The organism is Hymenobacter taeanensis, from assembly GCF_013137895.1.
GTDB lineage: Bacteria > Bacteroidota > Bacteroidia > Cytophagales > Hymenobacteraceae > Hymenobacter > Hymenobacter taeanensis.
In genome coordinates this window covers 3,420,333-3,478,003 of sequence record NZ_CP053538.1, presented here as the reverse complement: position 1 = coordinate 3,478,003, position 57,671 = coordinate 3,420,333, and the positions used below count along the sequence as shown (strand labels likewise).

Below are 57,671 nucleotides of genomic sequence, written 5' to 3'. Positions count from 1 at the left end.
GACTTTCTACAAATTTCACCAGATGGGTGGGATCAGCATCTGGGTAAACAGGGCGTGGGAATTTTGGGACCAGGCGGGGTGGGAAACACCTGGGTAAGCGGGCGTGGGAATTGTCAACCAGTTTGCTTGGTGGGATAAGCCAGCTGATTGATGGGACAATATTAAGCAAAGATTTCTAAAAGCAAGTAAGTAGCCACTTTTTTTTAGTGAGTATACACTTACTTTTCATATACCGCCGCACTCAATAATGGGCTTAACGGCCTGCATTCGCCTATTTTTGAGTTTCCCTATCTCAAATAAAAAACTAACTAATGTTTGTTTCAGCAGGAGTGTTCACTTACTTTTATCCCTCCTTCCGTGCCTTCCTCCTGCTCCACCATCCATGGTTTTCAACCCTGCAATAGAACAATTACCGCTGCCTGAGTTGCGGAAATTGCAGAACGCTCGGCTAAAGCATCAGGTAGCATACGTGTACGCCAGAGTACCCTTCTACAGGCAGAAGCTGGATGCGTTAGGAATACACCCCAGCTCCTTTAAGGGCCTTGAGGATTTGCCCAAACTAGGCTTTACCAAAAAGACGGATTTCCGCGACAATTACCCCTTTGGTCTTTTTGCGGTGCCAGAAACTGAGGTGGCCCGCCTGCACTGTTCCAGTGGTACCACTGGCAAAGCCACCGTAGTAGGGTACACCGCCGAAGACCTCGGAGTATTTGCCGAAGTAGTAGCCCGTTCCTTAGCGGCCGCCGGTTGCCGGCCCGGCATGAAACTGCAGAACGCCTATGGCTATGGCCTCTTCACGGGTGGCCTGGGCATCCATTACGGTGCTGAAAAGCTTGGGCTCACAGTAATACCCGTTTCGGGTGGTGGCACCGACCGGCAACTGCAGCTGTTGCAGGACTTCCGGCCGGAAATTCTCTGTGCTACTCCCTCCTACGCTCAGGTACTAGCCGAGGAAATACAGCGCCGCGGCATTGCGCATGAGGCCATCAACCTTCAATATGCGGCCTTGGGTGCTGAGCCCTGGACGGAAACCATTCGCCAACAGGTGGAAAGTGGCCTAGGCGTGCAAGCAACCAACATTTATGGCCTGAGCGAGATTATGGGCCCAGGTGTATCACAAGAAGATGTAAATGAGCGGGGCACTGGCAGCTACATCTGGGAAGACCACTTTTACCCCGAGGTGGTGGACAAAGACACGGGCGAGTCAGTCGCTGAGGGCGAGTTAGGCGTATTGGTGTTTACCACGCTCACCAAGAAGGCTATGCCCATTCTGCGGTACTGGACCAACGACATTACCAACATCTACTATGATAAGGCGGGAAGCCGCACTCACGTGAAGATGGGTCCCATCCGGGGGCGCTCCGACGATATGCTCATCATCCGGGGCGTTAACTTCTTCCATACTCAGGTAGAAGACCTGTTGAGTGGCCTAGCGCAGGTAAGCCCGTACTACCTGGTAACTGTTTCGCGCCGGGGCAGCATGGATGAGGTGGAGGTACACGTGGAGGTTAGCCAAGAGCTAATGCGCGAGTTGGGCTTGAGCACGGTAACGGAAGAAACTATAGCCCGGCACGAATGCCTGCAGACGCTGCGGGACGCTTTAGCCAAGAAAATCAAAGACAATATTGGATTGAGCATGCAAGTCATACTGCTCGGCTTTGGCGAGCTGCCCCGCAGTGAGGGCGGTAAGCTCAACCGGATAAAAGACCTGCGCAACCTGGCCTAGGCCACTTCAGTAGCTCACTCATTCATCCTTTTTGCCCCACATACTACACCATTCTCCCGCCCTCTCCACCCACCAATGGCTAAGAAAACAAAGACCAATAAACGGCAAATCATCATTGAGGAAGCGGCCAAACTGTTTAAAGACCGGGGCTTCGGGGGCACTTCTATGCGCGACCTAGGGGCGCAAGTAGGCATGGAGGCCGCCAGTATGTACAACCACATTAACTCTAAGGATGAGATTCTGGAACACATCTGCTTTCATGTTTCCAATACATACATCTCGCAGCTAGCCCAGATTGAGCAGACGGAGGCCTCCTACGTTGATAAAATCAAGGCGCTGGTTCGGCTGCACATTCACCTGATGATTGAGGACGGCGCAGCCGTTTCAGTAGCCAACAACGACTGGAAATACCTGGCTGGCGACAAGCTGACTCAATTTAAGGATGCCCGCAAGCGCTATGAGCGTGGTTTCGCAGCCCTTATTGAGCAGGGTATTGCAGCCGGTGAGCTGCAGCCCGTAAACGTTTCGGTGGCGCTGTTCACTATTCTCTCGGCGGTGCGCTGGGTTGAGCTGTGGTACCGGCCCGGCCGGGGCATTTCGGGCGAAGAGCTGGAGCAAAACATCATGACCATTCTGTTGAACGGATTGGTTAAATAGATCTGCGGCCGGCTGTGAGTTGCTAGTGACCAGTGTTGTGTATTTCAACCGTATCACTTAGTAACCGACAGCCGGCACCTTACACCGGAACTCCTATGAGTCGATTTCATAAAGTAAAAATCAAACGCATCAACAAGGAAACGCCCGACTGCGTAACGCTGTCGTTGGATGTGCCGGCGGAGTTGCATGACACGTTTAAGTTCACCCAGGGCCAGTACCTTACCTTTCGCCGGGAGCATAACGGAGAGGAGCTGCGCCGCTCCTATTCTATCTGCAGCAGCCCCCTTGATGGGGAGTGGCAGGTGGCCATTAAGAAGGTACCAGAAGGCCGTTTTTCTTCCTTGGCTGTAGACAACCTGCGCGTAGGCGAAGAGCTGGACGTGATGCCGCCCGCAGGCCACTTCTACACCCAGCTGCACCCTGAGCAGGCGAAGCATTACGTGGCCTTTGCGGCGGGCAGCGGCATTACGCCCGTGTTTTCCATTGTAAAAACCATCTTGCTGACGGAGCCTAACAGCCAGGTTACGCTGATTTATGGCAACCGGGGCCGCAACTCCATCATCTTTAAAGAAGCCATTGAGGCCCTGAAGAACAAGTTCCTACGTCGCCTCAGCGTCTACCATATCCTCAGCCGTGAACAGGGCGACACGGATTTGCTCTTCGGCCGCATTGATGAAGCCAAGACGCAGCAGTTCCTCGATAAAATTTTGCCCGCCGACCAGATTGACGAAGCCTTTATCTGTGGCCCCGAGGAGATGATTAATGGCGTACGCGCAGCCCTGAGCAGCGCGGGAGTAGCGCCGGAGAAAATTCACTTCGAAATGTTCACCTCAGCGGGCGGCGCCAAGAAAGCGGCCGGCCCGGCCAAGGTGCACCCGGCAGGCGAAGACGACAAGAAAAGCCAAGTCACGGTGCAGCTTGATGGCAGCACGCGCATTCTGGAAATGTCGTACTACGGCAATACTATTTTGGATGAGCTGCTGGAGATGGGCGTTGATGCCCCATATTCCTGCAAGAATGGCATGTGCAGCACCTGCCGCTGCAAAGTGGAAGCGGGCACCGTAGAAATGGATGTGAACTACTCACTCTCTGACACCGAAGTGGCGAAGGGTTATGTCCTCTCCTGCCAGGCTCGCCCTACCTCAGAGAAGGTGAAAGTGGATTTCGATCAATAATGGCCTAGTGAATTACCATTCCGACGCAGGAAGAACCTACTACCTGACCTGGAGGCCAACCCAGCTTCCTCTCTTTGTTCGGAACGGCAACCGTAATATTTTCCTTACTTTTAACTAACGATTGTTAGTTAATCTTTGTTAAAGAGGCATGGAAACGCTAGAACTCACCCAGGAAGAACAGTTTCAGGCCCGCATTGATGCGGATGTGCGCATTGAGCCTAAGGATTGGATGCCCGATGCGTATCGTAAGACGCTGATCCGGCAGATTTCCCAGCACGCTCACTCTGAGCTAGTTGGCATGCTGCCGGAAGGCAACTGGATTACTCGTGCTCCTTCGCTGAAGCGCAAATCTATCCTGCTCTCCAAAGTGCAGGACGAAGCCGGCCACGGCCTCTATCTCTACAGCGCCGCCGAAACCCTGGGTGCGTCACGTGACCAAATGCTGGCCGACTTGCACTCGGGTAAAGCCAAGTATTCCAGCATTTTCAATTATCCTACCCTCAGCTGGGCCGATATGGGCACGGTGGGCTGGCTGGTTGATGGCGCCGCCATTCTGAACCAGGTACCGCTGTGCCGTACTTCCTACGGCCCCTACGCCCGCGCTATGGTGCGGGTATGTAAGGAGGAAAGCTTTCACCAGCGCCAAGGGTTCGAGATTATGCAAACCCTCTGCGAAGGCGCCCCCGAGCAGAAAGCCATGGCCCAGGAAGCTCTCAACCGCTGGTGGTGGCCTACGCTGATGATGTTCGGCCCCAAAGATGCCGACTCGCCAAACACGGCTCAGTCGATGAACTGGCGTATTAAGCGCTTCACCAACGATGAGCTACGCCAGAAGTTCGTGGACATGATGGTGCCCCAGGCTGAGTTCCTGGGCCTCACCGTACCCGACCCCAACCTAAAGTGGAACGACACCAAGAATGGCTACGACTTCGGCGACGTGGATTGGGAGGAGTTCTGGAACGTGGTGAAGGGCAACGGCATGTGCAACAAGGACCGCCTCGGGGCCCGCGTAAAGGCGCACGAAGAAGGTGCCTGGGTACGCGAAGCCGCCCTCGCCCACGCCGCCAAACGCAAGCAGCGGGCTGAGCAAGCAGAAGCAGCACAATAAGTGGACCAGGCCAATCCGACAGCCTCGTAAAGCCCAGTAGACCGTCATGCTGAGCTTGTCGAAGCATCTCTACCGCTTCGTTGAGTTGTTGCTAGGCCAGTGATTAGTCAGAGGTAGAGATGCTTCGACAAGCTCAGCATGACGGTTCCTTGTTAACTACGCTAGGCCACTCCCCTACTCCAATCACCGTGTGAAACTCCCCATTTCACAACTTCACAATTTCACCTAATGTCTCAGCACGAATGGCCTCTGTGGGAGGTTTTTATCCGCAGCAAGCAGGGCCTCGATCATAAACATGTGGGCAGCCTGCACGCCGCCGATGCGGCTATGGCCATCCAGAACGCCCGCGACGTGTATACGCGCCGCATGGAAGGTATCAGCATTTGGGTAGTAGAGTCAAAGCACGTGCACGCCTCCAACCCCGACGATGCAGCGGCGTTCTTCGACCCCGCTAATGATAAAGTATATCGGCATCCTACCTTTTACGAGGTTCCGGATTCTATCAAGCACATGTAATTCCCGCCTTATGCAAGCCACCCCATCCGAAACGCTTTCCTTGGCTAATTACACGCCGGAGGTACGGCAGCAGCTCTTCCGCTACGTGCTACAGCTCGCCGATACCAGCCTGATTCTGGGCCACCGCCTCTCGGAGTGGTGCGGCCACGGCCCCGTTCTGGAGCAGGATCTGGCCATGGCCAACATTGCGCTGGATTTGCTGGGCGAAACCCGCAGCCTCTACCAGTACGCTGCCGAGCTGGAGGGTCAGGACCGCACCGAGGATGACTTAGCCTTTCTGCGCCTGGCCACCGAGTACCAGAACCCCTTACTGGTGGAGCAGCCCAACGGCGACTTTGCCGCTACTGTGGTGCGCCAATTCCTATTCGACAACTTCCATTACCACTTTCTGCAGCAGCTCCAAACCAGCCCCGATGAGCGGCTGGCGGCCATTGCGGAGAAAGCCTGGAAGGAAGCTGCCTACCACCTCAAGTGGAGCTCAGAGTGGATCATCCGGCTGGGTGATGGCACCGAGGAAAGCCGCCAGCGCGTGGAAAAAGCCCTCGGCAACCTGTGGCGTTACTCCGGTGAGCTGACAGCCTCCACCGCCACGGAGCAGGCGTTGCAACGCCTTGGCCTGATACCTGATTACGCCACGCTATTGCCGGCTATGCAGGCGCACGTAGCCAAGGTGTTTGAGGAAGCAACCCTACCCGTACCCCAGGAGGCCTACATGCAAAAGGGTGGTAAAGAGGGGCGCCACACGGAGCACCTGGGCTATATTTTGGCCGAGCTTCAGTACATGCAACGCACCTATCCCGGCCTGAAATGGTAGCCGAAATCCCCATGCCCACTGAAGAACGCATCTGGCAATTGCTGGACGAGGTTTTCGACCCTGAGGTGCCCGTACTGAGCATTCTGGATTTGGGCATTGTGCGCGGCGTGCAGGTGCAGGGCGAGCAGGTAACCGTGACCATCACGCCTACTTACTCGGGCTGCCCGGCCATGAATACCATTGCTACTGATATCCGGCTGCGCCTGCTGGCGGAAGGCATCACGCAGGTAACCATCAACAACCAGCTCCGCCCCGCCTGGACCACCGACTGGATGACCGACGCCGGCCGCGAGAAACTAGAGGCCTACGGCATTGCGGCCCCGGTCAACGGCACCGCCTCTGGCCATGTGCTCAACCTATTCGGTCAGGATACCGCCGTACGCTGCCCGCTCTGCAAATCTGAGCATACGCACTTGGTTAGTCAGTTCGGCTCCACCGCCTGCAAAGCCTCGTACCAGTGCGACGACTGCCAGGAGCCCTTCGATTATTTTAAGTGCCACTAGTGCGTACGTTTACAAAAGAACGTCATGCTGAGTGCAGCCGAAGCATCTCTACCGCTGGCTAACTTCAGTGATTAGCTCCGGCAGAAATACTTCGGTTGCGCTCAGCATGACGTTCTTTTACTAAACCGTTCTTTCCCCCAATCCACCTCCTTTCCCAATGCCTGAAACCAGCTTTCTGAACTTCACCATTGAAGCGGGCGTCGCTACGCTTACTCTCAACCGGCCCGACGTATTTAATAGCGTGAACAAGCCGCTGGCGCTGGCATTGCAGCAGTATTTGCGCGAGTGCCAGCAAAACCCGGAGGTGCGGGCAGTGCTGCTTACGGGCACTGGTAAAGCATTCTGCGCTGGTCAGGATCTGGCGGAAATTACGGGACCCGACAGCCCGGAGGTGGCGGAGATTGTGGAGAAGCACTACAACCCTATTGTGCAGTTGATTCGGGAGTTGGATAAGCCGGTAGTGGCCGCCGTGAATGGCGTGGCCGCAGGGGCTGGCGCCAACCTGGCCCTGGCTTGTGATATTGTGGTGGCAAAAGAATCGGCCTCGTTTATTCAGGCATTCAGCAAGATTGGGTTGATTCCGGATAGCGGCGGCACATACTTCCTGCCCCGCCTGATTGGCCTGCAGCGTGCCGCCGCGCTCATGTTCACCGGCGATAAGGTAAGTGCTCAGGAAGCTGTACAAATGGGTATGATCTATAAGGCATTTCCTGATGAAAGCTTTGATACGGAAGTAGCTGCGTTGGTAAGCAAGCTGGCCGCCATGCCTACCAAAGGCCTGGCTTACACCAAGCAACTGCTCAATACTACCTTCGGTAATGACCTTACCCAGCAGCTCCGTGCCGAAGCGGACTATCAGCTCCGGGCCGGCCACACCACTGATTATAGAGAGGGAGTATCGGCGTTTATGGAAAAGCGCAAGCCTACCTTCACCGGTCAGTAAAGCGTCAGTGGTAAAGCATTGACAGGCAGCTAGCAACTGCCAATTACCCGTCATCAGGAATCGACAACTACTATGACCATCGGAATCATTGGCAGTGGCGCTATGGGAGCCGGCATTGCGCAGGTAATAGCCCAGGCCGGCCACTCAGTATGCCTACACGACACCAACTCGGCTGCCCTGCAACGTGCTTCTACCAGCATTCAGGCTAATCTGCGCAAGCTGTCTGAAAAAGGTAAAATCAAGCCGGAGGAAGCTGAAGCAGCCATTGGCCGCGTACGGACTTGCACAGACATGGATTCCTTCGCGAGATGCAGCTTAATCATCGAAGCCATAGTAGAAGACTTGGCGGTTAAGCAGGCTTCGTTCCGCGATATTGAAGCAGTGGTGTCAGATGACTGCATTCTGGCCAGCAACACGTCGTCGCTTTCCATTGCCTCCATTGCGGCAGCCTGCCAGAAACCCGAGCGCTTTATCGGGATTCACTTCTTTAACCCCGCTCCCCTGATGCAGCTGGTAGAAGTGATTCCGGCCGTGCAAACCCGCCCTGGCCTGGCGGAGGAAATCCGTGACCTGGTGCAGAGCTGGGGCAAGCTACCCGTGCTGACCAAGGATACGCCCGGCTTTATTGTGAACCGCGTGGCGCGCCCCTTCTACGGAGAAGCCATCCGGATTCTGGAAGAAGGCATTGCCGACATGGCCACCATTGATTGGGCCATGACGGAGTTGGGCGGCTTCCGAATGGGTCCCTTCACCCTCATGGATTTCATTGGGCACGACGTGAACTACCGCGTAACAGAATCGGTGTTTACGGCTTTCTTCTTTGACCCGCGTTTCAAGCCCTCGTTCACGCAGAAGCGCTTGTTTGAGGCGGGTTACTACGGGCGCAAATCGGGCCGCGGTTTCTACAGCTATGGCCCCGATGCTGTACCGCCGGAGCCTACCCGCGACGAGGCGCTGGGCCACCTGGTGCTGAACCGCATTTTGGCCATGCTCATCAATGAAGCCGCCGATGCGCTGGCTCTGAACGTGGCTTCCAGGGAAGACTTGGAGCTGGCCATGACGAAGGGGGTAAACTACCCCAAAGGGCTGCTGGCCTGGGCCGATGAGCTAGGCCTCTCCAGAGTGCTCACCACCCTCGATGAGCTGTACGCCGAGTATCACGAGGACCGCTACCGTGCCAGCCCGTTGCTGCGCCGCATGGTACGGGCTAACCAGACGTTCTTTCCGCATGAGCGAGCCAGCAGCCACCAGTAACCACCACGCCGAGGCCGTAAAGGAGCTGATGCTTCAGCACGATGCCTTCAGCAAACTGCTAGGCCTGCAGGTGGATGAAGTAGGCCCCGGCTATTGCCGCCTGCACTTCACGGTGCGCCCCGATATGGTGAATGGGTTTGGAGCGCTGCACGGCGGCGTAACCTTTTCCGCGGCTGACTCGGCCTTCGCTTTTGCCTGCAACAGCCACGGCCGCCAAAGCGTGGGCCTCACCGTAACCATTGATTATCTGGAAGCCGGAAAAGTAGGTGACCTAATAACGGTGGAAGCGCGCGAAGAAAGCCTTAAGCACAAGGTTGGGGTATACCAGGTGCGCGCCACCACCCAAAGCGGCGCAGTGCTGGCCCTTTTCAAAGGCACCGCCTACCGCACCAGCAACGAGATTTTATAACTCAGGCAGTGGTCTAGATGACAGGGACGGTAGGAAAAGGCACGTCATGCTTGATCTGGCGTCCGCGAAGGCGCCGCAGCTCTACCTCTGGCTACTCAAGTGGCTTAGCAACAACTCAACGAAGCGGTAGAGATGCTTCGACAAACTCAGCATGATGTGCTATGTACTACCGCACTGCCAATTAACAACCGAAATGAACCAAGCATATATAATTGACGGCATCCGCACCCCCATCGGCAACTTCGGCGGCACACTTTCCGCCGTCCGCCCCGATGATATGGCCGCGCACGTTATCCGGGAGCTGCTGCGCCGCAACGCTTCTGCCGACCCGGCTGCCATTGCCGATGTACTACTAGGCTGCGCCAACCAGGCCGGCGAAGACAACCGAAACGTGGCGCGCATGGCGCTGCTGCTGGCGGGCCTGCCTGCTTCGGTGCCCGGCGAAACAGTGAACCGCTTGTGCGCCTCCGGTCTTTCAGCCAGCATTGGGGCCGCCCGCGCCATCCAGAGTGGCGACGGCGACCTGTTCATTTCCGGCGGTGTGGAGAGCATGACCCGCGCCCCCTACGTGATGTCGAAACCCAGTAAAGCGTTTGGCACCGACTCGCAAATGTATGATTCCAGCTTCGGCTGGCGCTTCATCAACCAGCGGCTGGAAGAGGCATACGGCACCGATGCCATGGGTGAAACCGCCGAAAACCTGGTGGACCGCTACGGCATCAGCCGCGAAGACCAGGACCAGTTTGCCTACGAATCGCACCAGCGCGCCGGCCGGGCCCGAGACTCGGGCCGCTTCGGCGAGGAAATTGTGCCCGTATCTATTCCCCAGCGCAAGGGTGAGCCCTTGTTATTTGCTGAGGATGAGTTTATCAAGTCGAACACCACGCTGGAAGGGTTGGCCAAGCTGCGGCCTGCCTTCCGCAAGAGCGGCGGCTCCGTAACGGCGGGTAACTCCTCGGGGCTTAATGACGGGGCGGCGGCACTGCTGTTGGCTTCGGAAGAAGGCATCAAGCAACACGGCCTCACCCCTCGCGCCCGCCTTGTGTCAATGGGCGTGGCCGGCGTAGAGCCGCGCTACATGGGTATTGGGCCGGTGCCGGCGTCGCAGCAGGCGCTGAAAAAAGCGGGCCTGACGCTAGATCAGATGGATATTATTGAGTTCAACGAAGCCTTTGCAGCCCAAACGCTGGCCTGCGCACGTGGCCTAGGCTTGGAAGGCAGCGACCCACGCATCAACCCCAACGGCGGGGCTATTGCGCTAGGCCACCCACTGGGCATGAGCGGGGCCCGGATTCTGAATACGGCGGCTCTGGAGTTGCACAAGCAAAACAAACGCTACGCCCTCATTACCATGTGCGTGGGCGTGGGTCAGGGCTACGCAGCCATCATTGAGAAAGTATGATTTACGCATTCAATGGCGTGGTGCCGGTCGTGCATGAGTCGGCGTTTGTGCACCCGCAGGCTACTGTTACGGGCAACGTCATTATCGGCCGCAACGTGTACATCGGGCCCGGCGCTGCCATTCGCGGCGATTGGGGTCAGATTATCATTGAGGACAACTGTAATGTGCAGGAAAACTGCACCGTGCATATGTTCCCCGGTACTACTGTGCGCCTCAAGGAAATGGCCCACATTGGGCATGGCGCTATCATTCACGGGGCCACCATTGGCCGCAACGTGCTGGTAGGCATGAATGCCGTGATAATGGACCGCGTAACCGTCGGCGACGAAAGCGTAATCGGGGCCCTGAGTTTTATCAAAGCCGATGAAGTGATTCCGCCTCGCAGCCTGGTGGTAGGCAACCCGCACAAGATTATCCGGCAGGTGAGCGACGACATGGTAGCCTGGAAAACCGAAGGCACCCAGATCTACATGCAACTCCCGGCCGACTGCCACGCCACCCTCACGCCCTGCGAACCTTTGCGCGAGGTTCCTGCCAACCGCCAGGTACAGCAAGTGGCCTACCAAACCTGGAACGAACGAAAAGAAGGTGAGTGAGCTTCGACATCGACCGTCATGCTGAGCGGAGTCGAAGCATCTCTACCGCTTCGTTGCAGTGGCCTAGGCCAATAGTTAGCCAGAAGTAGAGATGCTTCGACAAGCTCAGCATGACGTTCTGTTTTAAATTCGCCTCATTCCCTCCCAAACTCCTACCCTTCTACCCTACTCATATGACTCCCACCCTCCAAAATTATGCGCTAGGCCACTGGATTGCCGGTAAGGGCCACGAGCAGGAATTGCTTGATGCCAGCACCGGTGAAATAATTGCCCTCGCCAGCAGCGAAGGCCTCGACTATGAGGCCATGATGGACTACGCACGCCGGACCGGCAACAAGGCTCTGCGCAAAATGACGTTCCATGAGCGCGGCCGCATGATTAAGGCGCTGGCCCTGCACCTCGACAGCAAGAAGGAAGATTTCTATACCCTCAGCTACCGCAGCGGCGCCACCCGCGCCGACTCCTGGATTGACATTGAAGGCGGCATCGGCAACCTGTTTGCTAATGCCTCCCTGCGCCGTAAATTCCCCGACAAGCCATTTTACGTGGAGTCGGACCCCATTGCGCTGTCGAAGGCTGGCAACTTTATGGGCCACCACATTATGGTGCCGAAGGAGGGCGTGGCCGTGCACATCAACGCCTACAACTTCCCCATTTGGGGTATGCTGGAAAAGATTGCGGTGAACCTGCTGGCCGGAATGCCCGCCATCGTGAAGCCCGCCGTGCCTACGGCCTACCTCACGGAAGCCGTAGTACGCGAAATTATTGCCTCCAAAATATTGCCCGAAGGGGCATTGCAGCTGGTGTGCGGTACCGGCGAGGGTATTCTGGACCATGTGACCTACCAGGATGTAGTGACCTTTACCGGATCGGCAGAAACGGGCCGCAAGCTGAAGGCTCACCCGCGCATCATTTCTGAAGCCGTACCCTTCAATATGGAGGCCGACTCGCTGAACTCGGCGGTGCTGGGCCCCGATGCCGTGCCTGGCACCGCAGAGTTTGACTTGTTCATTAAGGAAATCAGGAAGGAGATGACGGCCAAAGCGGGGCAGAAATGCACCGCCATTCGGCGCGCCATTGTGCCCGAGAACCTGGTAGAAGACGTGCAGATTGCCTTAGGCAAAGCCCTGGCGCAAACCACCATAGGCCACCCGCAGGCCGAGGGTGTGCGCATGGGCGCGCTGGTAAGCCTCACGCAGGTGAAGCGGGTGCGAGAGCAGGTACGGGAGCTGGCCAAAAACACGCCCATCGTGTACGGCGACCTGGACAATGTGCAGGTAATTGGGGGCGACTGCAAGACCGGCGCGTTTATGTCGCCGATTGTAATGCTGAACCCTGAGCCGTTCAAGTTTACGGATAGCCACGAAGTAGAAGCATTTGGGCCGGTAAGCACCATTATGCCCTACAAAGATCTGGATGAGGCAATTGCCTTATCGAACATGGGCAAAGGCTCCCTGGTGTGTTCTGTAGCAACCAACGACCCGCGCACGGCCCAGGAGTTTGTACTGGGCGCCGCTACTCACCACGGCCGCATACTGGTTATAAATGAGGAAGTAGCCAAGGAAAGCACCGGCCACGGCTCACCCCTGCCCCTACTCATTCATGGTGGTCCCGGCCGCGCCGGTGGCGGACAGGAAATGGGCGGCATGCGCGGCGTAGAGCACTTTATGCAGCGGGTAGCTATCCAAGGCTCACCCAGCATGATTACGGCCATTACAGAAGTGTATCAGCCCAAAGCCAGGCAGGTTGAGAAGGACAAGCACCCTTTCCAGCACTACTTTGAGGAGCTGGAAATCGGGCAGACCTACACCACGCACCGCCACACCGTCACGGAGTCGGACATAACCAACTTCGCCCAGGTTTCCGGCGACAACTTCTACGCCCACGTGGATGCTACTTCTTTGGAAGGCACGCTTTTCACGGGTCGCGTGGCCCACGGCTACTACATCCTGAGCAAAGCCGCCGGTATGTTTGTAGATCCTCGCAAGGGGCCGGTACTACTCAATTATGGCCTGGACGAGTGCCGCTTCACCAAGCCCGTGTACCCCGGCATGACCATTGGCGTGAAACTCACGGTTAAGGAGAAAATAGGCCAGGAGAAGCGCGACGCCGAGGACGTAGCCAAGGGCATTGTGCGCTGGCTCGTGGACGTGTCAGATGAAACCGGCGAAACCGTTGCCGTGGCTACCATCCTGACGATGGTGAAAAAGAAAAACCAGGAGTAAACTCATCTATAAAAGACCGGCATGCTGAGCTTGCCGAAGCATCTCTACCTCTAACTAACTCCTGTCGTGAGGGGAAACGGTAGAGATGCTTCAGTCCTTGGCTTGATGCGCCACCTGCTCAGCAGGACAGCATTTTCATCAACTACACACCATGACCACCCCTACCACCCTCACCGCCGGCAAAGTAGAAACCACTACCGATGCCCATGGCGTTGCCACCATCTCCTTCTTCCACCCCAGCCACAACTCCCTGCCCAGCGCCCTGCTCACGCAGCTAGCCAACACCATTACCACCGTAGGCCAGTCGCCGACCACGAAAGTTATCATCCTGAAAAGTGAAGGCGAAAAGACGTTTTGCGCGGGTGCCAGCTTCGATGAGCTCATGGCCATTGAGAATGAAACGCAGGGCCTGGAGTTTTTTTCGGGCTTTGCGAAGGTGATTAACGCCTGCCGTACCTGCCCCAAAATCATTGTGGGCCGCGTACAGGGCAAGGCCATTGGGGGCGGCGTAGGTGTAGCTGCTTCTACTGACTATTGCTTTGCTACGGCACAGGCCGCCGTGAAGCTCAGTGAGCTGGTAGTAGGCATTGGGCCGTTTGTGGTGGGCCCGGCGGTAGAGCGCAAGATTGGCCTGGCCGCCTACTCTCAGTTAGCTCTCGATGCCGCTGAGTTTCGCTCGGCAGAGTGGGCCAAGGAGCGTGGGTTATACGCGGAGGTACTGGCCACTCCGGAGGCCCTTGATGCAGCAGTTACGGCCTTTGCCACCAAGCTGGCGGCTTACAACCCCGAGGCGCTGACGGAACTGAAGCAAGTATGCTGGCAAGGCACTGAGAACTGGGATACCCTTTTGGTTGAACGCGCTGCCATCAGCGGCCGGTTGGTTCTTTCGGACTTTACTCGTGAGTCAATCCGGCAGTTCAAAAGCAAGTAAACTCCACCAGATAAACGCACAAAAAGCAGCCTCCCTTCGGTAAGAAGGGAGGCTGCTTTTTTATAAGCGTGCTGTTAATAAACTACCGGGTAGTAGTGCCGCTAGTTGTTCCAGACGTGGTTCCGGTGGTAGTAGAGCCCATAGTAGTGCTACTGGTAGTGGAGCCTGATGTAGCGCCCATGGTGGTACCGGTAGTGGTGCCCGAAGTAGTTCCGGTGGTAGTACCTGACGTAGTTCCACTGGTTGTAGAGCCTGATGTGGAACCGTAGGTAGTAGAACCCGTGCTGCTACCCATTGTGGAAGTACCGGTACCCGTAGTAGAAGCAGGGGTGTCAGTGCTGGTGGTAGAGCAGCCCGATAAGGCGACGCCGGCTCCGAAGAGCACTGCAAATGTGCTAGCAACCCAGCTGGTTTTCTGTGAGGTTTTCATAGGAAAGAGGATGAGAGAATGAACAAAAACACGTATCTGATATGCCCAACTGGCGGGTATTGCCCAGAGCTACTGCACGCAGAATCTATTGAGGAAATTCTTACGCTGGAAACTCAGCTCCGCCAGACGTTACCCACACATCTACCGCAGCTGATCAGCAGCTCCCGTTTAGGCCAATGGGCTCCTAACGTACGGTGTATCAACGCTTTTGTTCTGTCAATTCTTCCCACTTCCCCATACTGTTCTACACTGACACTGTTTCCTCAATTGCCGCTGAAATCTCAATCTCCTCCAAAGGAGGTACCGGAGCAAAGCGTGATTCATGAAAGTTAGCTTCCGGGAAGCCGGGCGCCACACCAGCGTTGTTGATTTCATGCAGCGTAATACCATAGCCACGATGGGTGTCAAAAATTCCGCGCACCGTGTAAATGGGTCCCCGTTTGGGTGTCTGAATGTTGGGATTTTGCACCAGTAGCAGAGTAAAGTCGTCGTTGACACAAACAACTTCCTGTCCGATATGGAAGAGAGGAGGATTCATGGAGAAAACGTAACAACCGGCACAAGTAAGCGCCCCAGCCGCCGGACTGCCGGGCACGGGGTTTAACCTGGCCTACGCCGGTTAAGTTCTGAAGGGCCCCAACGGCCCTCCACTAGTATTTGCGCTTGAGCGCATCAGCCACGGCTTGTTGCAGCAGGGGCTCCATCACTTGGTAGCCCGCCAGGTTAGGGTGCACCCCATCTTCACCGTAGGCCACCTTCAGGCCCTGCCGCTCATCGGCCATGGCTCCGTGGTAATCCAGATACACCAGTTTCTTCTGCCGAGCGTAGGCCTTGATCAGCACGTTCAGGGCCACGATTTTGGGGGCTGGGCTTAGTCCCTTGCGCCACCAGAAATCATAGGCTGGCAGCACTGAACACAATACAACCCGCACGCCATTTGCCTGGGCCAGCTCCACCATCGACTTAATATTGTTGAGGGTGGCGTTGGGGTTATATGGCCCCGTGTTTTCGGCCACATCGTTCGTTCCGGCCAGTATAGCCACCACTTTGGGCTGCAACTCCAGCACATCCTGCCGAAAGCGTAACAGCATTTGGGGTGAGGTTTGCCCGCTAATGCCCCGCCCAATAAACTCGTAGGGCTGCCCCGCAAAGAACTTCGGATCAGTCTTGGGCCAGGAATCAGTAATAGAGTTACCTAACAGTACCACGCGTGGTGCCTTTGCGGTAGGAGCAGGTAGCTCTTTATTGGCAGTAGCGTAGCGGGTTAGGTTGGCCCAATCGGTTCGGAGCGGGTCTGGGGTGGGCGCGGTTTGCGCCCAGGCAGGCGCCTGGCATAGGCCTAGTACAAGGGCAAGTAGCACTACTAGTTTCATAGTTGCTCAGGGTGATGAGCCACACAGGTGGCCTAGCAAATTAAGTAAAGAATAACCAGCTCTCTTCTCGAGCCGGCCAGCAGCCATCTGTCCGGTGGCTTTATCTACCAGAACGGAGGTACTCTGTCTGCTATGGAATAGCCTGTTTGCGCATAGCCCCTGACTAAGCTTCCGCAAACTCTATTGCGTAAAAAAGGAACATAGCTCAAAAAAAGTTGCGGAGAATGAGCGTGTCAATGCGTGTTTTTTAAGTGACTGAAAACATACTATCATCTTTACAGCAGCAGCTATGCAAGTGATTATGCTGAAAATGGAGTGTGCACTAAGTGTATAAACCGCTCTCCGGATGTGCTCCAAAACCTTTGTGGTAAGCTTGTTGCTCTTGTATTCTCCAAATAAGGAACAATAAATTAGGGCGGACTAACCTCCTCAGCAGCCGAAGTTGCCACCGTCTTTATCTGGTGAGTAAGGCCTCACAACCCTGCATCTTGCTTACTTATTACTAGGTTAACAGGCACCCAATCTTCCTTGTGTGCACCCTGCCTGGCTTGCTCCATTCCAATCTGCGGCACCTTGTATGTGTGCTGAATATTCCGGCTATTACAGGCCTCTTCCCATCCTTCCTTTCCATCTACCCATGACCTCCAGACGTTCCTTTGTGAAGTCCGCGGCCTTGCTTTCAGCCGGCGCCCTTTTCAGCCCCAACTTGCTGGCGGCTCCCAAGTCTTACATTGGGCTGCAACTGTATACTGTGCGCGAAGCCATGCAGCAAGACCCCGCCGGTACCTTGGCCCGGATTGCCAAGCTGGGTTACACTTCAGTGGAAGGAGCTACGTACACGGGTAGCCAGAAGTTCTATGGCATGGACCCCACCAGCTTTACTAAACTTCTTAAGCAGCACGGACTGATTATGCCCAGCAGCCACTACCGACTAGGTGAAGAACAGGATAAGGGCCAGCCCGTTCTGGGCACTATGCTCCACGGCTGGGATAAGGCCGTGGATGATGCTGCCCAGGCCGGCGTGAAGTATATGGTGTGTGCCTACTTATCTGAAGCTGAGCGCGGCAACCTCGACCATTACAAGTACGTGGCCGACCAGCTGAATAAGGCTGGGGAGCGAAGCAAAAAGGCAGGCATTCAGCTCTGCTACCATAACCACGACTTCGAGTTCATGGCCCAGAACGGCCAGATGCCCTTCGACCTGCTCCTTAACAACACCAGCAAAGATTTGGTGAAGATGGAGCTGGACTTGTATTGGGCTACCAAAGCCGGCCAAGACCCCGTGGCTCTGTTTAAAAAACACCCCGGCCGCTTCCCACTGTGGCACGTGAAGGATATGGATAACACGGCCAAGAAAAACTTCACGGAGGTAGGCAACGGCGTTATTGACTTCAAGCGGATTTTTGCCCAGGCCAACACCGCCGGCATGAAGTACTTCTTTGTGGAGCAGGACCAGACGCCCGGCTCGCCCTTCGATAGCATTCAGAAGAGTATCGCGCACATCAAGCGCACCCTCGTGTAGCCTTTGCTCGCTGCAAAGCCCACTTGCTACTGCCCTATCTCATCCCACCTTTATGGAAAAGTACACGTACGATGCCATCGTCATCGGTTCTGGCATTTCTGGCGGCATGGCCGCCAGGGAGTTGACGGAAAAAGGCTTAAAAACCATCATGCTCGAGCGTGGCCGCAACGTGGAGCATATCAAAGACTATGTAAACGCCAACAAGGCGCCATGGGAGCTACCCCACCGGGGCGGCAAAACTCAAAAGATGATTGAGGACCACCCCGTTCTCAAGCGCGATTATACCCTCAACGAGAGCAACCTAAACTTCTGGGTAGATGAGCGGGAAAGCCCCTACGTAGAAGTGAAGCCCTTCGACTGGTTCCGCGGGTACCAGGTTGGTGGCCGCTCCCTGATGTGGGGACGCCAGTCGTACCGCTGGAGCGACTACGATTTTGAGGCCAACGACAAAGACGGCGTGGCCGTGGACTGGCCCATTCGCTACAAAGACCTGGCCCCCTGGTACAGCCGCGTAGAGAAGTTTGCCGGTATCAGCGGCAACCGGGATGGCCTGCCCCAGCTGCCCGACGGCGACTTTATGCCGCCCATGGAGATGAACTGCGTGGAGAAAGACGTGGCAGCCCGCATTAAGAAAAACTTTAAAGACCGGCACATGGTGATTGGCCGCACGGCCAACATCACCAAGCCGCATAACAACCGCACCAACTGCCAGTACCGCAACAAGTGCTGGCTGGGCTGCCCGTTTGGGGCCTACTTCAGCACGCAATCGGCTAGTTTGCCGGCGGCCATGGCTACCGGCAACCTCACGCTGCGGCCGTTCTCCATTGTCACGCGCATCCTCTACGATAAGGATACCAAGCGGGCCAAGGGGGTAGAAGTGCTGGATGCGGAGACCAACAAAACTTACGAGTACTACGCTAAAATCGTGTTCCTGAATGCATCCACGCTGAACTCAGCCTGGGTACTGATGAACTCGGCTACCGACGTATGGCCCGAGGGCCTGGGCAGCAGCAGCGGAGAGCTGGGCCACAACCTGATGGACCATCACTTCCGGGCGGGGGCTCATGGTGAGATGCCGGGCTACGAGGACAAGTACGTGTATGGCCGCCGGGCCAACGGCATTTACGTGCCCCGCTTCCGCAACCTGTTCGGCGACAAGCGCGACTACATTCGGGGCTTTGGCTACCAGGGAGGGGCCGGCCGTGAAGGCTGGAGCCGGGAAATTGCTGAGATGAGCATTGGCGGCGACCTGAAGGATGCCCTCACCGAACCCGGCCAGTGGACCATGGGCTTAGGAGCCTTCGGCGAAACCCTGCCCTACCACGACAACCGTGCCTTCCTCGATAAAACCAAAAAGGATAAGTGGGGCCTGCCCGTGCTGGCTATTGATGCGACCATTCGGGAGAATGAGCAGAAAATGCGCATTGATATGATGCAGGATGCGCAGGAGATGCTGGAAAAAGCGGGGTTGAAAAACGTGAAGACCTACAACAACGGCTACTCCATGGGGGGCGGTATTCACGAAATGGGCACTGCCCGTATGGGCCGCGACCCTAAAACGTCGGTGCTCAACCAGCACAACCAGGTGTGGGATGCCCCCAACGTGTACGTGACGGATGGCGCCTGCATGACGTCGGCGGCGTGCCAGAACCCCTCGCTGACGTATATGGCTCTCACGGCCCGCGCCGTAGACCACGCCGTGGGCGAGTTGAAAAAGCAAAACGTCTAACCTCTACCGGCACAGTCATGAACAGAAGAGACGCATTAGCCCGGGTAGCCCTCCTGATGGGCGGCGCTGTTATTGGGGGCGACTATTTTCTTACCAGCTGCTCCTCCCCTGCGGAGGAAAAGGCCAAGAAGGGAACTGCCAAGGAAACCAAGCAGGAAAAGCCCTTCCTGAGCCCAGACCAAGTGGCCTACCTGAACGAGGTGGGCGAAACCATTCTGCCTACTACCGCTACACCCGGTGCCAAAGCCGCCGACGTAGGCAGCTTCATGGCCGTAATGGTGCGCGACTGCTACAAGCCTGAGGATCAGCAGATATTTCTAAAGGGCCTGAATACACTAGAGCAGGCCAGCATGAAGAAAAACGGCAAGGGATTCCTGGAGTCGGATGCCGCGCAGCGCACGGCCCTGCTCACGGCCCTCGATGCCGAGCAGAAGAACTACGGCAAAACCAAAACGCTGGAAGCGCCCAATCACTACTTCCGCATGATCAAGGAACTCACTATGCTGGGCTACTTTACGTCGGAAGTTGGCAGCACCCAGGCCCTGCGTTACCTGCCCATACCAGGCAAGTACGAAGGCTGCGTGCCCTACAAAAAAGGCGACCGGGCCTGGGCCACTACTTGATTTGCGTGTTGCTGGCTGGTGGGTATGTGTCGGTTGCTGATTATGAGAATTTTCCTCCGCAAGCAGCAATTAATACGTACCCATCAGGCTCCAGCAATCAACTAACACCATTTGAATGATACGATTAGGGATGATTGGCGGAGGACAAGGCGCTTTTATTGGCGCCGTTCACCGTCATGCCGCGGCCTTGGATGGCTTATATGAACTGGTTGCCGGGGCGTTCAGCAGCAACCCCGAAACCTCCAGGGCCAGCGGGCAACTGCTAGGCCTGTCGGCCGATCGGGTGTATGGCTCCTACCAGGAGTTGATTGAGCGCGAGCTGCAGCTCCCGGAGAATAAGCGCGTGCAAGTACTGTCCATCGTGACGCCTAACCACCTGCACTTTGCCCCTACCAAGCTGGCGCTGGAAAGCGGCTTCCACGTGATTCTGGACAAGCCGATGACTTTCTCTTTGGCCGAAGCCAAGGAGCTGCAAGCCTTGCTGGCGGCCAGCAACGCGCGCTTCTGCCTGACTCATACCTACACCGGATATCCCATGGTGAAGGAGGCGCGCCAGTTGGTGGCCTCCGGCGCGCTCGGGGCTGTGCGCAAAGTGTACGTAGAGTACCCACAAGGCTGGCTGAGCACTTTTGAGGAAGGCACCGACAACAAGCAAGCCGCCTGGCGCACCGACCCCAGCCGCAGCGGTATTGCGGGTGCCATGGGCGACATTGGCACCCACGCTTTCAACTTGCTGGAGTACGTGAGTGGCCTAGCCGTAACGCAGCTCTGCGCCGATATTAACACGGTGGTAGCCGGGCGCCAGCTCGACGATGACGGGGCCGTACTGCTGCGCCTCTCCGGCGGGGCCAGCGGTGTACTGGTGGCTACCCAGGTGGCCGCCGGCGAGGAAAACAATATTCGGGTGCGGGTGTACGGGGAAAAAGGGGGCCTGGAGTGGCAACAGGCCGATGCCAATACCCTGCTGGTAAAGTGGCTGGACAGGCCAACCGAAATCAGGCGGACGGGTACCGGCTACGTCAGCTCATTTGCCCGGCACAATACCCGCACGCCAGCCGGCCACCCCGAGGGGTACTTGGAAGCCTTTGCAAACCTCTACCGCAACTTTGCCCTGATGCTGCAAGCGGAAATGCATGGCCAGCAACCCATGCCAGAAGCGCTGGATTTTCCGGGTATTGAGGACGGAGTGCGCGGAATGGCCTTTATTGAGAACGTTATTGCCTCGGGCCGCTCTACCCAGAAGTGGACCGAGTTTACCGTATAGCCTCGCATGAAAACAATAAAAGGCCCAGCCATTTTTTTGGCGCAGTTTATCAGTGACCAAGCCCCCTTTAACTCCCTGGAGTCCATCTGCGAGTGGGCAAGTGGCCTAGGCTTTAAAGGCGTACAGATTCCGACTACCGATAGCCGCTTTATTGACCTGAAGCTGGCGGCCGAAAGCCAGACGTACGCCCACGAAATCAAGGGCAAGGTGCAGGCTGTCGGCCTCGAAATCACGGAGCTTTCTACGCACCTGCAGGGCCAGCTGGTGGCCGTAAACCCGGTGTATGATAAGCTGTTTGATGGCTTCGCGCCGGCCGCGGTGCAAAACAACCCCAAGGCCCGCCAGGAGTGGGCGGTGCAGCAACTCAAGTATGCGGCCAAGGCGTCTCAAAACCTGGGGCTCACCGCCCACGCCACCTTTAGTGGCGCTTTGCTGTGGCCTATGGTATACCCCTGGCCTCAGCGCCCCGCTGGCTTGGTAGAAACCGGCTTCACGGAACTGGCCCGGCGCTGGCTGCCCATCCTGCAAACGTTTGATGAGTGCGGGGTAGATGTGTGCTACGAAATTCATCCGGGCGAAGACCTGCATGATGGCATCAGCTACGAGCTGTTCCTGGACAAGGTGCAGCAGCACCCCCGGGCCTGCCTGCTCTATGACCCCTCCCACTTTGTGCTGCAGTGCCTCGATTACCTGGAGTACATTGATATCTACCACGAGCGCATTCGGGCCTTTCACGTGAAGGATGCCGAGTTTAACCCCACCGGGCGGCAGGGTGTGTATGGCGGCTACCAGAGCTGGATTGACCGGGCCGGTCGCTTCCGCTCCCTCGGCGACGGGCAGGTGGATTTTAAGGCCATCTTCAGCAAAATGGCGGCCTACGACTTTCCCGGCTGGGCCGTGCTGGAGTGGGAATGCGCCCTCAAACACCCCGAAGACGGCGCCCGCGAAGGGGCCACCTTCATTAAAGACCATATCATTAGGGTAACCGACAAAGCCTTCGACGATTTTGCCGCGACGGGTACCGACGAAAACTTCAACAAAACCCTGCTAGGCCTCTAACTTGGTCTAGCCTTTCTACTATGAAAAAAGCTTTGCTGCTCCTGGGCGTTTGCGCCTCCCTGGCCTCCTGCGGCTCCGGTTCTGATGAACAAGCCTCCGCCAAAAAAGAAGAATATACATTGGCTGAGCAACCTGACCCATTGGAGCACGACAGCACCACGGCCGCGAATATGACCGCCGTAGCGCATCAGCCCCAGGTTGACACCAGCGCCAATAAAATTGGAACCAGCCCCCGGGGCGGCGCCGTAGCAATGGGCGCCAAGCTTATGGAGGGAGCCGACTGCGCCAGCTGCCACCGCGTTGATGAGAAGCTCCTGGGCCCCGCCTATACGGCCGTGGCCGCCAAGTACCCCGCTACTGATGCCAATATTGCTATGCTGGCCAATAAGATCATTACGGGCGGCAAAGGCAACTGGGGCGACATCGCCATGACGCCTCACCCAGGTTTATCCGTGGACGATGCCAAAGAAATGACCCGTTACATTCTCAACCTCAAGCAGTAGCTGGCCTAGCCTGATCAACTAAGCTCGTCATGCCTGGGCTGCCCTCAGCCTGACGGGCTGGTGTCAGCAAGGCCAGTGCCGCAGTCCCTTGCCTGATGCGTCACCCGCTCAGCAGAACATGCTTTTCCCTTCCTCACTCCCTTACTTTATCACCTCACTCCCATGACCTCTGCTATCCGGATTAAGCTGTCCATCATGATGTTTCTGGAGTTTTTCATCTGGGGCGCGTGGTTTGTGACGTTAGGCACCTATTTGCTGCGTAACCTGAGCGCCACCGGCACGCAAGTGGGTGTGGCCTTTCTGACGCAGTCCATTGGGGCCATTGTGGCGCCGTTCATCATTGGTCTTATTGCCGACCGGTTTTTCTCCGCGCAGAAAATCTTGGGGGTGTTGCACCTGGCCGGGGCGTTTCTGTTGTGGCGGGCCTCTACCTCCCCCGACTTCGGCAGCTTCTACCCCAACATCCTGACTTACATGATTCTGTATATGCCCACGCTGGCCTTGGTGAACTCCATTGCTTTCCGGCAGATGCAGAACCCCCAGAAGGAGTTTGCCCCTATTCGGGTGCTGGGTACGCTGGGTTGGATTGTGGCGGGCCTGACCATTGGCTGGCTGAATTGGGAGCAAAGCGGCAGCCTGCAGGCCACTTTCCTGATGGCAGCCGGGGCTTCAGCGCTGCTCGGCTTGTTCAGTTTCACGCTGCCGGCCACGCCGCCGGTTAAAAGTGGTCAGCAAAGCTCCTCTCTAGGCGACATGCTAGGCCTGGATGCCATTGGCCTGCTGAAGAACCCTTCCTACCTAATTTTCTTTCTGGCTTCCATTGCCATTTGCATTCCGCTAGCCTTCTACTACGGCTTTACCAACCCCTTCCTCAATGAGGTAGGCATGAAGAAAGCCGCCGGTGTGCAGAGCCTGGGCCAGGTGTCGGAGCTGCTGTTCATGCTCCTGATTCCGGTATTTTTCAGCCGGCTGGGCGTGAAGAAGATGTTGGCCATTGGCATGCTGGCCTGGGTGCTGCGCTACGTGTGCTTTGCGTATGGCAACGCCGAGAGCAACTACTGGATGCTTATTGCGGGCATCGTGCTCCACGGCATCTGCTACGACTTCTTCTTTGTAACGGGCCAGATCTATACCGATAACCTTGCGGGTGAGCGGTTTAAAAGCTCCGCGCAGGGCTTTATCACGCTGGCGACTTACGGGGTGGGTATGCTGATTGGCACCTTGCTTTCGGGCCGCATTTTTGACGCCTACCAAACTTCCCCTACTGCTCACGACTGGCGGATGATCTGGCTGATTCCGGCCGGCATTGCGGTAGTGGTTTTGCTGCTGTTTCTGCTCCTGTTCAAAGACGGCAATCAACCACAAGCTGAAGCAGCCTCCTCCTCTTACGATCAGGCGCCTTCCTTAGCCGAAGCGAACTAGCCTATGGCCTCCACCTGGAACCGCCGCGCCGCTCTTAAAGGACTTCTCACCACTACTGCGGCCGTGGGCACCATGGGTATAGCCGGCGCATGCACCCCCGATACGCAAACCGGCGAAACTGGCCTAGCGGCACTCAAAAACAACATCCGCCAGTCGGTGTGCCGCTGGTGCTTCCAGGACATGCCCCTGGACAAGCTGTGCGCCGCCGCCAAGGAGATGGGCATTCAGGGCATTGACTTAGTAGGGCCCAGAGACTGGCCTACGCTGAAAAAGCACGGCCTTGACTCGCCCATGTGCAACGGCGCAGAAATCAACCTGACCGATGGGTTCAACGACCCGCGCTTTCATGCTCAATTGCAGAAGCAATACTCGGAGATGATTCCGCTGGTAGCTAAGGCCGGCTACACCAACCTGATTTGCTTTAGCGGGAGCCGCCGGGGTATGACAGATGAGCAGGGCTGGGCGAACAGCGTGCGAGGCCTGCAGCCCCTGATGGCGCTGGCCGAAAAGCACAAGGTGGTGTTGGTAATGGAGCTGCTCAACAGCAAAATCGATCATAAAGACTACCAGTGCGACCGGACTGCGTGGGGCGTAGAACTGGCCAAGAAGCTCGGCTCCGAGCACTTCAAGCTGCTCTACGACATCTATCACATGCAAATCAATGAGGGCGACGTAATCCGCACCCTCTCCGATTATCACCCGTATATTGCCCACTACCACACGGCTGGCGTGCCGGGCCGCCATGAGATTGGTGACGCACAGGAGCTGAATTACCCGGCCATCATGCGGGCCATTGTAGCCACCGGCTTCAAGGGGTACGTGGCTCAGGAATTTATACCGCAGCAGCCCGATAAGCTGGCCTCATTGCGGCAAGCAGTGCAACTCTGCGACGTGTAGGCCAGTATTCGCTCCCTAAAGAACTGTCATTCCAACGCAGGAGGAATCTGATACCTGGCCTAGAGGCCAATCCAGATTCCCTCTGCTTCGGAATGATACAAACTTATCTTCCCTTTGTATGAAGCTAGCTGCCCTTACGCCTGTTGCTTTCCTTGGCTTTTCGCTGATGGCTCACGCCCAGCAAACCGCCAGACCCGAAGACACCGAAGTGTGGGAGCCCGTGCCCAAAACCGTTACCGCTACGCCCAGCTTCCCGCCCCCTCCTTCTGATGCCCTTGTGCTCTTCAACGGCAAAGACCTGAGCCAGTGGGTGTCAACTGAAGACCGCGCGGCACCGGCCAAATGGACGGTAAAGGATGGCTTGCTGACGGTTAACAAGGCCGCGGGCAACATCGAAACCAAGCAGAGCTTCACCAACTATCAGCTGCACCTGGAGTGGCGCATCCCGGCTACTATCAGCGGCACGGGGCAGGCCCGCGGCAACAGCGGCCTCTTCCTGGCTTCCCTCGGGAAAGGCGACCTGGGCTACGAGCTGCAGATTCTGGACTCGTACAATAACAAGACGTACGTAAACGGCATGGCCGGCAGTATTTACAAGCAATACATCCCGCTGGCCAACCCCGCCCGCAAGCCCGGTGAGTGGCAGGCCTACGACGTACTCTGGACGGCACCCACTTTCAAGCCCGATGGCTCACTGATTACTCCCGCCCGCGTTACGGTGCTGTTTAACGGTGTAGTTGTACAGCAGAACATCACGCTGGCTGGCCCCACTCAGTACATTGGTAAGCCCCAGTACCAGCAGGCCCACGGTGCCACCCCCATTAAGCTGCAGGCCCACGGCGACAAGAGTGAACCCATCAGCTACCGCAACATCTGGATTCGGGAGCTATAAGGGCGTACTGCCTACGCCCAGCAAGTGCTGCCAGAGTCTGTGTATGTGGTAGCATTCGGGCATGTAGCTCGTCGCGTTTCATATCCGTGCACGTGCGGTTACAAAAACAAAAAGGGTAGCCTAGGCCACCCTTTTTGTTTGCATTCAACCAGCTGCGCTTTAGAGCGTCACGTTGCCGGTCAGGCGGATATCGCGGGAGGAGCTGCCCACCAGCACGTCGAACTTGCCGGGCTCCAGCACCCATTGCTTTTTGCCTTCATCGTAGTACTGAAAGGCGTTCTGGTCCAGCGTCAGGGTTACCACCTTCGACTCGCCGGGCTTCAGAAATACCTTCTCGAAGCCCTTCAGCTCCTTCTCGGGGCGCTTTACGCTGGCTTTTTCGTCTTTCACGTATACCTGTACCACTTCGGCGCCAGCGGTTTTACCGTTGTTGCTCACAGTGAGCTTCACCGTAGCGCTTTTGCTGCCAGGCGTTACGGTTAGGCCACTGTATTTGAACGTGGTGTAGCTGAGGCCGTGACCAAAAGCAAACTGCGGGGCCACATTGTAGGTGTCAAAGTAGCGGTAGCCCACAAAGATATCCTCCTTGTAGGTCTGCTTCAGCGGGTTGCCGGGCGTGCTGGGGTACTCCCCCAGCTTTTGCGCCGGGGAGTCTTCCAGCTTTACGGGGAACGTAAAGGGCAATTTGCCCGAGGGGTTTACGTCGCCGAACAGCACGTGGGCAATGGCGTTGCCGCCCTCCATGCCGGGGTACCAGGCCTCCACAATGCTCTTGGTTTGCCCAGCCCACGCCGATACGTCGATGGGGCCTCCGCCCATAAGCACTACCACGGTGTTGGGGTTAGCCTTAAGAACGGCCTGAATCAGCTCATCCTGCCCGAAAGGCATGTTCATATCGGGCTTATCGAAGCCTTCGGCATCGTAGGCGTTGTCGCTCCACTTAGTGTAGTCATAGCCGTGCGTTGAGCCGCCCACATACACTACCACGTCGGCCGCTTTGGCAGCAGCCACGGCCTCGGCAATCATCTGCGGGTCGGCCTTTTGGTTGCGGGCAATTTTATAGCCCTGCGCATAAGTGATGTTTACCTGGTTGCCCAGCTCATTTTTGAGGCCCTGCAATGGCGTAATCTCATACTTGGCCTTTACCTGCGCACTGCCTCCGCCCAGGGAATTCTCGCGGGTAGCGTTCTGGCCGATAACGGCAATGCTCTTCACCGTTTTGCTGAGGGGCAGTAGGTTGCCCTCGTTTTTCAGCAGCACAATACCTTCTTCGGCTACCTTCAGGGCAGTGGCTTGGTGCTCTTTGGTGTTATAAGCTCCGGGCTTGCGCTTGGCACCATCCAGCATGTTAGTGGCATACATTACCCGCAGAATGCGCCGTACTTTATCATCCAGCAGTGGCTCCAGGGTCTTGTCTTTCTTTATAGCTTCCAGGGCCGCATCAGCGAGGAAGAACCGGTCATACAGCGACTGAGAAGCCGACGGGCCACCAGCGGCGGCGCTTTGGTCTACGTTGCTGTACATCAAGGACAGGTCGGTGCCCATCTCCAGGTCGGTGCCATTGCGCAGGGCATCCTGCGTGTTGTGCACCGAGCCCCAGTCGCTTATTACCAAACCTTTAAACCCCCACTCTCCTTTGAGAATTGTGTTCATGAGATAGGCATTCTCGGTGGCGTACTGCCCCCGGAACTTGTTGTAGGAGCCCATGAGAGTATACACCCCGCCCTGCTGCACGGCGGCCTTAAAGCCCGGCAGATATATCTCGCGCAGAGCCCGCTCGCTCATGTTCACATCAATATCATTGCGGTGCTCCTCCTGGTTGTTGGCTGCGTAGTGCTTCACGCAGGCGGCCACGCCCTGGTCTTGCACCCCTTTAATATAGCCCACCACCATCTTGGAAATCAGGTAGGGGTCTTCACTCATGTACTCAAAGTTGCGCCCGTTCAGCGGAGCCCGCACAATGTTGATGCCCGGACCCAGAATGATGTCTTTACCCCGGAAATTGGCCTCACTGCCCAGCACAGTACCATAGGCGTAGCCCAGGGCCGGATTCCAGGTAGAGGCCAGCGTGTTGTTAGTGGGCATGTAGGTGCCGGCATCGTTGGCGCCTTTCACGCCTTTCCAGTCGCGGCCTTGTTCTGAGCGTACTCCATGCGGACCATCAGAGGTCATGACCTCCGGAATACCCAAGCGCTTAATGCCACCGGCGGCAAACGCCGAGTTGGCGTGTATCATCGAGACCTTTTCTTCCAGCGTCATCTTCTTGATGAGCGCATTGATTTTAGCATCGTTGGTGGTTAGAGCAGCTTGCTTGTTTTGGCTGGTGGAAGTGTTTTTGCTGGAGGCTGACTTGGTTTGCGCTGCACACAGGCTGGTCATGGCATAAACCAGGGTAGTGCCCAGAAACGCGGTTACTCGTACAGATGGGTAGGACATGCAGAAGATATAAGAGAGTGGAAAACGTAGGTCAGCTGAATGCGCCCGGAGCGTTTGCCCGGGCTACTTCCCTACGCAGTAACAGATAAGTACTTGTTCAAGTGACCTAGCAGCTAAGCCTACACCCCTGCGCCCCGAAAATTGCGAGGAAACGGGTTGCCCAGCCGTTAAGCGATGCGCGCCTTCAGGGAGCTACTTAGCCGCCTGCTGATCCAGGAACTCGTAGCGGGCCCGGTGCGTGTCAGGCTCCACGCGGGTATTTACATCCAGGTGCAGTACCGGCACAGGTGTTCCGGTGGCAGCAGGCCATTTGGGTAGGCCACTGCCATTGGGGTTACCGGTCTTGATGAAGTTGGCAAAGTAGCGCTGCATCGTGTCTGAGACTTTGTAATCGTCCGGTGTCCAGGCGTATACCTTGTTGGTGGCTAGATTGCCGAGGGCATACTCAATCTCAGCTGAGTGCACTGCGCCACGCGCGGTCGGCGCCTTCGGGGCCGAATCTGATTGCTTTATTACGCCCCCGGCAAGGCCTGCCGTAGCGTTGCCCATTTCGGGAGTCATGGCTGGGCGGGGCCGGGCGTAGAGGTAACGGTACACGGGCTGCCCGCCGGTCTGGCTGTGCATATCGGCCCACTTCCAGGTGCTGTAGGCAATAAACCGGTCGCTGGCCAGATCAGTAGCAGCCTGCTCCGCTTCTTGGGCAGTGGTGGCAGGGTACTGCTTTAACACTGCTTCGGCCTTATCACCATAGAGCTTGGTTACGGCGTTGCGGAAGCTCTCCGGGGTGGGTGCCTCCTGGCCTAGCAGGGCTTGGTAGCCCATTTCCTGGGAGTTCCAGCCCACTAGCAGCGGCACGTGCGCCTGCTGCCCCGCAACAAAGGTGGCCGTAGGCTTCTCCGTGAAAAAGTACCCATCAATAGTAGGCGCAAAGCGTGGGGTGCCCGGCTTGCCAGCCGCCTCTAACAGCTGCTGGGCCGGTATGGCTCGCAACGCTGCCAGGGTGGTGGCTCCTAGGCCAGTAGCAAATGCTACCCCGTTCTTCTCGCCCTCCGCTAAGGGCAGGGGGCCGAAACCCGTATTGAGCATGGAGCCACTTTCGCCAATGGCCCCAGCAAATAGGTTTTTAGATAGCGGCGAAACCATTTGGGCACTCACCGACATTGAGCCCGCCGACTCGCCCGCAATAGTTACGCGCTTAGGGTCGCCGCCAAACGCCGCTATGTTTTGCTGCACCCAGCGTAGGGCGGCGCTCTGATCGAGGAACCCATAGTTGCCGGAGGCCTTGTTCGGCGACTCCTGCGTGAGCTCCGGGTGAGCCATGAACCCGAACACCCCGAGGCGGTAGTTTACCGTTACGGCCACAATTCCGCGCTTAGCCATGCTCTCGCCATCATAGCGCGGCTCAGAGCCATCACCGGCCACAAAGCCGCCCCCGTAAAAATATACCAGCACCGGCAGCCGCTCCTGCCCTGACTTGGCGGGCGTCCAGACGTTCAGGTAAAGGCAATCTTCGCTTACGCCGTTGGAGCGGAAGTTCATGTCGCCAAACAGCGGGAGCTGCATGGCCCGGGGGCCAAACTGCTTGGTTTGGCGCACGCCTGCCCAGTGCGGCATGGGCTGCGGAGCGCGCCACCGGAACTGCCCAACGGGCGGGGCAGCAAAGGGCACGCCTTTAAACTCATGAATTCCGCTGGCAGCCGTGGTGCCTTCCAGTAGGCCAGTAGCCACCTGCACCCGGTTGGCGGCTAGGCCACTGCCAGATGCTTTTTTTGATTGGGCACCCGCCATTGGCACCAGCTGCACCGTGAGCAGCAACAGAATCAAGGATATTTTCATGCTAAACAGATATGTAGACAAATACGGTGAAGCACCCCTAAAAGACGCACCGCTACCCTCTAATTCCCAGATTTACTTGTGCAGTAAGGTAACAACCCAGGCTCATACTTTAAGATGAGATAGAGTAGCTGCTACAAGCTAAAAGCGCTCTGGGTTGGGGGCAGTTTGGATGAAATTGAGAATCCAGTTCAGCTGGTAGTGCAAACGAGTGTAACGCAGCCTCCCACTTGCAGCTCGCCCAGCCCATCATTCTGCCGTTTAATCAGGAACCTGCCTACTTACTCAAGGATCAAATATTCCTTGTATTATGCTGGAATACGGAGGTAATGCTTCAGCTAATAGCTACCTTCTGCACTACTTAAAGTTCACCCATGAATACCCGCCAAGAAGTACTGGACTTTGTTCATAATGGGCATCAGCACTATTTACCCCACCTTTCTATTGACTGTGTGATATTTGGCTACCATGCCCATCAGCTGAAAATTTTGCTGATCCGGCACCATGGCCACGAGAAATGGAGCTTGCCGGGCGGCTACATTGCCCGCAACGAAACACTAACACAGTCGGCCCACCGCATCCTCGCCGAAAAAACGCAGCTCTCAAACCTGTTCCTGCAGCAGTTTTACGTGTTCGGCGACAGTGCCACCCGCATGAACAGAATTGAAACGCACGATACCCACAACACCACTTACGCCAAAGTGGGAGTAGCACTTGGGGAAAACCATTGGCTTTCTGAACGCACACTTTCTATTGGCTACTATGCCCTGGTTGACTACCTGAACGTAGTTGTGACCCCCGATTTGCTTGTGGATGCCTACTGCTGGCAGGAGGTAACCGACGTGCCGGCGCTGGATTTCGACCACAATGAAATTGTGCAGAAGGCCCTCATGACCCTGCGGGCGCAGCTTTACCAGCAGCCCATTGGCTACAACCTACTGGCCGAGAAATTTACTCTCCCCGAAATTCACGCCCTCTACGAAGCCATTCTCGGCCGGCAGTTCGACCGCCGCAACTTCCGCAAAAAACTCCTCACGCTGGGCCTCATCCGGCAGCTGGAAGAGCGGCGCAAAATTGGGCCGCACCGCTCTCCTTACTTATATGAGTTTGACCCTGAGAACTACCAAAAGGCCCTGGAAGAAGGGGCCGTGCTGGCGCAGTAAGCCAGCAGGTAGCCTAGGCGAAGCACTCCGGTAACCTGGTAGTTGGGTTATTCAGTTGACGGCCTTTCTCCCACCCGTTTAGTGGCCTAGCAGCGGCAGGGCCCAATCCAGGAGTAGCACCCCTCCCAGCCCCACCACCGACACAATAGTCTCCATCATAGTCCAGGAGCGCAGCGTGTCTTTGGCAGAAAGGTTGAAATACTCCTTGAACAGCCAAAAACCAGCATCGTTGAAGTGCGAGAGCAACAGGCTGCCGGCCCCAATGGACAGCACCATCAGGTTGGGGTTGGTGTGTGACAGCGCCATGGTAGGCAGCATTACTCCCGCTGCCGTTAGGCCGGCAATGGTGGCCGAGCCCAGGCACACCCGGATGGCCGCGGCAATCAGCCAGCCCAGCAGCAAGGGCGGCAAGCCGGTATGCTGGAGGCTCTGGGCTATTTCGTGGCTTACTCCGCTGGCTACCAGCACCTCCTTAAGGGCCCCCGCGCCCCCAATGATGAGCAAGATGAGGGCTACATCCTTCACCGAGCTTGCATACGCATCCATCACGCTACTCATGGGCCTGCCTAGGCCAGTTCCCAGCGTGAAGGTGGCCACCAGCAATGATGCCAGCATCACCACCGAGGGTTCAGCCAGAAAAGTCAGCGCTGGGCTTAATGGCCCGCCCGGCGGCAACAGAGCTTGCAGCCCAAGCACAACTGCCAGCAGCAACACGGGCAGCAACGATGAAATAAAGCTATTGACGCGGCCCGGCAATGCATTCTCAGGCAGGGTCTCCGATACAAAGCTGGCCAGGGGCACCGATACTATACCGCGCAGCGTGAGGCCGTACACCGGGCCTGCCAGAATAACCGCCGGAATAGCAATCAGCAGCCCATACAGGAAGGTGAGCCCAATGCTGGCCTGAAACTGGGCCACCAGCGCCGTAGGTGACGGGTGCGGGGGCAGAAAGCCGTGCATCACCGAGAGGGCCGCCAGCATGGGCAGGCCTACGTACACGGCGGGCAGCCGGTACTTGTATACCACGGAGAAAATCAGCGGGATCATCAGGACAAAGCCCACGTTGTAAAACAGCGGAATACCAATGATAAAGCCCGTTATCATCATCGTCCACTGAATATAGCGGGTGCCGAAAACCTCGATCAGAACAGCCGCAATCTGTTGGGCGGCTCCGCTATCGGCCACTATTTTGCCCAGCATGGCCCCCAGCACAATTACAATCAGCACCGAGCCCAGCGTATCGCCGAGGCCTTTGGAGATGGCGCCCATCAGCTCACCCCCAGTTAGGCCCAGGGCTAGGCCAGTCCCCAGCGTAACCAACAGAAACGCTAGAAACGCATTCACCTTGCCCCAGCTGATAAGCCCAATCAGGGCTAGCACTGCCAGTAAAACGATGAGTAGTGTCATGCGAGCCGTTCCGCTGAATCAGCTGCTATTACTTGCTCTACCAGGTCTTGGGGGCTGAGCTGCTGCGAGAGCGTCAGCCGTAACCCATACGCGGGGCGCTCCAGCGTAGCCAGCTGCGACGCCAGCATCTGCTGGGTCATATAATGGCCCGTACGTGTCCGCAGCCGCTCACTGAGCAACTCCTCCGAGCCATCCAGAAACACCCACCGAATGGGGTGAGTGGCCGCCTCATTGAATTGCTGCCGGTATTTCTCCTTAAGGGCAGAGCAGGCCAGCACTGCCCCGTTCGCCTGGCTCCACTTTTTCACACCCGCCGCCAGCTGATTCAGCCACCCCCTACGGTCTTCATCGGTAAGCGGCGTACCACCCCGCATTTTGGCAATGTTCGCCTCTGAGTGAAAATCGTCAGCATCGTAAAAGGGTAGGGAAAGTCGTTCAGCTAGCAGGCGGCCAACAGTGGTTTTACCGCTCCCCGATACGCCCATTACAACATATACCGTATTGTCTTGCATGCTTAACTAGATAGAAGTGAAATCAGAGCAGTTAGTGAGCTGAATATGCAGGAGTTTGATGCAACTGCCCAATGCGTATTGCCGAGCCATGTTAAATCAACAAACTCCCATACGCTTCAGAGCCTGGATGGCTTACGCAAGCCATTCTCCAACCAGTATACTGCAAGAAACCCTTTAACGGACGAGTTGGCCAGTATTTTACCATACATACAGTATTGCACGGCGTTGGCAGGCCCGCTGGTATAGTTGCAAACTGAAGCTATACGAAGTACTTGCTCTGTAAGCAAAGCTCGATAGACGGGTAGTAGTTGACTTAGGGCAAGCATCTTGCTGAAGTGGGCTGCTACCCATACTTCCAAGCAACTCTTGTCTGCAGCTTTAGCGTGCCTTACTAATGCCCAGACACCTAATATATGCTAATGTCTATTATTGCAATTATCTGTGAAACAATGGCTTAATACGCTGCACTCAGCATGTGCCCTCACCTGAGATAAATTCTATACCGGTACTTAACTAAGCAACAAGCAAAGAGTCCTTATTAGAGCTTCATGATACCTTCAATATGAAGGCAAGATTGATTCAGCCTTGTCTTACCAGAACGATTATTCAGGTTCTATTATAGTCTTAAATACCAGTACAATAAGTAATTACACCGCCACCACCGCTTCCTGACCTCGTTGATTATGCTCAGTAAGACGCTGACCTCATATGGCCTTGCGATAATTTGTATATATTATACGATTTTTATAAAAACTATAATATACCTTTGTACGTTAGTCAATTTATTCTTAAAACATTACCATGAGAAAATATCTTCTATCTCTCATTTTGTTTGCGGGCTGCTATCTGGGCGTTGGTCATTCTGTGCTGGCTACGACCTACTATGTTAGCAACAGCGGAAACGACACGAACCCAGGAACTTCAGTAGCTACTGCCTGGCAGAGTATTGAGCGAGTAAACCAAGTGATGTTAAAGCCTGGAGACCGGGTTTTATTTAATGGTGCTCAAACATTTGAGGGCACTATTGGCGCTCAAAATAGTGGTACAGCAACCCAACCTATTATTTATAGCTCGTTTGGACCGGGTACAGCCACCATTAACAGCGGTAATTATTGGGGTTTTATAGCGCAAAACCAGGACGCACTCGAAATCCGGCGCCTAAAGTTTATGGGCAATGGCCGCGAGGTTAATGCAACCGGCGGGGTGTTCTTTTACCGTGACGATGAAAAAATAACGACTCAGCTACAGCACATTATCCTTGACAGCCTGGACGTCAGCGGGTATAAGCGGTATGGCATTATAATAGGCAGCAACAGCGCCACAGCGGACTACTGGCGCAACACATATGGCTACGATGATGTGCGCATTACAAATACGGCAACCCATGATAACGGCGACACCGGTATATTCTCTTATGGAGCTACCCTCCACGCGCACCGGAACTGGTATATAGCAAACTGTAAGTCGTACAATAATTCTGGGGCTACGTACATCCAGGACCGAAATACGGGAAGTGGTATTGTGCTGGCCAATGTAGATGGTGCCCTGGTTGAGTACTGCGCAGCTTATAATAACGGCTGGCTTAGTAGTCATGCGAATTCGGGCCCAGCAGGTATATGGGCGTATGCCTGCAACAACCTGATTATTCAATACTCTGAGTCATACAACAATAGCTCCGCCACGCTTGATGGAGGTGGGTTCGACCTGGATGGGGGCTGCACGAACTCTACGCTACAATACAACTACTCGCACGACAATGCGGGTCCGGGCCTCATGTTGGCCCAATATGCTGGGGCACCGATAGCTCTTGAAAACCTGACTATCCGGTATAATGTCAGTGAAAATGATGCTCGCCGCTATAGAGGTAGTATCACGTTGTGGTCTTCAGGTGCAGGCGGGGGCATCAGAAACGCTAATATCTATAATAACACTGTTTTCCTATCTCCAACTCCCGGCGGGTACATACCGCAAGCAGTTGATGTAGGTAGTGGTGGCATAGAAAACGTAGCACTCCGCAATAATGTATTTCAAACCACCGCAGGCTTACCGTTTCTGAATGATGTTAGCGGTTCGGTCACATTCCAGGGTAACTGCTACTGGAGCAGTGGGGCTCCTGCGGAATGGCGGCACTTTTCCTCTACTTACACCAGTATGGAGCAGTGGCGCGCCAATACAGGAGCAGAAATGCTTGACGGTGCCCCCACTGGTTTGGTAGCTGATCCTAAATTGACGGCTCCGGGCCAGGGTGGTACTGGCCCTTGGGGGCCTGATAAGCCTATTAGTGCCTGGAAAGCCTATCAGCTGCAGGCGTCCTCACCACTGGTTGGGGCCGGACTGGACCTGAAAGCACGGTTCGGCATCTCTCCTGGCACCCACGACCTGTTTGGGTTTCCGATTCCGTCGGGAGGCGCTAGGGCCAACATTGGGGCGCAGGGTGGTAGTGGCGGCACCCCCCTTCCGGTGGAGCTGGTTAGCTTTTATGCCCAATACAAGAACAACCGGGTGGGGCTGCACTGGACAACCGCAACGGAGCGCAACAGCGCTTTCTTTGAAATTCAGCGCTCCACAGATGGTAAGGCCTTTGTAACCTTGGGGAAGGTTGCGGCTGCAGGTAACAGCGCCATTGGCCGTACCTACACCTGGGACGACGTGCAGCCATTTGCTCAAACCGCGTACTATCGCTTGCGCCAAACCGACCACGATGGCTCGGCGCACTATAGCACGGTGGCCGTAGTTACCCCCAACACCATTGGTAAACAGGAGCTAAGCGTGTTCCCCAACCCGGTAAAACGCGGGCAGGAGTTGTTCCTGGATCTGGCGGCATGGTCGGGTCAAAGCACTCAGCTAACCATCACCAGCCTAACCGGGCAGGTATCGCTCCGTACCCAGCTTACCGCCGCCTCTACCCCAACAGCAGTGCGCCTCCCGGCGCAACTACCTGCTGGTACCTACCTGCTAACCATGCAGAATGGGCAGCAGAAGTTTCACGCCCGCATGGTAGTAGAATAGGCCACTCCCACCACACCAGAGCCCACCGCTTCTGTCGCTTTCGTGGTAGAAACGGTGGGCTCTGGTGTGGTGGGAGTGGCCTATGCTCTATACACTATTGCTCAGAGCATAGGGCTATTAGCTACAACCAGGGCTTACTGGTGCTGGTAGTTCAGCATTCAGATCTGAGTTCAATCTGAGGTCTGGGCCAGCGTTTTGGCCTTTCTCCTCGTATGCCCCTGTCAGGGGCAGCTCGCTGGCTTTCGTTTATTTGCTGAAAATGGCGGTTTAGCCTACGAAAGTGCCTGCCTACTTAGGGCAGTAGCTTTGCGGAGCTGTTGAATGTTCAGCCTCTAATCAGAAAAATGACAGTAGTAGTTGGTGATTTTGTACGGCCCCTGGTGCGGCCTTTCACGGAGTTTTTCCGGCGGGAAGCGGCCGGCGGTATTATGCTGCTTCTTAGCAGCGTGCTGGCCTTGGTGCTAGCCAACCTGAAAGGCGGCGTAGCCAACTATTTCCCGGGTATCTGGGAAGAGCACCTGCAAATTGGCATCAACAACTTTACTCTGAATAAGAGTCTGCTGCACTGGATCAACGACGGCCTGATGGCGGTGTTTTTCCTGATTGTGGGGCTTGAAATCAAGCGGGAGGTACTGGAAGGAGAGTTAGCCTCATTCCAGAAAGCTGCCCTGCCCATTGCGGGGGCCTTGGGCGGTATGGTGGTGCCGGCTTTGCTCTATACCTATTTCAACCAGGGCCAGCCCACTGCCAACGGGTGGGGCATTCCCATGGCTACCGACATTGCCTTTGCCCTGGCTGTACTGCAGCTGTTGGGGCCGCGTGTACCCCTGGCCCTCAAAGTGTTTCTCACGGCTTTGGCCATTGTTGATGACCTGGGGGCCGTGCTGGTTATTGCGGGTTTCTACACCCAGGAACTGCAACTCTCCTACCTGTTCATGGCCTTTGGGGCCTGGTCGGCCCTGTGGTTTATTAACGTGCTGGGTGGGCGCAGCTTGTGGTTTTACCTGCCCCTGGGGGTTGCCCTTTGGTACTTTACGCTGCAATCAGGGGTGCATGCCACGCTGGCGGGCGTGCTGCTGGCGGTTACCATTCCGTTGCGCATTGGGCATACCCGGCCGGTACTGTTTCACCTGATTGAGCGGCGGCTGGCCTTCCTGCAGCAAGAGGCACACACTCACGAAACTGATCCCCGCACCATCAGTGAGGAGCTGGAAGCCCTGGCCGAAGCCGTTAGCTCGCCGGCTCAGCGCCTGGAGCAGCGCCTGCACGGGTTGGTGGCGTTCGGCATCATCCCGCTGTTTGCCTTTGCCAACACCAGCCTGGTCATTGAGCCCGCGGTGTTTGAGCAGCTGTTTTCGCCGTTGGGCCTGGGCATTCTGGTGGGCCTGGTGGTGGGCAAGCCCCTGGGCATAGGCCTACTGGCCTGGGCCACCGTGAAGTTGGGCTGGGCCACGCTGCCAGTGGGTGTAACCTGGCGCCACTTGTGGGGCGCCGGCGTGCTGGCCGGCATTGGCTTCACCATGTCAATCTTTATTACGCTGCTGGCCCTGGGCGAAGGTTCTGAGGGAGAGGCGGTGGCTAAAACCGCTATTCTGCTGGCTTCACTGGTGGCGGGTGCGCTGGGCTTTCTGCTGCTGCAAACTACCCCTATGCCGCCTTCGCCCCCACCCCATGTACCGCCCGCTACGTAGCGGACTGGGCCCCACGAGGGGTAGACCCTGCCGCCTACCCCAGCACCTCCAGGCCAGGTATAACCCAACAGTTGCCTCTGCGTAATAACTTATTTGTTAACCACTTATTTACACAGGCATGGCGCATAACAAAACCATTCTCTCCGTACTCTTTTGTGGCTTTCTGCTGGCAGGTGCCGGCGTTTCAACGGCCTCGGCCCAAACCGGCGACCCGGTAACGGCCAAGGCTAACGGCAACCTGCTGGGCATGTCGCGGCTTTCTCCTAACCACACCACGCTTATGCAGGCGGTGAAAGCTGCCGGCCTGGAAGGAGCCGCTACAGGCTCTACCAAATACACGGTGTTTGCCCCCACCAACGCGGCCTTCGAGAAGCTGCCCGCTGGCCGGCTCGATGAGTTGCTGAAGCCCGCTAATAAAGGCCAGCTCACCGCCCTGATTGCGTATCACGTAGTGCCCGGCAGCTACCTGGCCGCCAACCTCAAAGACGGCATGCAACTCCAGACCGTGCAGGGCGAAAAGCTCACCGTTATGCGCCGGGGCAGCACCATTATGCTCAAAGACGCCAAAGGCATGACCACTACCGTCGTCAACGACGACATAGTAGCCGAGAATGGGGTAATTCATTCCATTGATACGGTGCTGATGCCCACCAGCCTCACTGCGCCTACCAAATAGCCACACGCTTCCTTCCGTATTCTCTCCGGGTACTTGCCCAGGCCTTGCTCCAACCGCGCCAGGCCACCCAGGAAACAGCCTACAACACTAGTGTTGCCTGAGCGGCGTGAGCGTGCGCCTGCCCCGGCAATCCGGTACCCCATCAGGCACCAGGTGTACTGCCTGCCGTGGCCTACATTGGCAGGCAGCTGGAGCGCGGCCGGGGCAACTGCTGCCGGGTTCTTGCCGGAGCAGCTACCCTGTGCCTTCCTTATTTCCATCTTATGCAAACGCCTTCCTCTGCGGCAACTCCCTCATCATCCCTGGTAGAGCGCCTGGCCCGGCAGCTAGGCCTCTCTGCCACCGCCCAAACCATTTATGGCACTCCCACTGAGCGCGATGGCATCACGGTTATTCCCGTGGCGCGGTCCATCTACGGCTTTGGGGGCGGGGGCGGCGCCAAGGCCAACGAGGGCGAGGGCTCCGGCGGAGGCGCCGGCGTGGTTCTCACACCTATTGGCTACATCGAAATAGCCAATGGCAAGTCGCGCTTCCGGCCCATCCGGGGCTCAGTGGTGCCGCTTGTGGCCGTGAGTGGCCTGGTGGCCCTGCTACTGCTGCGCAACGTGCCCAAGCTGCTTCGCCGTAACCGGTAAGTAGTCAACTCATACCCAAAACCAACGCCAGTGCCCCTCCTTCCAGAGAGGAGCACTGGCGTTAGTTTTTAGGTTTTAGGCCACTTTCTCTATACTATATCCACCTAGGCCACTTATCTTCCCCACTCAATATCTACCCAGCTATCCTACCCAGTGACTTACCCCGAATTTGAAGCCCGCTGGAAGCCCGCCGGCGGCGCGGAGCGGGCCAACTACGGCCTGTTTCTGCAAGACCTCTGCGACCTGCTGGAAGTACCCCGCCCCGACCCCACCACCGACTCGCCCGCCCAAGACCAATACGTGCTGGAGCGCGCCGTGCAGTTCAATGATGGCCAGAAGAAAAGCACCGGCCGCATTGACCTCTATAAGCGCGGCTGCTTTGTGCTGGAAACCAAGCAGGGCACCGACACCCCCGATCAGCAGCAGCGCCTCAACCGCGCCGAGCTGGGCCTGCCCAGCGAGAAGCGCCGCAAGGGCCACGCCGTGCGGGGCTCGGCCAAGTGGGCCGAAATGATGCAGGCCGCCCGCCAGCAGGCCCTCGGGTACGTGCGCGCCCTGCCCGCCGAGGAGCCCAGGCCCCTCTTTGTGCTGGTGGCCGACGTGGGCTACTGCCTCGATGTGTACAGCAACTTTGCCGGCGTCGGTGATTCGTTTGTGCCCTTCCCCGACCAGACCCGGTTCCGGCTGCCGCTGTCGGCGCTGGCCGATGAGGGCACGCGGGCCATGCTGCGGCAGGTGTTTCTGGCCCCGCGTGAGCTGGACCCCAGCCGCCGCGCCGCCCGCGTGACGCGGGAGCTGGCCGCCCGCCTGGCCAAGCTCTCGGAGCAGCTGGAGCGCGCCCGCCACGCCCCCGAGGTGGTAGCGCAGTTCCTGATGCGCTGCCTGTTTACCATGTTCTCCGAGGATGTGGGCCTCATCCCGAAAACCTCCTTCACGGGCATGCTAGGCCAGTACCGCACCCCCGAGCTGCTGGAGTTTCTGCCCGATGCTCTCCAGGGCCTCTGGCGCACCATGGACACGGGCGGGTTCTCCTCCGACCTCAAGGCCCGCCTGCGCCGCTTCAACGGCAAGCTCTTCCACGATGCCACCGCCCTGCCCCTCACCGCCGACCAGGCCGAGCTGCTGCTGCAATCGGCCCGCGCCGACTGGACGGAGGTGGAGCCGGCCATTTTTGGCACGCTGCTGGAGCGCGCCCTCGACCCCAAGGAGCGCCACAGCCTGGGCGCCCACTACACCCCGCGCCGCTACGTAGAGCGCCTGGTGCTGCCCACGGTGCTGGAGCCGCTCCGCCGCGAGTGGGCCGCCGCCCAGGCCGCCGGGGCCCGCCGCCTCGAAGAAGGCAACCCCAAAGAAGCCCGCCAGGAGCTGGTGCGCTTCCTGAGCCGCCTCACCTCCATCCGCATCCTCGACCCCGCCTGCGGCTCCGGCAACTTCCTGTACGTCACGCTGGAGCACCTCAAGCGCCTGGAGGGCGAGGTGCTGGCCGCCATCAACAGCTACGGCCACACGGGCCTGCTGGAGCTGGGCGGCGGCACCACCGTGAGCCCCCACCAGCTGCTGGGCCTGGAGCTGAACCCGCGCGCCGCCGCCATTGCCGACGTGGTGCTGCGCATCGGCTACCTGCAATGGCACCTGCGCACCTACGGCCCCTCCGAGCTGCGCGAGCCCCTGCTGGATGAGTACCAGAACATCCGCCAGCAGGATGCCGCCCTGCAACACGATGCGCCCGTGCCCCGTCTCGATGCCCTGGGCCACCCCGTCACGCGCTGGGACGGCACCACGCGCCTGCACCCCGCCACCGGCCAGCCCGTCCCCGACGAAACCGCCCGCACGCCCGTCCTCGACTACCCCAACCCCAAGCCCGCCGAGTGGCCTACCGCCGATTTTATCGTCGGCAACCCGCCGTTTATTGGAAAGCTAAGGATGCGTGAAGCTTTAGGAGATGGTTATACGGAGGCTTTACGGAAAGCTTATAAGGGTCAAGTACCTGATTCAGCTGATTTTGTGATGTATTGGTGGAATAAGGCTGCCAAACTACTTCAGGGTGGTCAAATTGAGCGCTTCGGGTTTATTACAACTAATTCTATCACACAGATTTTTAATCGAAGAATCATTGAGCAGTATCTAAATAATGACAAAAGCCCTATTTCCTTTTCATTCGCTATTCCTGAACATCCTTGGGTAGACGGAGCCGATGGAGCTGCTGTGCGTATTGCTATGACAAGTCTACAAGCAGGGGCACAGCCTGGAAAACTTTCTACTGTTACTTATGAAGAGTCTTCTGATGACGAGTCTCGTAATGTTGAACTGACTGACACAACTGGTATAATCAATTCCGATTTAACCGTAGGTGCAGATGTAGCGGGAACTCAGGCATTACTGTCAAACGAAGGTGTAACTAGCATGGGTATGATGTTAGCGGGCTCAGGATTCATTGTCACTCCTGAGGAAGCTAATATTCTGGGCTTAGGCTCAGTTGAGAAGCTATCTGATTATATCAAACCCTATCGTAATGGGAAAGACTTGGTTTCTACACCTCGTGGAGCGATGGTCATTGATATGTTTGGCTTAAACCCAGACCAAATATTAAATCTGTTCCCCAAAGTGTATCAACATATTATTGAGAAAATCAAACCTGAAAGAGACGCAAATAGAGATAAAGGAATAAGAGAGAAGTGGTGGCTATTTGCAAGAACCAGGGATAATTTGCGACTCGCAATAGCTGGCACAGAACGGTTTATAGCCACGGTAGAGACAGCTAAACATAGAACTTTTCAATTCTTAGAATCCAATATTATCCCTGATCATAGGCTAATAGCATTCGCGCTGAATGATGCTTACCATCTGGGAGTACTATCAAGTAAGTTTCATAATATTTGGGCTCTTGCCGCAGGAGGTGATTTAGGTGGTAATACTCCCATATATAACAAAACCCGCTGTTTCGACCCGTTCCCCTTCCCCGCCGCCACGGCGGAGCAGCAGGCGCGCATCCGGGAGCTGGCCGAACAGCTCGACGCCCACCGCAAGCGCCAGCAGGCCCTGCACCCCAGCCTCACCCTCACCGACCTCTACAACGTGGTGGAGAAGCTGCGCGCCGGCACGGCCCTGTCCACCGCCAAAGAGCAAACCATCAACCAGCAGGGCCTGGCCTCCGTGGTGCTCAGCCTCCACCAGCAGCTCGATGCCGCCGTAGCTGAGGCCTACGGGTGGCCTAGCGCCCTCCCCGATGCCGAGATTCTGACCCGCCTCGTGCGCCTCAACCACGAGCGCGCCCGCGAGGAGCAGCAGGGCCACATCCGGTACCTGCGCCCCGCCTACCAGGCCCCCGAGCTGCAACAATCGGCCCTGGAGCTGCCCGCCGCGCAGGCTGCCCAAGCCACTGCCACCCCGGAAGCCACCGGCCCCCAACCCTGGCCCGCCGAGCTGGCCCAGCAGATGCAAGCCGTGCGCGATGTAGTGCAGCAGGCGGGCCAGCCCGTCAGCGCCGCTCAGGTAGCCACCCGCTTCCGCCGCCTGAAACCCGAGAAAGTGCAGCCCCTGCTGGATACCCTCGCGGCCCTTAGCCTCCTGCGCCGCACCGAGGAAGACACCTACGCCGCCTAGGCCACTTGCTTTGGAGCTCACCACTTGCAGCGGGTGCATGGGAGCGATAAAAGCAGCTGAGCGCTTACAGCAGAAAACGGTCAGGCTACAGGAAACGAAAGTATTTCCTGTAGCCTGACCGTTCTGTTTAACCAAAACGCGCGGTGTTTCTAGTGCAGTGTTCTTCCAAGCCTGCCGCGTTTGCCCCACCCCACGCAACAGCTGATTTTATCAGCAGGCTTGGTGCCAGGTGCTGCCGGGCAAGGGTAGCAGTACTAAAAAAAATAAAGCGACTATAACATTTAATTTATATATTATATTCATTTAACACTATTTCTGATTATCATGACAAATTCTGCTGATGTAGTTGAAGTTATTGTTCCGTCTTCGGAATGGGATGAGCTTGTGCGGTTTTACTCCCAGCTCTATGGTCAGCCACAGGAGCGCAGCGCTTCCACGGTGGCCTTTACATCAGCTGACGCTGACTTTGAGCTGCACCTCACCAGAGCCGACGAAAAAGATGCCTCCGACACAAAGCCGCCCTACTACCACATAGTGCGGGGCTCCAATGGCCGGCAAACCCTGAGAAGATTATTCCGCGACCTTCTGAACAGCGATAAGTCGGCGTATTCCATCCAAGATCCGCGGGAGGTTGGCCCTGCCGGTAAAGAAGTTACCACGGCCTTTATTGGATACGGTGACCCCTGCGCCCTCATCCAGGAGCGCACTGACTGCCTCCTCCATAACCCTAACTGGTAAACAGAAAGCCCAGGTACTACGCCTTAGCCGCCTTGCCCCCTGCTGCAACCGCAATATAGCTGTTGTAGCAGGGGGTAAATGTGCCGCTAAGGCTACCTGCTGCCGGAGGTTGTGGTGGGCTGGGTAACGGAGCTGCCGCCAGTAGGGCACCAAACAGCTACCCAGTTTGCATCTTATAAAAATAAGCTAGTTATATATCCAATAAGTTACATTATATTAACCCTATATCTTTCACTACCAGTTACCTATCACATATGGCCACCATGAGCTCAGAGTCAGCCACCAGCACCCTCACCCTCTATGTGCCCCCCGATACGTGGCCCAGTGTAGTGGAGTATTATAGTGTAGCCCTGGGCCAGGAGCCCAACCCGGCAGGCCCACCCGAAGCAGTTCTGTTGCTGCCTGATGGCGGCGAGTTGCACATAATAGCTACGAATGACAGCCAGCAGCTTACCCCCCGAGCGGAGCCGTTGTTTCTCAACCTCACCGACGTTGATCTGGTCGAAAACGCCTACCGGATTGCCATACGCCTGGGTGCCACTCCCAAAATACCGCTCCAAACGATAGACGTGTTTCCTGTATTAGCTACTGAGACAAGCCAAACAGGCCATGTGCACCTCACACTGGCCAGCGTTACGTTCACGAGCAAGACGGCCCTGGGCACCGATACTACCCTGGGCGTACTACATAACCCGAACTGGTAGCTGATTCAGTGCTACCTCCCTGCGGCATGTTGAGACCTCAATGCTCTGCGCTGCTGAATAGCGCCTTTTGGGTGCTGGCCCTGGGCCTGCTGCTCCCCCTGCTTGCTAAGGCCCAAACGCCCGCAGCCGATAGCTTGCGCCGCGTGCTGCGCACTGCTACCCGCCCCGATACTACCCGTGTGCGTCGCCTGCTGGCCCTAGGCCAGGAGCTGAAAACGGTGGATGCCCCCCAAGCCATTCAAGCCAATCAGCAGGCTCTAGCCTTGGCCCGGCAGCTGCCTGACCCCGCCGGTGAAGGCCTGGCGCTACTGGCCCTAAGTAACCTCTACCGCCGCTTAAACAACTTTGAGGCAGCGCGCCGCAGTGCCCAGCAGGCCCAGCGCCTCTTCGCACGCCTATCCGATGCCCGTGGCCAAGGCCGCGCCTGGTTGCAGCTTAGTACCCTATACGTGTTGCAGTCTGCTCCGGCAGCAGCCCTGGAGGCAGCCCTTAAAGGCCTGCCCCTGGCAGAGCGTGCCAGCGACACCCAAACCATCGCCCGCCTACGCTACACTATGGGCAATGTGTATTCCCAGCTGGGCAACTACGCTGAGGCGCTGCCGCTGCTGAGGTCGTCGCTGAAAATCGGGCGACAAACGGGCGACGATCAGCTGGTGCTGTCAGCACTGGGCGACTTAGGCGACTCCTACAAGAAGCTAAAAAAATGGCCCCAGGCCCTGCTCTACTACCAGCGTGCCCTGGAGCTAAGCCAACGCATCGGCGACCAGGTGGGCGAAGCCGGCTTCGAAACGAGCCTGGCGGAAGTGTACAGTCTGCAGGGCGACCCAGCCGCAGCTCTGGCTCATGGACAGCGGGCCCGCCAGCTCGTGCGCACTAACCAGGATGAGTTTAACCTGCCGACGGCGGAGCTGGCGCTGGCCCGGGCCTACCTGCTGCAAAATCAACCCGATAGTACCCTTAGCCTGGCCCAACACGCCCTGCAGCTCAGTCAGCACACCCGCAGCAACGGCACCAGCCGAAGCGCCACCGACCTCCTGGCCCAGGCCTACGCCCAACAGCAACACTTTGAGCAGGCCTACCACTACCGCACCCTGCACCTGGCCTACAACGACACCCTTTTTGGCGAGGATACCCAGCTCAGCACCAGCGCCCTGCGCTACGGCTACGAGCTAGACCGGAAGCAGGCCCAGATTGCGCTGCTCAACAAAACCCGGCAGCTGCAGGCCCAAACCGCCGAGCGCCAGCGCCAGCAGCTGTACGCGTTGCTGGCCGGTTTGGCCGGGGTACTGCTGCTGGCGGGCCTGCTGCTACGCAACATCTTGCTGAAGCAGCGCATCAACCGCCACCTCAACGAGACCAATCAGCAGATTGCTGCTCACCGCGACGACCTGGACCAGGCCCTGATTGAACTCCGCGCCACTCAGGCCCAGCTGGTGCAGCACGAGAAACTTGCCTCGCTGGGCCAGCTCACGGCTGGGGTGGCCCATGAAATTCAAAACCCGCTCAACTTCATCACTAACTTTTCTGACCTGGGCGTGGAGCTTACCACCGAGCTGCAGGAGGAGCTGGCCAAGGAGGCGCTTACCCCCGAGGGCCGGGCCACCATTGAGGAGCTGCTGCTCGACCTCAAGCAAAACCAGGTCAGCATGCATCAGCACGGCCGCCGCGCCGACCGCATTGTGAAAAGCATGTTGGAGCACTCCCGCGCCAGCAGTGGTCAGCCCCAGTTCACCGACCTGAACGCGCTGGCCGAGGAATGCCTGCGCCTGGCTTACCACAGCTGGCAAGCCACCAACAAAGACTTCAAAGCCACGCTTGATACGCACTTTGCCCCCGGCCTGCCCAACCTTAAGGTAGTGCCCCAGGACCTCACCCGCGTACTGGTGAACCTGCTCACCAATGCCTTTTATGCCGTTAGCGACAAGCAACGGCAACTGGGCAAAGACTACGAGCCGGTAGTCAGCATCCGGACTGAGCAGACCGGCAAGGCGGTACGCCTTAGGGTACGCGACAACGGGAACGGCATCCCGGCGGCGGTTCGGCAGCGCATATTCGAGCCCTTCTTCACCACCAAGCCCGCCGGTGAAGGCACTGGCCTAGGCCTGTCGTTGAGCTATGATATCGTCACGAAGGGGCACCGGGGCACGCTGAGCGTTGAAACCAGGGAGGGTGAGTTCACGGAGTTTGTGGTATGCCTGCCCACCGTACCCACACCGGCGCGTACCAGCCCAACTCCTTCCGTAGAAAGAACCAAAGCCCCGGTATAGCAGGCCGCCGGCCTAAGCTCAGCAGCCCGCCCGCCAAGCATAAAAAAAGCCTGTTTGCAAGGTGCAAACAGGCTTTACTGCAGAGAGGATGGGATTCGAACCCACGATGACCTTTTGAGCCATACACACTTTCCAGGCGTGCTCCTTCGACCACTCGGACACCTCTCTAGGATGCGGGGAAGTGGCGCAAAATAACACCCGATTTTCCGGATACGCAAGCCCCAGGCCTCTATCGTATCAGATTAACGTGATTTCGCCGCGCAAATCCTGGGTTAGCAGGCGCCGCGTTACCTCGGGCGCCTGGTTGAGGCCCAGCACAAACATAAGCTTGGTGATGGCCGCCTCCACCGTAATATCGTCGCCACCCAAAATGCCCAAGCCACTAAGGTGGGCGCTGGTTTCATAGCGCCCCTGCAGCACGCGCCCCTCCTCGCACTGGCTTACGTTGAGCAGGCAGACGCCCCGGTCGGCGGCATCGCGCAGGCAGTTCAGAAACCACGGCGCAGTGGGGGCGTTACCAGAGCCATAGGTTTCCAGCACCGCGCCGCGCAGGTCATCTACCTCCAGCTGGGCGCGTACCATGCGCTCGGTGAGGCCAGGGAACAGGCGCAGAATGGTCACCCTATCATCAAGGTGGGTGTGCACGCACAGGGGGGCGGCGGGCAGCGGCCGAATCTGCCGGTCGTTAAATTCCAGCTCAATACCCGCCCGGCCCAGCGGCGGATAGTTTTCGCTCCGGAAAGCATCGTACTGCTGGCTTTCTACCTTCTTGGCCCGGTTACCCCTGATCAGCAGCTCATTAAAGAACACGCACACTTCCGGCACCCGCACGGCACCGCCCGCAGGGTGGCAGGCGGCGGCCATTTCCAGGGCCGTTACCAGGTTGCGGCGGGCATCGGTCCGGATGCGGCCTACGGGTACCTGCGCCCCGGTAAACACCACGGTTTTTCCCAGGTTTTCGAGCAGGAAGCTCAGGGCCGCCGCTGAGTAGGCCATGGTATCAGTGCCGTGCAGCACCACAAACCCATCGTAGCGGGCGTAGTTGTCGCGAATGAGGGCCGCCAGGGCCAGCCAATCGGCAACGGTAATGTTAGAGGAATCAATGGGTGGCCCCAGGTTCAGGACATCCACCTGCATGTTGAGCTGGCGCAGCTCCGGCATTTTTTTCCGGATCTGCTCAAATTTCATCGGCACCAGCTCGCCAGATTTATTGTAGGCCATTCCGGCCGTGCCACCGGTATAAATTACCAGAATGGCTTTTTCAGGGGAAGTATCAGCAGGGGTAAACAAAGGCAGGCAGGTTGGGTGGTACTGTTGGCAGGAGCGGTGAAGGTATAAACAGAACGGCGACCAGACACAAATATGACCAAGTCAGCCGGAGCCCCCACCCCTCCTCCCAAGAGCAGGGTTCAGACTAGCATTCCAACTTCTTCATTAGCTGGCTTTGCCGAAGTAAAATACCTCTCTTTGAGGGCAGGGGGTGGGACTCACCTCTACGCAGGCTGCGGGCCCTGCTGGGTTGGCAGCTCCCCGAATAGCTCCCGTGTGTTGTGGGTAGTAACCGCCGCTACTTCCTCCACGTCTTTGCCCAGCAGCTCAGCTACGCGGCGCGCTACCAGCGGCAGGTAGCTGGGCTCGTTGCGCTTGCCCCGGTGCGGAACGGGAGCCAGATACGGGCAGTCGGTTTCGAGGAGCAGGTGCTCCAGGCCAATACCGGGCAGAACCTTGTCTAGGCCACCATTCTTAAACGTAGCCACGCCCCCGATGCCCAGCTTAAACCCCAGCTTGATAACTTCCTCGGCTTCTTCCTTTGAACCGGAGAAACAATGGAACACCCCGCGCAGGGAGCCATCCTGGGTGGCAGAAATGATGTCGGCGGTTTCGCGGAAGGCGTCGCGGGTGTGCAGCACCAGGGGCAGATTGTGCTTCCTGGCCAGGCCTACCTGAATGCGTAGAGCCTCCTGCTGTTCGGCCAGGTGGGTTTTATCCCAGTACAAATCAATGCCGCACTCCCCTACTGCCGCAAATGGGCGGCGCCCCAGCCAGGTTTCTACCTCGTAGAGCTCCTTCTCAAAGTTGCGCGTAACGTGGCAGGGGTGCAGGCCCATTTGGGCAAAGCAGTTGGTGGGATATTTGGCCTCCACTTCCAGCATAGCATCTATGCTGGTGTGGTCGATGTTGGGCATGAAGATGGTGAGTACGCCGGCGTCGAAGGCGCGGCGCAGCATATCGTCTTGGTCGGGCTTAAACTGCTCGGAGTAAACGTGAGCGTGCGAATCGGAGAGTTGCATGGCTGCAAAGGTGGTAAATAGTACGTTGGGCCTTGAAGCGAAAAAGGGATGGGCAGAGCCTACCGGTACTGCCGCCCCTTCCAGCTGAAGCGGATGGGTAACAGCCGAAACCCGGTTAGCATTCCCGTCAGGAAAACACTGTACGCTTCATACAGCGGAATTAGATGGAGCGGGGCGCGGCGGCCTACTTGCCGGAAACAGAGTGCCGCCAGGCTACCCTGCAGCACCATTTTCAGGCCCCACACTGCCGCGGCCACGCCTGGTCCCGCTATCCAGGCCAGCCCCAGCAGCACCAGATAAAAGGAGCCATACAGCAGCAGGCAGCCTTTCAGCCACCCGGGCAGCCCCTCTACCCCCCGCATCCAGCGGCGCCGCTGGTGCAGCAGCCCCGCCCAGGTATACATGGGCAGCGACTCAGCCAATACCTCGGCCCGAAATAGGTTGCGGGAGGTGTAGCCCCGGTGCAGCACCGCCTTGAACAGCTCAAAGTCTTCGGTGACGGAAAACGGCAGCTGCTCATAGCCGCCAGTAGCCTCATACGCGGCGCGGGTTATGAGCATGTTGTTGCCCATAGCCGTTACCGGGCGGCCCATGTCCGTTACCACCTGCACCAGCCCCAACGACATCAGCCAGTCGAGGCCCTGAATGTGGTGGAACAGGCGTGGGCCTTCCACCAGGGTCAGGCCCGTAACAATGCCTACCCCAGTTCGCGCATGAGCCAGCAACCCCTGCAGCCAGGTAGGCGGCACGGCAATATCAGCATCGGTGATGAAGAAGTACTCCGTGGAAGCCGTGCGGGTAAGGTGGGCCAGCACGTTAGCTTTCCCCCGGGCCGTACCCAGGTTCTCCCGGATGGGCACTACCCGAAATGTGCCCGCATAGCCCGCCATAGCAGCCTGAGCTACTGCGGCCGTATCGTCAGTGGAAGCGTCGTCACCGAGTAGCACCTCCACCCGCTCCGGCGGGTACTGCAGCGCCCGAATGGCCAGCAGGCAGCGGCCAATGGCGGCCTGCTCGTTGCGAGCGGCAATCAGAATGCTCACTCGTGGCAGCAGCTGGGGCAAAGGCTCCGGCTGGCTCCCCCGCCGGCGGGCAAACAGCACCGCTGAGGTCAGGAGCAGCCCAAACCAGCCCAGAAAGTAAAGCGTGAAAAGCAGCATCGGGCACAAAGGTCGCTCGGGGAAGTCAGAATCTGTCAGCTGCTCCCGCGACCGGCATTAAAGCAGCGCAAACTCATACCCCTGCTCGGCGAAATGCGCCAGATACCGCGGCAGCACGTAGCGCATATTGCGGCTGGCCTTGAGGCTGTCGTGAAAAACGGTGATGGAGCCGGGCCGGGTGTTTTGAATGGCATGGTGCAGACACTTCTCGGCCGCAAAGCTGCGGTCGTAGTCGTAGGTCAGCACATCCCACATCACTACCTGGTAGCTGTGGGCTAAGGCCTGGGCCAGCGACCTGGTAATCCGACCGTAGGGCGGGCGCAGCAGCGGCTTAGCCTGAGGCTGCAGCTCATCCAATACGGCCTGACACTCCGCTACATCCTGGAGATAAGAGGCATTTGAGTGACTCCAGCCACTTATGTGGTAAAAGGTGTGGTTGGCCAGCCGGTGGCCCTGCTCCACAATCTGCCGGGCCACGTGGGGGTGGCGGCGCACGTTGTCGCCCACGCAAAAAAACGTGCCTTTAGCATTGAACTGGGCCAGGGTTTCCAGCACGAAGGGCGTTTCTTCCGGAATAGGTCCGTCGTCAAAGGTCAAGTACAGCGTGGGAGGCTGGGTGGCGGGCATCTGCCAGAGGCACTCCGGAAACAAGCGCCGCACCAAAGCCGGCATTCGAAACAAACGCACAGAAGCAGAGGAGTTAAATAACTGAAGTTGCGTGCTGACCACGGGCCTAGGCCACTGGTTGCGGGTCGCAAAGTACGCAAGCCCGCCGCTTTTAGCAGCCCCAAGCCTCCTCTCATGCTGCCGGCGGGCTGGGCGTCTTACCCTTGGCTTCGCTTGCCCACCGCTTCCAGCACCTGCCACAACGCCTGAGCACTCTGCTCCCAGGAAAAACGCTGCACATTGCTGAACCCACGAGCTACCAGCTCCTGCCGCTGAGTGGCCTGCTCATACAACACGCGTAACCCCGCCGCAATGGACTCCACCTGAAACGGGTCAACCAGCTGAGCCGCGTTGCCGGCAACCTCGGGCATGGAACTACAGTTGGAGGTAATAACCGGTGAGCCGCACGCCTGCGCCTCAATGATTGGAATGCCAAAACCCTCAAAATACGGCACGTAAGCCGTGGCGTGGGCGGCAGCGTACAGTTGCACCAGCTCTTCATCGGTAACGCGGCCGGTCAGGTGCACATCCTGCCGAAACTGCATCTGGCGGTATACATCAAATATGGGCCCGGCTTTCCAGGCGGTGCGCCCTACCACCAGCAGCTTGGTGGGCGCCTGAGTTTGCTGCTTAAACAGCTCAAAAGCTCGCAGCAGGTTCAGCAGATTCTTGCGGGGCTGCAGGGCGCCCACAAATAAAAAGTACGGCTTACCGGCGCTGTACCGGTCACGGGTGGCCTGCTGTTCGGCCTCGGTTTGCGGCTGAAACTGAGCATCGGCGGCGTTGTAGACTACGCTGATTTTATCGGCCGCAACGCCGTAGGTGCGCACAATATCCTGGCGGGTGGCCTCCGAAACTGCAATTAGCTGCTCAGATGCCCGGGCAAAGCGGGGCGTAAAAAACTGGTAGTAGCGGAGCGTGAGCCGGTCTACATCCTGCGAGAAATGCTCGAAGGCCAGGTCATGAAGCACGGTAACCCGCGGCACGTGGGTGCGCAGCGTGGTATAGCCATCGGGGCTCAGGAACACAGCCGGGCGGTGGCGGCGCAGCCACCGCGCCACGGCTCCTTCAAACCAGGCCACCCACAACACGGGGTGCCTAGCCGGGGGGCTCAGCACGTGCGGCACCACGTTTGTGCCAAAAATGTAGCGCGGGTCAAACGCCCTGTCAAACAGGAAATGAAAGGTGTGCTCCGGATGCTGCTGCACCAGGTGGCGGAGCGTTTCGTAGGTGAAGCGCCCAATGCCTTCCAGCTTGTCGCCGGGGAGCAGGAAACGAACATTAACGGCTATTTCCAAACGGCTAGAAGTGGGCAAGTGAAGACTAAGGCTAAACCAGATTCCGGTACAAGAATACTACGTCATTTCCCACGGCGCAGCTACGGCCCCGCCCGTTTACCCGCCTCTCTTGGTAGCTTGCGCAAGCCGGGGTGGCCTACAGCCCAGGTTACTGCTTGATAAAGACGAAGTTATCAGAGTCGTAGCTATGCGCCTGCAGGAAGCCATTCAGATCAGCGCACGGCACGGGCTGGCCCAGCGCATTCAGGGAGTGGGCGCTGTAGCCCAGTTGCTGGAGCAACGCCACAGCCTTCTGGTGCTCTGCATTATGGCGTTTGGGCTCCAGGTATTCCATTACCACATAGGGGCGCAAATGGCCTAGGCTCTCTGCGGCCCCGGCAATTACCTTGAGCTCCGCCCCTTCCACGTCAATTTTAATAACGGCGGGTTGGTGGTTGCTTGCCTTCAGGATGTCGTCGATGCGCGTGGCCGGAATGTCAATGCGCGTGGGCTTGAAGTCGGCAAACCACTTCTCATCGGCAAACTGCGCCACATCCATGGAGTTAAACTCATTGTAGAGCACCGGAAACTCATAGAAAGATATAGTTTCCTGCTTGTCAGAAACGGCTTGGTTGATGGCCTGAATGTTGGCCTGACCTTTCACATTTTCAGCCAGCACGGCATAGGTGCTCCTTGAAGCCTCGTAGGCCAGTACCTGCCCCGCAGACCCCACCAGGCGTGAGGCCAGCAGCGCAAAATACCCGAAGTGGCCACCCACATCCAGAAAAGTGTCGCCGGGTTGCAGGGTGTTGATCAGGAAACGGGCCAGCCGAATTTCTGAGCTGTGCGACTTGCCTCCCGTCAGGTAGATATCAGTGCCAGCGGGCAGCACCACCTGCATGGGCATCCCGAAGAAAGTGCTCACTTGTTTCACCAGCCCTTTCTTGGTGCGAGCGTACACCAGCTGCCGAAACCCTATGGCGTACAGGTATTTCCCAGGGGCATGCAGCAGGCGCCGCCATTTAGTAGCGTTGGCAAGGGCTTCGACTTCATCAAGCTGCTTTAAAAGGGAATTCATGTACTAAGAATAGAGACGCAAAGGGGGCCGCAAGCTGGTCAGGCCAGGGTGCAGACGGGCAAATATCGACTTTTACGCTTCGGTTTTGCGCTGCCGTAGCTGTTTAAGTTCGGCGGGCCGCACAATGCGCAGTGCCAGCACCAGCACCATAAATAACGCACCAGCCACGATAGCCTCCACTAACCACGAGAGTTGCAGGTAGGTTTGCATGGCGTACCACGCGGCGCACAACAAGCCAAATATACCCGCCAGCTTGGCAAGTATTTTCCAGGGCACTGCTATTTCAGCGTGGCGTTGCACCAGCCACACATAGCAGCCAGACACGAACACGGCGCAAAGCAGCGTGTTCCAGGCGGCGGCAATGGCGCCGAATTGCGGCAGGAACACCCAGTTCAGACCAATATTCAAGGCTACGCTCACGGCCACCAGTCGGCTCACGGTACTTACGAAGCGGGTGCTGTTGAGCAGGGAAGCGTAAAGCGCGAAGAACGAGTGTACCAGCACATTCACGAAGAGAATTTTAAGGCACCACGCCATACGGGCCACTTCAGCCGGGCTGCTGTGTTTGAACTGCCAGAACAGCACCTCACCTCGAAACAGCACGAAGGCGCATAGCAGCAGCATGGGCAGCGTTACCACCCGCTGCCCAAACCACAGCAGGTCGCGCTGCTCCTGGCGGCTGTTTACGGCGCCGGCAAACTTGGCGAAGAAGAGGGGCAGAATCGTCCAGATATACATCATCACGGCATCAACCCAGCGGTAGGCCCCGGCGTAATAGCCCGCCTCCGTGGGTGAGGCCAGGCGCTCCAGCATTACCATGTCAATGCGCTCATTCACCCCATACAGCAGCGTGATAACGGCAAACGGCACGGTTTCGCGCAGCACGGTGCGGGCCTGCCCCCACTGCCAGCGGTAGCGCACCCGCCCAAACAGGCGCGTCATGAGCCCATAGAGCAGAACGGTGGTAAACACCGCTGCCACTACCCGCACGCCCACGTAGCGCTCCAGCGTGAGGCCCAGGGGCAGCAGTACCAGCACCAGGCCCAGCAACAGAAACTTCTCAAACACCGACAGCACCGCATCGGTGTTGAAGTGCTGGTGGGCCTGCAGGGTACCGCGCAAAAACTGCCCGTACTGGGCCAGCAGCAGGCTTACCCCAATGGCCCCGAGCAGCACCAGCGGGTAGCTACGGTAACCTATCACCCACCCCACGCCCAGCATGGCAAACAGGGCCGCCACATTAAGCCAGCCACGTAACGGCAGAATAGTAGGGAAGTACTCGGTCAGGAAGGCAGGGTCGGCGGCTACGCGCTTCACGCTGTAGTGCGTCAGGCCCAGATCTGAGACGGTAGCCAGCACCAGCGTTAGGGCGGAGAGGGCCGTAAACAGGCCAAAAGCCGCGTGCCCCAGGCGGTCTTGCACTATATTTTCCAGCACCACCCAGCCTGGCTTTATGAGCAGGTTGAGCAGCACTACCAGACTGATATTTCCAAAAAACCGTTTGATGCCGTCGGCGCTTAACTGAATAAATCTGCTCCAGGCGCCACAGGGCAACCTGGCCAGGGCACAAAACTACGTAAAAAGCCGGCGGGCCTCAGAGCCGATATCCGCACGGGAGAGGGCATTTTTCCTCTATCTTTGCTCGCCGCTGCCAGCCCCCTTTCCACTTTGGGGTGAGCGGCTATCTATACTTATGTCGGAGCGCCCGTATTCTCTTCTTGGCCTGTGGCCTATTATTAATCGTTGGAAAAACTTGGTGCTGGCGGCTCTCGTGCTGGCATTTGTGCTCAGTACCCTTGTAGCTTTTCTGTTACCTAACATCTACCAATCGAAGGCAGTATTCTTCCCCACCAACCCTCAAAACTCTGACCCTGACCGCATTGTAGAGGGCCAGAAACTGGAACTGGGTGGCCGTACCGAAGACCTGGACCGCGTAATAACCGTGGGCGAATCACAGCCGGTAGCTGAGCTGATGCTCAAGCGCTTCAACCTGTACCAGCACTACGGCGTGGGCACTCCCGGCAACGACAAGGCCGATACCGATGCCCTGCGCGAGTTCAGCGACAACCTCGACATTGTGCGCAATGAGCGTGATGTTATTGAGCTTTCGTTTCAGGACCAGGATAAGAAGCTAGCGGCCCAAATCACCAATACTATGGTGACGGTCATCGACTCCATTAACCAGCAGCTGACGCTGGAGAACCGGCGCAATGTGCTAGGCCTATACAAGCAGCGCTACGAGTTCCTGAACAAAGAATATGAACACTCGCGCCAGCAGGTAGTGCAGGCCCGGCACCGCTACGGCATCTTCGGGCCAGAGCAACAGTCGCGGTATTTGTCGCGGGAGATTGTGCGTCTGGAGCGGGAGCTTAACCAAACGGGGCAGTACGTAAGAACGCAGGGCCTACGCCAGGCGCTCAAGCGCATCAAGCAAAACGAGCAGGAAACGGCCAACAATACGGAAAGCTACCTGGCCCGCGAGATTGTGGAAACGCAAAGCGCCCTGGCCGAGCAAGGTAGCGGCGGCCCCAAGTCATCGAGCCTGCGCCGGGCCTTGCGCGGCCTTACCAGCAGCAGCAGCGGCAACCTCATCAACGCAGAAAGCTACATCAACGGCATCGACTCCCTGAACCTGCTCACGGCTCGCGTAACCGATCTGCAGGACCGCCTGGTGAAGGCTCAGGGCGAGTACGAAACGGCGGAGCTGTCTATTAAGGCGCGTATCTCGTCGCTTTATGTAGTGCAGAAGGCGTACCCAGCCACCCGCAAGAGCAAGCCGGTGCGCTGGCTGATTATCGTTGGCTCGGTGTTCCTAACCTTTGCGTTGTCGGTGGTGGTCATCACGCTGCTGGAGCTGTACCGCCGGACCCAGCGCCCAGTAGTGGCCTCCACGTGAGTGAGCTGCTGAACCGGTTTCGCCCCACCGACCCCAGCCAACGCCTGTTTGTGGGGTTTATGCTCCTGCTGATGCTGGGCGGCGCAACGGCGGCCCTGCTGGAAACGCCGCTGGCTTTGTTGCCCGTGGTGCTGGCGCTAGGCCTGTTGGTGGTATTTACCGACTGGACGCTGCTCTTTTACCTGCTGTTTCTGACGCTGGCCTTCTCTCGTGAGTTTCCGGTGCCGGGCGGCCTGAGCCTCGATGTACCCTCGGAGCCGCTGATGATGACGCTTACCGGCTGCATCATGGCCACCCTATTTATGCGCCGCGTGCGGCTGCCGGCCCGGGAGTTGTTGCACCCCGTACTTGTGGTGCTGCTGCTGATGCTACTGTGGTCCGTTACCTCGTCGTTTTTCTCCGTCGATTCTACCAAGTCCATCAAGTACATTCTGGCCAAGATATGGTACTTGACGCCCTTTATACTGGGCACGTTCCTGCTGGTGCGCCGCCCCGGGAAGGTGTGGCAGGTGGCCCGGCTCTACGTAATTGGCACCTGCCTTACGGTGCTCATTGTAATTGTACGGCACGCGGCTCATGGCTTTGCCTTTGATGCCATTAACCCGGCGGTGCAGCCCCTCTACCGCAACCACGTAACCTACGCTACGGTACTGGCCCTGCTGTTGCCCTTCTCATGGTATGGAGCGCGCAATAGTACTGGCCTGGCCCGCCTGGGCTGGCACCTGGCTACGGGTCTGCTGCTGTTTGGACTGCTGACGGCCTACACGCGTGCTTCCATTCTGGCACTGCCGGTGGCGGGTATTTTCTACGGGGTTATGCGCCTGCGCCAAACCCGCCTGCTACTGGTTGGCACGTTGGTAGGCGTGCTGGCGGGAGTCAGCTACTTTCTGAGCGAAAACAACTACATGCTGTACGCTCCCGACTTCGAGAAAACCGTTTTCAACGGCAAAGACTTTGGCAAACACCTGGAGGCTACGTATAAGCTACAGGATATGTCGGGGATGGAGCGGGTGTACCGGTGGGTGGCGGCGGCCCGCATGACGGCCGACAAGCCCCTGGTAGGTAGCGGCCCCAGCACATTTTACCCCGAGTACAAGCGCTACACCGTCCGCAGCTTCCGCACCTACGTCAGCGACAACCCCGAGCGCTCCACTACGCACAACTATTTTCTGTTGCTGCTGGCCGAGCAGGGATTTCCGGGCATGCTGCTCTTTGTGGTGCTGCTGGGTATCAGCCTCCTGATGATTGAGCGCTTATACCATCGCACCGTCCCGCGCTCAGAGTTGCGCTACGTAGTGCTGGCCTGCGGGCTTAGCTTTGTTATTATTGTGTTTCACCTGCTTCTGAATGAGCTGGTAGAAGTTGATAAGATTGGCTCCTTCTTCTTTTTTAATCTGGCCGTCTTAATCCGGATGGGCACCTGGTTAAAGCCAAAGCAAGAGGGCGGCATAGTCATAGAGGCACAGCGCGCTATTAGCTAGGCTAGCGGCTTGCCGGTACTCCGCAGCGTTGCGCTCTAAGCCGTAACGGCACTATCCGTCATCCGCTAGGCCACTCCTCTATTTAAAGCGGCAGCTGAGAATGGTTACGTCATCGGCGAAGCGGTTGCCGCTGGCGTTGTAGGCCTCTATCTCGCGCAGTAGCTCCCGATGCACA

49 protein-coding genes and 1 tRNA gene (1 of these 50 only partly in view) are annotated in these 57,671 nt (G+C 57.5%); 34 read left to right on the top strand and 16 right to left on the bottom strand.

Annotated elements, in window-relative coordinates:
- The first annotated feature begins 382 nt into the window (after positions 1-382).
- The 14 genes from HMJ29_RS14700 to HMJ29_RS14635 all read left to right on the top strand — a co-directional run bounded on the left by HMJ29_RS14700 (position 383) and on the right by HMJ29_RS14635 (position 14,259).
- Positions 383-1,726 (top strand): phenylacetate--CoA ligase family protein, encoded by a 1,344-nt coding sequence (locus HMJ29_RS14700; RefSeq protein ID WP_171592199.1) that lies wholly within the window; start codon positions 383-385, stop codon positions 1,724-1,726.
- A 75-nt stretch (positions 1,727-1,801) separates the two neighbouring features.
- Entirely contained in the window at positions 1,802-2,383 is a 582-nt protein-coding gene (locus tag HMJ29_RS14695; protein ID WP_171592198.1) for a TetR/AcrR family transcriptional regulator, read from the top strand.
- A gap of 95 nt (positions 2,384-2,478) precedes the next feature.
- Positions 2,479-3,558, top strand: a complete 1,080-nt coding sequence (gene paaE / locus HMJ29_RS14690) for a 1,2-phenylacetyl-CoA epoxidase subunit PaaE (protein WP_171592197.1) — start codon at positions 2,479-2,481, stop codon at positions 3,556-3,558.
- A 148-nt stretch (positions 3,559-3,706) separates the two neighbouring features.
- Complete coding sequence (paaA, locus tag HMJ29_RS14685; RefSeq protein WP_171592196.1) at positions 3,707-4,666, top strand: 1,2-phenylacetyl-CoA epoxidase subunit PaaA; 960 nt, start codon at positions 3,707-3,709, stop codon at positions 4,664-4,666.
- Positions 4,667-4,894: 228 nt separating this feature from the next.
- Positions 4,895-5,182 carry a 1,2-phenylacetyl-CoA epoxidase subunit PaaB gene (gene paaB / locus HMJ29_RS14680; RefSeq protein WP_171592195.1) on the top strand — a complete coding sequence of 96 codons (288 nt, stop codon included), beginning with the start codon at positions 4,895-4,897 and terminating at the stop codon, positions 5,180-5,182.
- Positions 5,183-5,192: 10 nt separating this feature from the next.
- Positions 5,193-5,996, top strand: a complete 804-nt coding sequence (paaC, locus tag HMJ29_RS14675; protein ID WP_171592194.1) for a 1,2-phenylacetyl-CoA epoxidase subunit PaaC — start codon at positions 5,193-5,195, stop codon at positions 5,994-5,996.
- A gap of 11 nt (positions 5,997-6,007) precedes the next feature.
- The gene (gene paaD / locus HMJ29_RS14670) at positions 6,008-6,499 is read left to right on the top strand and encodes a 1,2-phenylacetyl-CoA epoxidase subunit PaaD (RefSeq protein ID WP_171592193.1); all 492 of its coding nucleotides are present in this window, start codon (positions 6,008-6,010) and stop codon (positions 6,497-6,499) included.
- A 157-nt stretch (positions 6,500-6,656) separates the two neighbouring features.
- Complete coding sequence (locus HMJ29_RS14665; RefSeq protein ID WP_171592192.1) at positions 6,657-7,442, top strand: enoyl-CoA hydratase-related protein; 786 nt, start codon at positions 6,657-6,659, stop codon at positions 7,440-7,442.
- Between the two features lie 72 nt (positions 7,443-7,514).
- Positions 7,515-8,696 carry a 3-hydroxyacyl-CoA dehydrogenase NAD-binding domain-containing protein gene (locus tag HMJ29_RS14660; protein WP_171592191.1) on the top strand — a complete coding sequence of 394 codons (1,182 nt, stop codon included), beginning with the start codon at positions 7,515-7,517 and terminating at the stop codon, positions 8,694-8,696.
- Positions 8,671-9,105, top strand: coding sequence for a hydroxyphenylacetyl-CoA thioesterase PaaI (gene paaI, locus HMJ29_RS14655; protein ID WP_171592190.1), 435 nt, complete (start codon positions 8,671-8,673; stop codon positions 9,103-9,105). The genes HMJ29_RS14660 and paaI overlap by 26 nt, the downstream gene beginning before the upstream one ends.
- 193 nt (positions 9,106-9,298) lie before the next feature.
- Positions 9,299-10,507 (top strand): 3-oxoadipyl-CoA thiolase, encoded by a 1,209-nt coding sequence (gene pcaF / locus HMJ29_RS14650; RefSeq protein ID WP_171592189.1) that lies wholly within the window; start codon positions 9,299-9,301, stop codon positions 10,505-10,507.
- Positions 10,504-11,103 carry an acyltransferase gene (locus tag HMJ29_RS14645; protein WP_171592188.1) on the top strand — a complete coding sequence of 200 codons (600 nt, stop codon included), beginning with the start codon at positions 10,504-10,506 and terminating at the stop codon, positions 11,101-11,103. The genes pcaF and HMJ29_RS14645 overlap by 4 nt, the downstream gene beginning before the upstream one ends.
- Before the next feature lie 173 nt (positions 11,104-11,276).
- Entirely contained in the window at positions 11,277-13,328 is a 2,052-nt protein-coding gene (paaZ, locus tag HMJ29_RS14640; protein WP_171592187.1) for a phenylacetic acid degradation bifunctional protein PaaZ, read from the top strand.
- Between the two features lie 151 nt (positions 13,329-13,479).
- Positions 13,480-14,259: an enoyl-CoA hydratase/isomerase family protein gene (locus HMJ29_RS14635; protein ID WP_171592186.1), complete on the top strand. Its 780-nt coding sequence runs from the start codon at positions 13,480-13,482 to the stop codon at positions 14,257-14,259.
- 82 nt (positions 14,260-14,341) lie between these two features.
- On the opposite strand, the gene HMJ29_RS14630 is transcribed toward HMJ29_RS14635, so the two are convergent.
- From HMJ29_RS14630 to HMJ29_RS14620, 3 genes are all read right to left on the bottom strand, one after another.
- Entirely contained in the window at positions 14,342-14,689 is a 348-nt protein-coding gene (locus HMJ29_RS14630; RefSeq protein WP_171589549.1) for a hypothetical protein, read from the bottom strand.
- Positions 14,690-14,933: 244 nt separating this feature from the next.
- Complete coding sequence (locus tag HMJ29_RS14625; protein WP_171592185.1) at positions 14,934-15,227, bottom strand: hypothetical protein; 294 nt, start codon at positions 15,225-15,227, stop codon at positions 14,934-14,936.
- 112 nt (positions 15,228-15,339) lie between these two features.
- Complete coding sequence (locus HMJ29_RS14620; protein WP_171592184.1) at positions 15,340-16,062, bottom strand: SGNH/GDSL hydrolase family protein; 723 nt, start codon at positions 16,060-16,062, stop codon at positions 15,340-15,342.
- 637 nt (positions 16,063-16,699) lie between these two features.
- Here HMJ29_RS14620 and HMJ29_RS14615 point away from each other — a divergent pair.
- The 9 genes from HMJ29_RS14615 to HMJ29_RS14575 all read left to right on the top strand — a co-directional run bounded on the left by HMJ29_RS14615 (position 16,700) and on the right by HMJ29_RS14575 (position 25,973).
- Positions 16,700-17,584 (top strand): sugar phosphate isomerase/epimerase family protein, encoded by an 885-nt coding sequence (locus HMJ29_RS14615; RefSeq protein WP_171592183.1) that lies wholly within the window; start codon positions 16,700-16,702, stop codon positions 17,582-17,584.
- Positions 17,585-17,636: 52 nt separating this feature from the next.
- Positions 17,637-19,313: a GMC oxidoreductase gene (locus HMJ29_RS14610; protein WP_171592182.1), complete on the top strand. Its 1,677-nt coding sequence runs from the start codon at positions 17,637-17,639 to the stop codon at positions 19,311-19,313.
- A 17-nt stretch (positions 19,314-19,330) separates the two neighbouring features.
- Complete coding sequence (locus HMJ29_RS14605) at positions 19,331-19,936, top strand: gluconate 2-dehydrogenase subunit 3 family protein (protein ID WP_171592181.1); 606 nt, start codon at positions 19,331-19,333, stop codon at positions 19,934-19,936.
- Positions 19,937-20,051: 115 nt separating this feature from the next.
- Positions 20,052-21,200, top strand: coding sequence for a Gfo/Idh/MocA family protein (locus tag HMJ29_RS14600; protein ID WP_216634061.1), 1,149 nt, complete (start codon positions 20,052-20,054; stop codon positions 21,198-21,200).
- A gap of 6 nt (positions 21,201-21,206) precedes the next feature.
- Positions 21,207-22,259 (top strand): sugar phosphate isomerase/epimerase family protein, encoded by a 1,053-nt coding sequence (locus tag HMJ29_RS14595; RefSeq protein WP_171592180.1) that lies wholly within the window; start codon positions 21,207-21,209, stop codon positions 22,257-22,259.
- Positions 22,260-22,279: 20 nt separating this feature from the next.
- Positions 22,280-22,762 carry a c-type cytochrome gene (locus HMJ29_RS14590; RefSeq protein WP_216634060.1) on the top strand — a complete coding sequence of 161 codons (483 nt, stop codon included), beginning with the start codon at positions 22,280-22,282 and terminating at the stop codon, positions 22,760-22,762.
- 162 nt (positions 22,763-22,924) lie between these two features.
- The gene (locus HMJ29_RS14585; RefSeq protein WP_171592179.1) at positions 22,925-24,184 is read left to right on the top strand and encodes a nucleoside permease; all 1,260 of its coding nucleotides are present in this window, start codon (positions 22,925-22,927) and stop codon (positions 24,182-24,184) included.
- A gap of 3 nt (positions 24,185-24,187) precedes the next feature.
- Positions 24,188-25,081: a hydroxypyruvate isomerase family protein gene (locus HMJ29_RS14580; protein ID WP_171592178.1), complete on the top strand. Its 894-nt coding sequence runs from the start codon at positions 24,188-24,190 to the stop codon at positions 25,079-25,081.
- Positions 25,082-25,199: 118 nt separating this feature from the next.
- Complete coding sequence (locus tag HMJ29_RS14575) at positions 25,200-25,973, top strand: 3-keto-disaccharide hydrolase (RefSeq protein WP_171592177.1); 774 nt, start codon at positions 25,200-25,202, stop codon at positions 25,971-25,973.
- 159 nt (positions 25,974-26,132) lie between these two features.
- Here the strand turns inward: HMJ29_RS14575 and HMJ29_RS14570 are convergent, their stop codons facing one another.
- Positions 26,133-28,409 carry a glycoside hydrolase family 3 C-terminal domain-containing protein gene (locus tag HMJ29_RS14570; RefSeq protein ID WP_216634059.1) on the bottom strand — a complete coding sequence of 759 codons (2,277 nt, stop codon included), beginning with the start codon at positions 28,407-28,409 and terminating at the stop codon, positions 26,133-26,135.
- A 192-nt stretch (positions 28,410-28,601) separates the two neighbouring features.
- A complete protein-coding gene (locus HMJ29_RS14565; protein WP_171592176.1) occupies positions 28,602-30,245 on the bottom strand; it encodes a carboxylesterase/lipase family protein in 1,644 nt (547 codons plus the stop codon).
- A gap of 371 nt (positions 30,246-30,616) precedes the next feature.
- Here HMJ29_RS14565 and HMJ29_RS14560 point away from each other — a divergent pair, with 371 nt between their 5' ends.
- Positions 30,617-31,405 carry an NUDIX hydrolase gene (locus HMJ29_RS14560; protein WP_171592175.1) on the top strand — a complete coding sequence of 263 codons (789 nt, stop codon included), beginning with the start codon at positions 30,617-30,619 and terminating at the stop codon, positions 31,403-31,405.
- 78 nt (positions 31,406-31,483) lie between these two features.
- Here HMJ29_RS14560 and HMJ29_RS14555 read toward each other — a convergent pair whose 3' ends face one another.
- Positions 31,484-32,812, bottom strand: a complete 1,329-nt coding sequence (locus HMJ29_RS14555; protein ID WP_171592174.1) for a gluconate:H+ symporter — start codon at positions 32,810-32,812, stop codon at positions 31,484-31,486.
- Complete coding sequence (locus HMJ29_RS14550) at positions 32,809-33,324, bottom strand: gluconokinase (protein WP_171592173.1); 516 nt, start codon at positions 33,322-33,324, stop codon at positions 32,809-32,811. Before HMJ29_RS14550 ends, HMJ29_RS14555 begins: the two co-directional genes overlap by 4 nt.
- Before the next feature lie 801 nt (positions 33,325-34,125).
- Between HMJ29_RS14550 and HMJ29_RS14545 the strand changes: the two genes are divergently transcribed.
- From HMJ29_RS14545 to HMJ29_RS14510, 8 genes are all read left to right on the top strand, one after another.
- The gene (locus HMJ29_RS14545; RefSeq protein WP_171592172.1) at positions 34,126-36,333 is read left to right on the top strand and encodes a right-handed parallel beta-helix repeat-containing protein; all 2,208 of its coding nucleotides are present in this window, start codon (positions 34,126-34,128) and stop codon (positions 36,331-36,333) included.
- Between the two features lie 344 nt (positions 36,334-36,677).
- Positions 36,678-38,024, top strand: coding sequence for a Na+/H+ antiporter NhaA (nhaA, locus tag HMJ29_RS14540; RefSeq protein ID WP_171592171.1), 1,347 nt, complete (start codon positions 36,678-36,680; stop codon positions 38,022-38,024).
- Positions 38,025-38,142: 118 nt separating this feature from the next.
- Positions 38,143-38,700: a fasciclin domain-containing protein gene (locus tag HMJ29_RS14535; RefSeq protein ID WP_171592170.1), complete on the top strand. Its 558-nt coding sequence runs from the start codon at positions 38,143-38,145 to the stop codon at positions 38,698-38,700.
- Between the two features lie 263 nt (positions 38,701-38,963).
- On the top strand, positions 38,964-39,335 hold the full coding sequence (locus tag HMJ29_RS14530; protein WP_171592169.1) for a spore germination protein GerW family protein: 372 nt from the start codon (positions 38,964-38,966) through the stop codon (positions 39,333-39,335).
- 153 nt (positions 39,336-39,488) lie between these two features.
- Positions 39,489-42,938, top strand: a complete 3,450-nt coding sequence (locus tag HMJ29_RS14525) for a class I SAM-dependent DNA methyltransferase (RefSeq protein ID WP_171592168.1) — start codon at positions 39,489-39,491, stop codon at positions 42,936-42,938.
- 324 nt (positions 42,939-43,262) lie between these two features.
- Complete coding sequence (locus HMJ29_RS14520) at positions 43,263-43,676, top strand: hypothetical protein (protein ID WP_171592167.1); 414 nt, start codon at positions 43,263-43,265, stop codon at positions 43,674-43,676.
- Between the two features lie 254 nt (positions 43,677-43,930).
- Positions 43,931-44,380 (top strand): hypothetical protein, encoded by a 450-nt coding sequence (locus HMJ29_RS14515; RefSeq protein ID WP_171592166.1) that lies wholly within the window; start codon positions 43,931-43,933, stop codon positions 44,378-44,380.
- 26 nt (positions 44,381-44,406) lie between these two features.
- The gene (locus HMJ29_RS14510; RefSeq protein WP_171592165.1) at positions 44,407-46,647 is read left to right on the top strand and encodes a tetratricopeptide repeat-containing sensor histidine kinase; all 2,241 of its coding nucleotides are present in this window, start codon (positions 44,407-44,409) and stop codon (positions 46,645-46,647) included.
- A gap of 80 nt (positions 46,648-46,727) precedes the next feature.
- On the opposite strand, the gene HMJ29_RS14505 is transcribed toward HMJ29_RS14510, so the two are convergent.
- The 8 genes from HMJ29_RS14505 to HMJ29_RS14470 form a co-directional block, all read right to left on the bottom strand.
- A tRNA-Ser gene (locus HMJ29_RS14505) sits at positions 46,728-46,815 on the bottom strand.
- A 69-nt stretch (positions 46,816-46,884) separates the two neighbouring features.
- On the bottom strand, positions 46,885-47,937 hold the full coding sequence (locus tag HMJ29_RS14500; protein WP_244679225.1) for an asparaginase: 1,053 nt from the start codon (positions 47,935-47,937) through the stop codon (positions 46,885-46,887).
- 203 nt (positions 47,938-48,140) lie between these two features.
- Positions 48,141-48,938 (bottom strand): TatD family hydrolase, encoded by a 798-nt coding sequence (locus HMJ29_RS14495; RefSeq protein ID WP_171592164.1) that lies wholly within the window; start codon positions 48,936-48,938, stop codon positions 48,141-48,143.
- 59 nt (positions 48,939-48,997) lie between these two features.
- Positions 48,998-50,098, bottom strand: coding sequence for a glycosyltransferase (locus HMJ29_RS14490; RefSeq protein ID WP_171592163.1), 1,101 nt, complete (start codon positions 50,096-50,098; stop codon positions 48,998-49,000).
- Positions 50,099-50,155: 57 nt separating this feature from the next.
- Positions 50,156-50,785: a polysaccharide deacetylase family protein gene (locus HMJ29_RS14485; RefSeq protein ID WP_317241603.1), complete on the bottom strand. Its 630-nt coding sequence runs from the start codon at positions 50,783-50,785 to the stop codon at positions 50,156-50,158.
- 137 nt (positions 50,786-50,922) lie between these two features.
- Complete coding sequence (locus HMJ29_RS14480) at positions 50,923-52,062, bottom strand: glycosyltransferase family 4 protein (RefSeq protein WP_171592162.1); 1,140 nt, start codon at positions 52,060-52,062, stop codon at positions 50,923-50,925.
- A gap of 148 nt (positions 52,063-52,210) precedes the next feature.
- Positions 52,211-53,119, bottom strand: coding sequence for an FkbM family methyltransferase (locus HMJ29_RS14475; RefSeq protein WP_171592161.1), 909 nt, complete (start codon positions 53,117-53,119; stop codon positions 52,211-52,213).
- Positions 53,120-53,191: 72 nt separating this feature from the next.
- Positions 53,192-54,673 carry an oligosaccharide flippase family protein gene (locus tag HMJ29_RS14470; RefSeq protein WP_171592160.1) on the bottom strand — a complete coding sequence of 494 codons (1,482 nt, stop codon included), beginning with the start codon at positions 54,671-54,673 and terminating at the stop codon, positions 53,192-53,194.
- Between the two features lie 139 nt (positions 54,674-54,812).
- On the opposite strand from HMJ29_RS14470, the gene HMJ29_RS14465 reads away from it, so the two are divergent.
- On the top strand, positions 54,813-56,015 hold the full coding sequence (locus HMJ29_RS14465) for a GumC domain-containing protein (RefSeq protein ID WP_171592159.1): 1,203 nt from the start codon (positions 54,813-54,815) through the stop codon (positions 56,013-56,015).
- A complete protein-coding gene (locus HMJ29_RS14460) occupies positions 56,012-57,496 on the top strand; it encodes an O-antigen ligase family protein (RefSeq protein WP_171592158.1) in 1,485 nt (494 codons plus the stop codon). Before HMJ29_RS14465 ends, HMJ29_RS14460 begins: the two co-directional genes overlap by 4 nt.
- A 78-nt stretch (positions 57,497-57,574) precedes the next feature.
- On the opposite strand, the gene HMJ29_RS14455 is transcribed toward HMJ29_RS14460, so the two are convergent.
- Positions 57,575-57,671, bottom strand: partial view of a PP2C family protein-serine/threonine phosphatase gene (locus HMJ29_RS14455; RefSeq protein ID WP_171592157.1) — the 3' end only. 1,142 nt of this gene lie beyond the right edge of the window; 97 of the gene's 1,239 nt are visible here — the last part of the coding sequence; its start codon lies off the right edge, out of view — the gene reads right to left on this strand; it ends in the stop codon at positions 57,575-57,577.

Coding starts and splice junctions, on each gene's coding strand:
- HMJ29_RS14550 (WP_171592173.1), bottom strand. CDS start 33,324: ATGCAAGACAATACGGTATATGTTGTAATGGGCGTATCGGGGAGCGGT.
- HMJ29_RS14570 (WP_216634059.1), bottom strand. CDS start 28,409: ATGTCCTACCCATCTGTACGAGTAACCGCGTTTCTGGGCACTACCCTG.
- HMJ29_RS14665 (WP_171592192.1), top strand. CDS start 6,657: ATGCCTGAAACCAGCTTTCTGAACTTCACCATTGAAGCGGGCGTCGCT.
- HMJ29_RS14610 (WP_171592182.1), top strand. CDS start 17,637: ATGGAAAAGTACACGTACGATGCCATCGTCATCGGTTCTGGCATTTCT.
- HMJ29_RS14465 (WP_171592159.1), top strand. CDS start 54,813: ATGTCGGAGCGCCCGTATTCTCTTCTTGGCCTGTGGCCTATTATTAAT.
- HMJ29_RS14515 (WP_171592166.1), top strand. CDS start 43,931: ATGGCCACCATGAGCTCAGAGTCAGCCACCAGCACCCTCACCCTCTAT.
- HMJ29_RS14580 (WP_171592178.1), top strand. CDS start 24,188: ATGGCCTCCACCTGGAACCGCCGCGCCGCTCTTAAAGGACTTCTCACC.
- paaZ (WP_171592187.1), top strand. CDS start 11,277: ATGACTCCCACCCTCCAAAATTATGCGCTAGGCCACTGGATTGCCGGT.
- HMJ29_RS14545 (WP_171592172.1), top strand. CDS start 34,126: ATGAGAAAATATCTTCTATCTCTCATTTTGTTTGCGGGCTGCTATCTG.
- paaB (WP_171592195.1), top strand. CDS start 4,895: ATGTCTCAGCACGAATGGCCTCTGTGGGAGGTTTTTATCCGCAGCAAG.
- HMJ29_RS14495 (WP_171592164.1), bottom strand. CDS start 48,938: ATGCAACTCTCCGATTCGCACGCTCACGTTTACTCCGAGCAGTTTAAG.
- HMJ29_RS14645 (WP_171592188.1), top strand. CDS start 10,504: ATGATTTACGCATTCAATGGCGTGGTGCCGGTCGTGCATGAGTCGGCG.
- paaI (WP_171592190.1), top strand. CDS start 8,671: ATGAGCGAGCCAGCAGCCACCAGTAACCACCACGCCGAGGCCGTAAAG.
- paaA (WP_171592196.1), top strand. CDS start 3,707: ATGGAAACGCTAGAACTCACCCAGGAAGAACAGTTTCAGGCCCGCATT.
- HMJ29_RS14530 (WP_171592169.1), top strand. CDS start 38,964: ATGCAAACGCCTTCCTCTGCGGCAACTCCCTCATCATCCCTGGTAGAG.
- HMJ29_RS14605 (WP_171592181.1), top strand. CDS start 19,331: ATGAACAGAAGAGACGCATTAGCCCGGGTAGCCCTCCTGATGGGCGGC.
- HMJ29_RS14565 (WP_171592176.1), bottom strand. CDS start 30,245: ATGAAAATATCCTTGATTCTGTTGCTGCTCACGGTGCAGCTGGTGCCA.
- HMJ29_RS14585 (WP_171592179.1), top strand. CDS start 22,925: ATGACCTCTGCTATCCGGATTAAGCTGTCCATCATGATGTTTCTGGAG.
- nhaA (WP_171592171.1), top strand. CDS start 36,678: ATGACAGTAGTAGTTGGTGATTTTGTACGGCCCCTGGTGCGGCCTTTC.
- HMJ29_RS14625 (WP_171592185.1), bottom strand. CDS start 15,227: ATGAATCCTCCTCTCTTCCATATCGGACAGGAAGTTGTTTGTGTCAAC.
- HMJ29_RS14475 (WP_171592161.1), bottom strand. CDS start 53,119: ATGAATTCCCTTTTAAAGCAGCTTGATGAAGTCGAAGCCCTTGCCAAC.
- paaD (WP_171592193.1), top strand. CDS start 6,008: ATGCCCACTGAAGAACGCATCTGGCAATTGCTGGACGAGGTTTTCGAC.
- HMJ29_RS14575 (WP_171592177.1), top strand. CDS start 25,200: ATGAAGCTAGCTGCCCTTACGCCTGTTGCTTTCCTTGGCTTTTCGCTG.
- HMJ29_RS14490 (WP_171592163.1), bottom strand. CDS start 50,098: ATGCTGCTTTTCACGCTTTACTTTCTGGGCTGGTTTGGGCTGCTCCTG.
- HMJ29_RS14590 (WP_216634060.1), top strand. CDS start 22,280: ATGAAAAAAGCTTTGCTGCTCCTGGGCGTTTGCGCCTCCCTGGCCTCC.
- HMJ29_RS14520 (WP_171592167.1), top strand. CDS start 43,263: ATGACAAATTCTGCTGATGTAGTTGAAGTTATTGTTCCGTCTTCGGAA.
- HMJ29_RS14595 (WP_171592180.1), top strand. CDS start 21,207: ATGAAAACAATAAAAGGCCCAGCCATTTTTTTGGCGCAGTTTATCAGT.
- HMJ29_RS14555 (WP_171592174.1), bottom strand. CDS start 32,812: ATGACACTACTCATCGTTTTACTGGCAGTGCTAGCCCTGATTGGGCTT.
- HMJ29_RS14695 (WP_171592198.1), top strand. CDS start 1,802: ATGGCTAAGAAAACAAAGACCAATAAACGGCAAATCATCATTGAGGAA.
- HMJ29_RS14535 (WP_171592170.1), top strand. CDS start 38,143: ATGGCGCATAACAAAACCATTCTCTCCGTACTCTTTTGTGGCTTTCTG.
- HMJ29_RS14700 (WP_171592199.1), top strand. CDS start 383: ATGGTTTTCAACCCTGCAATAGAACAATTACCGCTGCCTGAGTTGCGG.
- HMJ29_RS14635 (WP_171592186.1), top strand. CDS start 13,480: ATGACCACCCCTACCACCCTCACCGCCGGCAAAGTAGAAACCACTACC.
- HMJ29_RS14510 (WP_171592165.1), top strand. CDS start 44,407: ATGTTGAGACCTCAATGCTCTGCGCTGCTGAATAGCGCCTTTTGGGTG.
- paaC (WP_171592194.1), top strand. CDS start 5,193: ATGCAAGCCACCCCATCCGAAACGCTTTCCTTGGCTAATTACACGCCG.
- HMJ29_RS14560 (WP_171592175.1), top strand. CDS start 30,617: ATGAATACCCGCCAAGAAGTACTGGACTTTGTTCATAATGGGCATCAG.
- HMJ29_RS14615 (WP_171592183.1), top strand. CDS start 16,700: ATGACCTCCAGACGTTCCTTTGTGAAGTCCGCGGCCTTGCTTTCAGCC.
- pcaF (WP_171592189.1), top strand. CDS start 9,299: ATGAACCAAGCATATATAATTGACGGCATCCGCACCCCCATCGGCAAC.
- HMJ29_RS14660 (WP_171592191.1), top strand. CDS start 7,515: ATGACCATCGGAATCATTGGCAGTGGCGCTATGGGAGCCGGCATTGCG.
- HMJ29_RS14620 (WP_171592184.1), bottom strand. CDS start 16,062: ATGAAACTAGTAGTGCTACTTGCCCTTGTACTAGGCCTATGCCAGGCG.
- paaE (WP_171592197.1), top strand. CDS start 2,479: ATGAGTCGATTTCATAAAGTAAAAATCAAACGCATCAACAAGGAAACG.
- HMJ29_RS14600 (WP_216634061.1), top strand. CDS start 20,052: ATGATACGATTAGGGATGATTGGCGGAGGACAAGGCGCTTTTATTGGC.
- HMJ29_RS14630 (WP_171589549.1), bottom strand. CDS start 14,689: ATGAAAACCTCACAGAAAACCAGCTGGGTTGCTAGCACATTTGCAGTG.